This window comes from Allosphingosinicella sp. (genome assembly GCF_036570505.1).
GTDB lineage: Bacteria > Pseudomonadota > Alphaproteobacteria > Sphingomonadales > Sphingomonadaceae > Allosphingosinicella.
The window spans coordinates 54339-101990 of the sequence record NZ_DATCYB010000113.1; the positions used below are offsets into that span (position 1 = coordinate 54339).

Consider the following 47652-nt stretch of genomic DNA (forward strand, 5'->3'; position numbering starts at 1 on the left):
TGCCTTTCGGCCGCCACGGGTCAGCATCGGCCGTAAAAATGTCGAGATCACATCCGTTGGGTACCAAGGCAATTCGCGCATCGGGAACACCACGCTTCCTGATACCGGCGACCATCCCGGGAGATAGTCCCACCAGCCGATCCGCCGATCGATAGCTGCACCACTCGAGCAGGGACAGTGCGCTCAAGACGATTGGGTTCCGAATGACACCCATGGACCTTGGGAGCTCCGGCCAAAGATCGCGAACTTCGAACACGAATGGCTTGCGCAGCAGCCAGCGTGCGGCGATCCCCGGCACTCCCACTGTCAGCGGCGTGGTTGTCGCGAACAGCAGGTCGTATCGTTCGGTGAATATCAGTCGGACGGTACGCAGGACAAATTTGAGAAAGGTAGCCGACCGACGAAAGAAGCCATCTCGGTTCGAATAGGCGAGATCGACTTCTATCAGGTCAATCCCGTCAACGTGTCCCCGCCGCAGCCCGCCGCGAAAAGCGCCCTGAAGGCCCGTCTGACCACGGGTATGGCGACCGCATACCATGGTGACCTCGTGCCCGCGCTCGATCAGCTTGCGAGCCATCTTATAAGATCGGATGCCGCCCGCCCCCTCGGGAGTCGAGAAATGCTGGTGGAAATACAGAACTCTCATTGCGCCCACCGATATTCGCTTTCGAGCGTTCCCGCGCGGGCCACTTCGAGTTCCAGGACTGGAATCTCGCTCAGCTCGAGATAGTGGCGCGATTCAAAACCGGTGACGATCTCCATACGAACGATGGGAACGCTCGAGGAGACGCTGAGACTGTGATTACCGTTGATGACGGTTTCGCCTTCCAGCCGCCACAGCCCAGGTGCCAGCCGCCATCGGAGCACCGCCTTGTGCGCGAAACCCCCGATCTCGTCCATCACATTCAGCCGACCGTCAGTCAGTCGAACGCAGCGCTCGTGTCTGTGGCCGGCGCGGTTTTCGTAGCCGACGGCGAAACGAGTACTGCTGTTGTCCTCCCCTAGCGGCGTCCGGCGCGATGTCGTCAGCCAGTCCCCGAGCAGGAAGCGACCGAGGCGCGGCATCTGATCGGCATCGTCGAACTGCACGCTATTATGGGAAGCGACGCCACCGAAATAGTCGATCCAGTGGGCGCCTCTATTGTAGCTGTAACTGCCTCCGTCGCGCAGCATGTTTTCCCCGTCGATCCACAGATCGAGATGCAGCGCGTCCGCCTGGCTCGGCCGAAAGTGGAAGCGCGGATAGCGCAAGACCGCGGTCGCCGTTCCGCGCTTCAGGACCGCGTAGCCGCCTTGATCGAACAGCCGGCTTCGAGGAGCGGCGGCGGGCCGCGATCCGGGCTTGATGTCCAACCATTCCAGAGTGTCATCATGCGCGCCCGGCCCGTATATCCTCTCATCGCGGAACAGAGAAGCAGCCAACTGCACCGACGGCCTAAAGTCACGGTAGCCGGTAGCGGTCAGCTGGAGTAATCGCGCGCCGTCGTTCGCGCCCAGATTGGGGGCGTCGCCGTTTGCCGGCTCGACCATGGTCATCAGCCAATCGGTCGCGGCGGCCGCCCGCTTTCGCCAAAGTGCGGAGAATGGCGCGAGGTCGAGGTGCCGGCGCCATATTTCCACGATCGACAGCGTGTCCAGCAGCACCCGGTGGTAGTTCAGCGAATATTGGCTAAAGCTGCCATCCTCCTCGACGAGCCGGGCAACCTGCTTTTCAAGGTGCTGGCGGCCGCGCCTGACAAGGGATTCCCCCGCTCGACTGCCGTTCGCGGCCAGCCAGCTGCCACCGATAAACAACGCTGCGGCTTCCGACGTGGCATGATTGTTGGCCTGCGCTACGGCATAGGACATCGTGGCGGCGATCCGGCGCAAATGCGTCAATACAAGCGCCCTTAGTGGCACGCTGGTCTCGCGAACCTGCCCAAGAATCAGGCCGGCCGTAGCCAAGTGAAGGAGCCGGATCGATGCCTCTTGGGCGCACTTCCAGTTCGGCCCGCGATAGGGCGGATTGCGGACGCACCAGTCTTCCAGCCACATGTTAAGGCGGTCGAGGCTTTCGCGATCACTATTGCGGGCGCGCTGGGCCAAGTTGACTACCCAATCGAATCGCGAAAGCTCCCATACGCACTTGATGTCGCCGACGGCGTCCGAGAAATCGGGTATCTCCCACCACTGACGCGTCGCGTCGGGCACTCTCCCCTTCGTTATGGCGTTGCGCAACCAGTCGGGCGGCCGCTGGCCCACCTCGATTTCAAGAAATCCGAACAGCCTGGCCCGCTCCTGCCAATCGGAGGCCATGACTGCGTTTACCGGCGGCGCGCTAGGCGCTGCGAAAAATGGTCCCCGAACCGGCGCTGCCCTAAGACGCTGCGCCGGATGAACACCCAATTTCAAGGCCGCCCGGTAGAGCACTACTCGCGCCACGTTTCCCGGGCCGATCGCCAGGGTGACCCGCAACCTCGATGACGATTTGCTCATTGGGCGCGGAGAATCAGCGCTGCCTCTATCGTCGCTCGAGACACCTCGAAAATCTCCTCCGGTGGGATCGCGGCCGTACCCGATCCTAGGCTGTCAAGAAACGCGGCGGCGCACGCTTGCTGCCCTTTGTCCTGGCGCATGAGATTATACTTCTTGAAGCCCGGCCAGCCGAATCCGGTAAGGCGCCGGAAATTGTCGAGTTGGAGCGTGCGACCAGCAGTAAACACCTCAACCCGTTCCTTCGGAAAAGTCGAAGCGCCGTTCGCAAGATACATGATCGTGCCGAATGAGCCGTCCTCAAAACCGAGCGTGATAGAGGCTTTGTCCTCAGCCATTTCAACGCCCGGCGCGTCGCCCATCCTCCGCGCCTGAATCGAGACTATTGGATTATCCGCAAGGAAGCGCATGAGATCGATCATATGACAGGCCTCGCCGATAATCCGGCCCCCGCCGACATTCCGGTCCTGGGTCCAGTGACCCTTGGGAATCGCCCCGGCATTCATAGTTATGAGAAAAGTCTTCGGTGCCTGCACTCCGCCGAGAAGCTGCTTCACCCTTCGGACTTGGGGCGCGAACCGACGGTTGAAACCCACCATCAACTGCCGCCCTCCGAGCGTTTGGACAGCCTGACGATACGCGCTTTCGACCTGCTCCAACTCATCGAAATTCAGCGCCAGCGGCTTTTCCACAAACACGTGTTTGCCCGCGAAAAGGGCTTCCGAGACAAGCGAAGCGTGGCTGTCGTGCCGTGTGACGATGGCGACGGCGTTGATCTCGGGCGAGGCCAGCACCGCGCTGACATCGCTGCTTGCGGCTAGGAACCCCGATCCCCCGCCAGTGATAGCGCTGCTCAATCCACCCGGCGTCGCGATCGTGTGGAGTTGCGCTCCGGCCTGCTTTAACGCCGGGATGAGCATCCGCGTGGCATAATTGCCCGCGCCGATGACGCCCATCACCGATCTCGTAGTATCCAGAGCGATGTTCGGGAGGAGCATTGTCTTTCTAGTCAGCCGCTCTTCGAGGGGTGACTCATATTTGAGCAGCAGCCCGAGCGCCGACTTATCCTCGGTCAGCGTTCGATAAGCCTGCGCCACTTCCTCGAACGGAAAGCACTTGGAGATCAGAGGAGCCGTGTCGAGCCGCTGCTCCGAGATCATGTCAAGCACCGCCTCGAAATTCCGCCCTTCGGTCCAACGCACGAAGCCGATCGGATAATCCCGCCCCTTGTCCTCATATTCCGGATCATATCGTCCCGGCCCGTAGGAGCAGGATACCTGGAAGCTGAGTTCCTTTTCGTAGAAGTCGGCGCGATTAAGGTTGAGCCCTGTTACCCCTACGAGCACGATCCTCCCGCGCTTGCGGCACATCTGCGCGGCTTGTCTCATGGGATCGCTGGATTGAGTGGATGCGGTGACGATCACACCGTCGACACCGCGTCCGCGGCTAAACGCCATTCCGGCTGCCACCGGATCGATACCTAGCGAGGGGTTGCAGGTTTTGGCGCCGAACGCACGGGCCAACGCCAGCTTCGCCTCGTCGAAATCAATCGCCATCACTCGGCACCCTTGTGCCCGCAGAAGCTGTATCGTGAGCAGCCCGATCAGGCCCGCGCCGGTAACGACGAAGACCTCGCCGAGCGTCGGTCCAGCCAGACGAACACCCTGGAGCCCGATGCTGGCGACGACGGTGAATGCCGCCGCCTCGTCGTCGACACCATCAGGAATCCGCGCGCATAGGTTGTGCGGGACACGAACGATGTCTGCGTGTGGCCCATTCGAGACAACGCGGTCCCCGACCGTGAAACCGTCGATGTCTTCACCCACCGCGATTACCTCGCCGACGTTGCAATAACCGAGGGGAATCGGCTGTCCGAGCTTGGATCGAACCGCGTCCAAAGTCGTCACCAGACCGTCGGTGCGGACTTTCGCGAGCACCTCCTTAACTCGCTCGGGCTGCTGACGGGCCTTGGCAAGCATCGACGATTTTCCGAAGTCCACGAGCATGCGCTCAGTGCCGGCGGAAATTAGCGTGGCGGTCGTGCGGATAAGGAGGTGCCCGGCGGCGTTGGCCGGCGCCGGCGCCTCGATGATCTGCGTCTCCCCGCTATCCAGTCTTTGAACAACTTGCTTCATTTTCCTCCAAGGACGTTCCGTCTCAAGTTTCTTAGGCATAGCGTCGGCTTCGCCGGATGCCGAAGCGGCCCTTCGCCTGCACCTCCGAAACCCAATTTAATCGTGATAAGGACCGCGCCGAAAACTCCGCCTGTGTCTCCTGCCCAGCCAACGCTAACGCTATCGCCGATTACCCCGCGGCGCCACCCCCGTTACCAGGAGGAGCCGACTCGCGCCGGGACTTGCAGCGGCCTGAGGAGTCCGTCAATGGAGTCCGCCATGCAAGCAAACCCTCACGCCGACCCGTTCCTGACGACGCCCATTAATCCACGCAACTATATCCGGGCTTTCCTGGGCATTTGGGCGGTCTACGGCAGCCTGCTCTTCGGCATGCACTACTTCATGCTCGATCTCTATGTGAACGACTTCCTCGAGCGAAACTGGCTTGCCGGAATAGAGAGCCCGCATAAGGGCCCGATTTCAATCGTCTGCGTCCTGGTAATCGCACATCTTTGCGGTACGGGAAGACGCAGGGTTGGCGATGCGATGCTCACCATGTTGGCCGTCTTCCCCATACTCCCGATGATCGCGCTCTACTCGTACCGAGGCTCCGCGCCAGATTATGTGGCGATGATCATGGCCATCTATATTGGTATGTGGATATTCCAGAAACTAAATATCCAAATCCGTACGCCGAAAAAATGGGCCTTCATCCCTTCTAGAAGGTTCATAAATATAAGCATAGGCCTAACTATTTTCTTTATCCTAACCTCTATTTATCAAGGCAATCTATCGGTCCTTAACTTCGACTTTACCGAGGTTTATGAATATCGGCGAGAAGCGACATCCTTGCGTAGCCCGCAACTGGAGCGCCTGATGCTCTATCTCACGGGATTGCTCGTACCCTTCTCTCTAGCTATGTTATTGAAGCATAGAGATTTCACTAGATTCTTTGCTTTGGTTGCCCTTACCCTGCTCCTCTTTGGCCTGTCTTCGCAGAAGAGCTACGCATTTATTCCTGTGTTCGTTTTTCTCTTCTACTACTGTTTGCGCAGTCGCCTTGGGGCGAGTGCTCTTCTCTTAGGGGCAAGTGCCACTATTTTGATATCTGTCTTGATGTACTTGGTAGACGAACAGACAGCCTTCCTTGCAACATTGACGACGCGCCGCATGTTTTTCGTTCCGGCGTACGCCAATTTCCTGTATCATGACTTCTTCTCGGTCAGTTCTCATATGTACTGGGCTGACAGCCGGATATCTCTAGGGCTCGTTCACAATCCTTACGGGATGTCCGTCCCCCAATTGATCATGTACGTCTATTCGGACCTCAATGAAATAATGCGACATGGCGTCGCCACCATGGGGTCGGCTAATGCAAATACCGGCTTCCTCGGCGCTGGATATGCGCACGCGGGTCTCCTCGGCATGGCTATTTATGGCCTGCTCATTTCCGGCTTGCTGAGTTTCGCCAACGTCCTGCAGAAGAAGCTCGGATTCGCGGCTGCGGGCGCCATGACATCGCACTTGTTCATCTCCGTGTTTTTCGCTTCCTCGGACACGCTCACGGCTTTCATGAGCTACGGCGGGGTGATGGTCCCTCTTCTGGCCATTTTTATAAAGGACGAGGAACATGTGCCGGTTCAACAATCCGCCATGCTCCCGCGCTTGGCCGCATAGCCGGCCTGCCGCCTCTTACTCCCTTCATGGCCCTGCCACTCGCGCCGAATAGGATCGGAAAGATAGGGTATTGAGCCGCGACGGGGCACGTGCTTCACGTTGCGCTCATCATAGCATTGTAGAGTCACCGTATGAACGGTCTGCAACTCTCGAGGCGAAAGCTCATCGCCGGAGCGATGGGAAGCCCGCTTCTTCTCGTGCCTTTTGGTTGCACCGGGTCGGCGGCTGGTAGTTCGCGATCGTTCGAAGACTTCATGGCCGCCGGCCATGATCCGAACGATGATTGTTCGCGCGCCTTGGTCGCGGCGGCGAGATGGTCCGCCGAAAATGATGCCGTCGTAACTTTCTCGGGAAGATATCGACTGGTCGATTGCGCCACCATAACGAACCGCGCGAGTTTCCATTTCGACAACGCTATATTCGACGTGTCCGGCAGAGGAGGCATCGGAACCCTGTCTAATGGCGCGCGCGGACGGATCGGCATTCTTTTCCAGCATGCCGACGACCTTCGACTTTCCGGCGCTGTGCATTGCAGGGGTGACGGCATGGCCGGCTCCACACGCCTTGCAGGAATGGTCTTCGACCATTGTAACAGGGCGCGGGTCCAGGCCAGCGTGCGATACGACAACATGGCCGTGGGTTGTTCCGTGATGTGGTGCGACGACGGCATTTTCGGAGATGTGCAGGCTTCCGGAATGAACGGCCGCCAGACCTTCGGCAACGGCACTGCGGGTACCGCCCTGGTTGTGATCGGCAGTCGCCGAACGACCTTCGGCAGGATCGATTCAACTGAAAACTATAAGCCTGTCCTTTATTGCTCGGTGGCGAAGGATGCACAGGGAAGGGCCATCGATAACGAGAATTGCGTCTTTGGGCTGGTAACAGGAACATCCGCTCGGCGATCGCTTGAAAGTTCGTTGATCGCCCTCCGGTCCGGGCGCGGCTGCACCTTTGCGGGAGCCGTCGGCACCGGCTTCGTATGCGGCTATAATATCACGCGTTATAGCAGCGATGCGGGTTTTGCCGTCGATGGGAACCAACTGGGTTCTCTTCGCGGCACCTTTCCTTCTACCGGGGCTTCAGCGGATGCCGCGATCATTCAGCATGCCGAGAGCACAGCAGTCGCGATCGGCTCAAACTCCATGATGGCCGTCGAGGCCCAATGTTCGGGCGAGTTCGGCGTTGCCTTGTTATCTGGAGAATTGTCGTGCGGCAGGATCGAGATCAGCGGCGGTAGGCGACCCGTGGTCGTCAGCGACGCCACCCTGCGCGCGGACCAGATAATGATATCCAATCAGGGCCTCGAGGCGCTGACGGTGGGACAATCCGGCCGCCTTTACGGCACGTCTGTTGATATCCGGACGGGAAGCCTTGGCGGGGCAAGAGCGGGCGTTCGGTACAACCCTGCGTTCGGTTCCAGCGGCCCGATGTTCGTCCAGCTGGACAATGTGCGATACCGGCAGAATGGGACGGGCACGAACTTGACCTATATTCTCTACGATCCGGACAACGGCCCGGCCAATTGGGACGTCGCCAATGTCGATGTGGGCGGCGCCATCGCGGGCGCCCTGCTCGAGGGTCGAGCACTCAACTTCCGAAATGGTCGGGTGCAGACTGTGGCTGGAAAGCCCTGACTAACTATGCCAAACGGCTGGCCTTGCGCGCAAGCGCGACCTGTGAAATGCGTTCGCGCGCCTGGTTGGCCGATTTGGCCCAGGGAGAAAGGAGCCAATGGCGAGTACATCGAAAGTGTCGGAAACGGTTTGCCCGAACTGCAAGACAGACGAGTATGTTTTCTGGGGTGAGGAGCGCGGCTTCTCCACCGTTCGATGCTCGGAATGTCGGCTCCTATACGTCAATCCCCGCCCTAATCCCGAACTCATCCACGAGGCGGTGAAGACCGGCGCACACAGTGCGGAGGCGGACGGTCTGGTCGTCACGGCACGTCATGCTCCGGGCAAAGTGGAATTCTATCGCCGGCATTTGGGCGCAATTTTCCAGGACGTCTGGCGCGCGGGAAAGCCGGTTAGTTGGGTGGACGTGGGGGCCGGCTATGGCGAGGTCATCGAAGCGGTCTCATCGATTGCGCCAGCGGGCAGTTACGTGGAAGGTCTGGAACCTATGCGGCCGAAGGCGAATGCCGCCCGTGCGCGTGGTTTGAACATAGTCGAGGATTATCTCCAACCAAATCACCCGAAAGCCGACATCATATCCGTGGTAAATGTGTTTTCGCACATCCCAGAGTTCGATGAGTTCCTTTCGCTAGTGCGCTCCGTTCTTAAGCCCAACGGCCAACTCTTTATCGAAACGGGTAACTTAGCAGACATGGAACGGAGGAGCGATTTTCCTGGTGAGCTGGGGCTGCCTGATCACCTCGTATTTGCGGGCGAGCCGCAGCTTCGCCAGTTTTTAGATCGCGGCGGCTTTGACGTGGTGAAAATTCGTAAAGTGAAGACAGATGGCTTCATTCCTTTCATCAAAAATGTCGTGAAGCGTTTGATCGGTCGCCCTGTTGTGCTTCGCATGCCTTATACGAGTGCATACAGATCTCTGTTAATTCGGGCTCAGCTTAGACAATAGGCGGCGGCGATCTGACTCAAACTGAAGGCGACGCCAATGAAATATTGTCTCGAGCCAGTCTTAGCGGCGTCCTGCGGCAGTTAGCGGCAAAGAGTGACTGGAGATGACTCTTCGCAATAGCCTGTTGCGGCTTGGCTCCGCGAATGCTGTGATGCTGGTGTCGCAGATCGTAACCATGCTTGCTTTGGGCGTGGTCATGCGCGGTCCGGATCTCGGCCTGTTCCTCCTCTGTCAGTCGATCGCACAAACCTTCTCTGCGGTCGCGACCCTCCGCTTCGACTCGGCCTTGCCGGCTGCCCGGTCCAGGGTTGAGCTTGGCGCTTTGCTGGTGTGTGCTGGCGCCGCCACGCTGATGTCTTCGGCTTTGGTATTCCTGCTGGCCCTGGGAGCTCGCGGCCTCGACTTGTTCGAGCTCGATACCGTCCCGATCGCCGGTATCGTCATGACGGCCCTGCTCACCTTGATCGTCGCTGCTGGTCAAGTAGGTCGCTACTTTCAAATCCGTTTCAAGGCGATCGTCCGCATCGAGCGCGGCACTTATATCCGCGCGGGCTTGGTCGCTATGCTGCGCGGGGTCCTCATTGCGCTTCTTGTTAGCCATGCCAGCGGCTTCGTCTACGCTCACCAGGGAATGCTCCTTTTAACATGCGAGCTCCTGATCGGCGCCGGCTTCGCCCTAAGCGTAGCTCCCCGGATCCCGGGCGGATGGATCGCCCGCCGCCGTCGCTTTCATGCGCTACGATCCGCCGTCAAGCGCAATTGGAAGTTTCCTACACTCGAAGCGCCATCTACGCTGGTGAACAGCATTGCGGTCAATGCGCCGATTTATCTCGTTACCCATTTTTTCGGAATTGCGGCGACCGCCAGTTTCGGCCTCGCGTACCGCGCCATGGCAGTGCCTGTGGGGCAGCTCGCCTTGGCTTTGACCGAAGCCTTGCAGGCGCATTACGCGGAGCTTCTGCGCAATCGTCGCGTCGACGCCTTCGCGCACCTGTTCCGTCGCTCGTCGCTTCTGATCGGCTTATTGGGACTCGTCGGATGCGTGGCGGCCTATTTCCTGATCGAGCCGGCAGTGACGGCCGTGGCCGGCGAGAAGCTGCGCGAGTTCGCGCGGATTTGCGTGGTGATCGCGCCTTGGGTGGCTATGATCGTGCTGATCAACACCAACAGTCGCCTGGTGCCGTTGCTGCACGCGCAGGAGTTGAAGCTGGTCTATGACTTTACGAGCATCAGCGCGATTGCCGTTATTTTCGCTATCCAGACGCACTACCGGCTCGACCTGATCGAATTCGTTCAGATACTGACCGCATCTCAACTCGTCACATATTCGATTTATTGGCTGTTGCTGAATCATGCGGTGAACCGCACGGTGATGCGCCACGCCGGGCGATCGCCGATGACGGTCACTCGCTGAAGGTCAGAGTCCGCTTCACGAGCCGGTTCCAGTCCAGCATCTCCCGAGCAGTCTGCCGCGCACCGGCCGCCATGCGTGCGCGCTTCTCCGGGCGATCGAGCAGGTCGGTCAGGGCCGCACGGAGATTATCCGGCCCGATCTCGTCCTTGGCGAGGATGCGCAGATTGTCATGCAGATTGAGATAGGAGGGGTCCTGCCCGCCGGCATCGCCGACTATGAGCGGGAGACCGGAGCCAATCGACTGCTGCCACATGACCGATTGGCTAGCCGGAAAGACCGCGACATCGGCGACGTGCATGTGCCGGTAAACACCTTCAGGTCGCTGCCATCCCACGAAATGAACTCGACCGCCCGTCTTGTCGGCGGCGGTCCGAAGGAGCGAGGCATATTCGGGCTCGCTGTCCGGCACGCCTCCGGCGATGAGGACGTGCGCGCGGTCAAGCTCGGGCGTATCGATTGCCGCGATAATGTCCTCGGTGCGCTTGCGCGGCGTGATCTTACCGCCGGTGAAGATGACGAAATCCTCGGGTCCGATCCCAAGTTCAGCGCGCAACGCGTCGCGGTCGCACCTGGCCTGAGTTTCTTCGATTAGGTCCATGTCAGCGCCCAACGGCAACAGCTCCATCTCGCTGTCTGGCACGCCGTAAATCTCGCGCATGAACGGGAAGCTGACGGGAACGACCGGATATATCCTGTCGAGGTGAGGCCGTGCCCAATCGAGGAAAAAGCGACGAATCGCCCCGTGCAGGATGCGAAGGGCGACGAAGCTCTTGCCTGAATTGGAATAATCCATGTGGATGTCCATAATCATCCTGCAGGACGGATGACGGCGCTTGTAACGGACCAGTTCCGGAATATTGGGGCTGATGTCGTGAATATAGATCAGATCGGGCGCAAACGCCTCCACCTGCTCCGTCACGCCACGATAGGCGCGCAACCGATTCTTGATGTTCCATTTATACGGAAGGCGCTGGACGGTCGCTCCGTGCACTTCGAAGCGTGAGGCGGGCTTAGCCTTGTCATGGCGGTCGCCATAATAATCGAATACCGATTCGAACGTGGACGTCAGGAGCAGAACCTCGTGACCGGCCTTTCGATAATATTTGACGAGTTGGTTCTCCTGAAACTCCAGGTTAGGGTCGAAGAACTCGCAAATCATCAAAATCTTCACAGCGACGGCGCCTCCAGTGGTTGCTCGGGCGAAGCCTCGACCCGGCGCGAGGATGGGTAAGGGTACGGCGCGGCCGCTGCCAGCGGGAAGACGATAGCTGTGGCGGGGCCGATGATGGGCTGGAGACGAGCCTCAGCGCGGACTGGCATTCGCAGGCCGGGCATAGCTGATGAGGACGGCCTTATAGGGCCCCTTGAACACGAACAGACTTCCCGCCGCCGCCCCGACGACGCCCACCCGATCGATCAGCGCTTCCATATGACCGATGTTGCCGGCACCGCCGAGCACCGTCATGGGAAGCGTCGTCGCCCGCCGAATCTCCCCGGCGAGATCAAGATCATATCCCCCCATCTGGCCATCCCGATCGACCGAATTGACGACAATTTCGCCGGCGCCGTGGCTGTCGGCAATGCGCGTAAACTCGACCGGATCGAGCTTGGTGCGTCGGGTCGCATTATGTGTGACGAGGTGAGTGCCGCCGCGAAGCAACCCGCCCTTTTTGACATCGAGCACCACCGCAGTGCTCTGACTGCCCACGGCCTCGGCGACCTCGCTGATAAGCTCCGGCCTGGCGATAGCTGCCGCGCTGATCGTGATCTTCTCGACACCGAGCGAAATGATCTTCGCGGCCTGCTCCGCGGTAGTGATTCCGCCACCATAGCTGAGCGGCATGCGGCATTCTGCAGCGAGATTGCGGATCACCGAATAGTTCGGCTCGCGCCCTTCGACGGTCGCGTCAATGTCGAACACCGTCAGTTCGTCGACGCGCTTCTCGTTGAATATCCGAACCGCGTTGATCGGATCGCCAACATATTTGCCATCGCCGAACCCGACGGTCTTGACCAACCCATTTCGCCTGATGAGCAGGCAGGGAATGATCCGCGAGCGGAGCATATTCAAAGATCCACGAAATTCCGGACCAGCCGGATGCCGTTGTCGTGGCTCTTTTCGGGGTGGAACTGGACCCCGAAGACGCGATCAGTTCCCACCACCGCGTCGAAATCGCGCCCGTGCCGAGCGGTCGCGATCACGTCGTCAGCGCTGTCGCACTCGTAATGATAGCTGTGGAGGAAATAGAACCCCTGCGCCATATCGATGCCCGCCAGGAGCGGGTGCGGTTTGTGCACCTCAATGGTATTCCAGCCCATGTGCGGCACCTTCGGGCTCTCCGGAATATCTTCCGGGTGAAATCGGCGCACTTGGCCGGGAACGAGGCCCATGCCCTCCAAGCTTCCTTCTTCGCTGGAATTGGCGAGCACGTGCATTCCCACACAGATGCCAAGACAGGCTACGGACCGGTCTTCAAGGCGCATGCGCACAGCGTTGGCCATGCCGGATGCCCGGAAAGTCGACATAGTACGATCGAAAGCGCCGACGCCCGGAAGGAGAATTTTCGTCGCCGATGCGAGCTGCCCAGGATGCGTGACAATCTCATAAGAAATGTTAGACAGCTTCACGAGCGTGGCAATCGCATTGATATTGCCCGAGCCGTAGTCGAGGATGCTGATCATCGCTTGAGCGTCCGCTCTTTACCGATCAGATGGAGGAATTTGCCTCCGATCTCAAACAACTTCTCCTGCGACTTGTAGTCCTGATAGCTTTTGATCGGCATGTCGCGATAAGTGATCAGTTCCTCCGGGGTTATGCCGAGCTTGGTAGCGACAAATTCGATTTCATGCGGAACCTGATCGACCGGAATAGCCGGCTTTTCCAGCTCCTTCAGCGCGTCTTCTCGCGTCATCTGATTAGTGAGTATGAGACTGGAAAACTGAACACGCCTCGTATCGTAGCCGAACCGCGTCGGCAGCCAATATCCTTCATAGAAGCGAGTAAAGCGGGACTCGAAGTGCTTCTGAGGATACGCTTCCCACCCATAGAGGTCCGCCATCACCCGGCGCGCCTCTTCCTTGACATAGGGCACGTAATTAAGCGGGCGCACCATCTCGATCCGCCGAATATATCGCAAATATAGCTTGTGGTACCATATGCTGCTAATCGGATAATTTTTGAGCGATCTAGTACCGAACTTCTTTTGTATGTCCCAGAACTGCCTCATGTCGGATCCGTGATAGATCCATTCAAGTGGATTACGCACACATTCGGTAGAATAGTTGAACCCGTTGAGGATATATTTAATATTGTGCTTGGCCGCGAACCTGTAGAGGGTCGCGATGAACGCATGGTCCTGCGGGATATCAATATGTGAAACACCCGACTTGAAGAAGGCAAGCTGCAGGTCTTTCATCTCCTCCCAGTCGATTACCTCGGTGAACAGGTCCAGCCCAAGCTTCTCCACGACATTTTCGATATTCTGGACGGCGACCCGGGTATTCCAACCTCCGTCGACATGGAAGACAAGCGGCCGCAGCTTCATCTGAGTGACGGCAATATGCAGCATATAGGAGCTATCGAACCCCCCGCTCATCCCGAGAATGCAGTCGAACCCCCGATTTTTGCCATCGGCACGTATCTTGTCCGCGATCCGTATCAGCTCCGCTTCGCCGCGTTCGTCGGGATGCCAGTTGGGGAGAACGTCATCGCGGAACGTGCGGCAATGATCGCAGAGACCATCTACATCGAAGGTGATACGTGAATCGGTCGTATCCATCACACAATTTGAACAAATCCGGTATTCGCGCATGACAGACTGGTGAACCTCTAATCTTTGCCTATCCGACTGTAAAAAATCTGGCCGCTTGACGGAATTTTTCCTAGTCCTAGGTTTAGGACTATCAGAATTGCCCTTCAGTTACTTGGACCGGCCGAGCAGCTTATCTCAGGTCTCGGAACATATGGTCGCTGAGACACCCCTTTAATTATCCTGAAGAGGCTGTAAAGGGACCCCGCGCCGTGCGCCAGAAGAGCGGGGAACAATGCAAAGCGAATCCGGACCTACGACTGCGGGAATCATCGGACTGGGGTATGTCGGAATACCACTGGCGATCAGCATGCACGATGCCGGTCTCAAGGTCATCGGTTTCGACGTGGATCAGGATCGCATCGCCTCGCTCAACCAAGGGAAAAGTCCGCTAACGCATATCGGGGACGCGGCGATCACAGCTCTCGTTGGCGGGGGCTTCGAGGCAACCGACGATTTCTCGCGCGCGGCGGAATGCGACGCGCTGGTCATCTGCGTCCCCACCCCGCTAAGCAAGATGCAGGAGCCGGACCTGCAGTTCGTTACCGCCACCATGGACGCCCTCGCGCCTCATTTGCGGGCGGGTCAGCTTCTCTCGCTCGAGAGCACGACCTGGCCGGGCACGACAGACGAAGTGTTGCTGCCTTACGTGACCCGCGCCGGCCTGGTTCCCGGCAAGGACTTTCACCTCGTATATTCGCCGGAGCGAGAGGATCCGGGCAATCCCGATTTTTCGACGGGCAGCATTCCCAAAATTGTTGGCGGCACGACGCCGGCCTGCCTCAATGCCGGCCTCGCCCTATATGGCCGTTTCATCGACCATGTCGTCCCGGTCAGTTCGACGCGCGCAGCGGAAATGGTCAAGCTGCTCGAAAACATCCACCGCTCCGTCAATATTGGGCTGGTCAACGAGATGAAGATCATCTCGGAGCGGATGGGGCTCGACGTCTTCGAGATCATCGATGCGGCGAAGACGAAGCCGTTCGGCTTCACCGCTTATTATCCGGGTCCGGGCATCGGCGGCCACTGCATTCCTATCGATCCTTTCTATCTGACGTGGAAGGCGCGCGAATTCGGCGTCCACACGCGCTTCATCGAACTTGCCGGCGAGGTGAACGCCGCGATGCCGCAATATGTCGTTGACCGCGTCGTCGCGGCGCTCAATCGACAACGCAAGGCACTTAACGGTAGCCGTGTGCTGGCGTTGGGCATCGCCTATAAGCGCGATGTCGACGACATGCGCGAAAGCCCATCGGTAACAGTGATGGAACGGCTGCGCGACGGCGGCGCCCATGTGGATTATTCCGATCCCTACTGGAAAACCTTCCCCAAAATGCGCCAGCATCGATTCGATCTCGCGTCCGTGGCGGTCACGCCGGACACGCTCGCATCCTATGATGCGGTCGTTTTGCTCACCGACCACAGCGCCTTCGATTATGAGATGATCCAGGAGCATGCGCCGCTGCTGATCGATACCAGAGGCAAGTTCCGTCACGCGGCCCATGTCATCCGAGCGTGATCACATGACTCGTATCGCTCAGGTCGGCTGCGGCCATTGGGGTCGCAATCTCACGCGAAACTTCGCCGAGCTCGGCGTGCTCGCAGCGGTCGTCGATGGACATCCGCCGACGGCCGAGGCGATGGCCGTGCAATATCGCGTCCCCGCCACCACGTTCGATTCCGTGCTTGTTGATGCGTCGATAGACGGAGTATCCTTGGCCACTCCCGCCGAGAGCCATGCGCGGCTCGCCGAACGCGCGATCGCCGCGGGGAAGCATGTTTACGTCGAAAAGCCGCTCGCGCTTGATCCCGAGGATGCGCGGCGGGTGATAGCGGCGGCTGAAAATGCCGGCGTTCGCCTGATGGTGGGCCATCTCCTCCAATATCATCCGGTCTTCAACGAGGCGCGGCGGATCACCGCGGCGGGCGAACTCGGCGCATTGCGCTACGTCTATTCCAATCGGCTGAGCCTCGGAAAATTCCGGGTCGAGGAAAATGTGATGTGGTCGTTCGCGCCTCACGACCTCTCGATGATTCTGGCTCTCGTAGACGAGGCGCCGTCTACCGTTACCGCACAAGGCGCGTCGTACGTCACGCCCGGCATCGCCGACTGGTGCATCTGCCATATGCGTTTTCCTTCCGGCATCGCGGGGCACGTCACCTCGAGCTGGCTGCATCCGTTCAAGGAACAGCGGCTGGTCGTGATCGGCGAACATGGAATGCTCGTCTTCGAGGACAGCATTCCGGACTGGGACAAGAAGCTCGCGTTATACCGCCATCGCATCGATACGTCCGGTCCGGTACCCGTTCCACATGCGAACGCGGCCGAATATCTATCGGTGCCCCGCGGCGAGCCGCTGAGGAACGAATGCCGACATTTCGTCGAAGCGATCGAAACCGGTGGCACGCCTTTAACCGATGGAGACGAGGGATTGCGGGTGCTCGAAGTCCTCAGCAGGGCCGAGGCCGAGCTGGCCGCTTCGATGGGAAAAGATTGACTTATGACCGACCGTCCTCCGCCCTTCATTCATGAAAGCGCCTATGTCGACAGCCCGTCCACGATCGGGGCGGGGACCAAGATCTGGCACTTCACGCACATTCTTCCGAATACCCACATTGGAGAGAATTGCGTGCTCGGCCAAAATGTCATGGCCGGCCCGAATGTGCGGATCGGCGACAACTGCAAGATCCAAAACAATGTGGCGCTCTACAAGGGCGTGGAGCTTGCCGATGGCGTGTTCTGTGGACCTTCCTGCGTCTTCACCAACGTTCTGACGCCACGCGCCGAAGTCGAGCGCAAGGACGAGTTCGCAAGGACGCCGGTCGGCCGTGGTGCGACGATCGGCGCCAATGCCACGATCGTCTGCGGCCATTCGATCGGCGAATATGCGATGGTGGCCGCCGGCGCTGTCGTCACCCATGACGTGCCGGATTATGCCCTAGTCGCCGGCGTTCCCGCCCGCCGCATTGGCTGGGTGTCTCGCGCCGGCGACCGGCTTGGACCGGACCTTAAATGCCCACGTACCGGAGAGCAGTACGAAGAGCTCGACGACCAACTTCAACTCAGGAACACCAAATGACGATCGCATTCATCGACCTGGCCGCGCAGCAGCGCCGTATCCGCGACAAGCTCGACGCGCGCATCGCCGCCGTGCTCGATGCCGGCAACTACATTATGGGGCCCGAAGTTTCCAAGCTTGAGCAGCAGCTCGCCGCCTTCTGCGGCGCCCGTTTCGCGCTGGGTTGCGCCAACGGCACCGACGCGCTGCAACTGGCGCTAATGGCGCTCGCGGCCAAGCCGGGAGATGCCGTATTCTGCCCCAGCTTCACCTTCGCCTCGACAGCGGAAATCGTGCCGATGACCGGCGCCACCCCCGTGTTCGTCGATGTCCTTCCAGACACGTTCAACCTCGACGTCGAAAGCCTGAAGCGAGCTATTGTCCACGCGGGTGAAAGCGGCCTGCGACCGGCGGGCGTGATTCCGGTGGACCTGTTCGGCCTGCCTGCCGACTATGATGCGATCGAGGCGATCGCGCACGAAAACGGCATGTGGATTGTGGCGGACAGCGCTCAAGGCTTCGGCGCCAGCTATAAGGGCCGGATTACCGGATCGATCGGCGATATCGCCACGACCTCGTTCTTCCCGGCCAAGCCGCTCGGCTGCTACGGCGACGGTGGCGCGGTTTTCACCGCCAACGAGGAATTGCGGACCCTCATGGAATCCTATCGGGTCCACGGCAAGGGCAGCCACAAATACGATAATGAACGCATTGGCCTCAATTCGCGTCTCGACACGCTTCAGGCCGCGATCCTGATCGAGAAGCTCGCCATCTATGCCGACGAGCTCGAAACGCGGGAACGGGTGGCCCAGACCTATGCGCGCGAACTCGCTCCCTATCTCGACGTGCCGGCGGTGCCGGAAGGCTGCAATTCGGTCTGGGCTCAGTATACGGTTAAAGCGCGGCCGGGCCAGAGCCGTGATGACATAATGGCGGAACTGAAGAATCAGGGGGTGCCGACCGCCGTCTATTACCCGCGCCCACTGCACCAGCAGACCGCCTACTCGGCTTTCCCGACGGACCCTCGCGGCCTGCCGATCTCGGAAGCGCTTGCCACGTCGGTGTTCAGCCTGCCCATGCACCCGTATGTTGAGGCGGATCAGCCGAAGATTATCGAGGCGGTCGTGAAAGCGGTATTGCGCAGGGCCGCGTGAGCATCTCGAACCTGAGATAGACGGCTGCTCAATCCGCCGCGACGCCTCGTCGAAGGCCTGGCCGATTCAGGCGCCGCGGCAGTATCCGGCGAACCTATCGTAGAAGACCGCACGCGTCATAGACGATCCTTCCGTCGAGCAGTCCTGCGTCGATGGCTCGGAATGGACCGTGGGCGGTCAGAAACAAGACGATGTCCGCCGTGATCGCCTCGTCAAGTTCGACCAGCCGGACGTCCTTAGCCGTCAGGGCGTCCGGAAGGGCGTCGACGAAGGGGTCGCAGGCGACAACCCGGCCCAGCCCTTGCTCCGCCAGCGCAAGACAGATTTCGAGTGACGGGCTCTCGCGCAGGTCGTCCACGTCCGGCTTGTACGCCAGTCCCATGCACGCGATGACCGGCTGCTTCATTCCACGGGCGAGATCGGCGACCTTCTCGATGACCCAATGCGGCTTCAAATCGTTGACCATGCGGGCCGTGTGGATCAGACGCGCCTCCTCCGGCGCGGAGTGGACGATGAACCACGGATCGACGGCGATGCAATGCCCGCCCACACCAGGCCCCGGCTGAAGGATATTGACCCGCGGGTGACGGTTGGCCAGCCGGGTCAGCTCCCAGACATTGATACCGAGCTTTTCGCAGATGACCGACAATTCGTTGGCGAAGGCAATGTTGACGTCGCGGAAGCTGTTTTCGGTGAGCTTGCACATCTCCGCCGTTCGGGCGTCCGTGACAATGCACTCGCCCTTGACGAAGCTGCTGTAGAGGGCGACGGCCGCTTCGGAGCATGCCGGCGTCAGCCCGCCGACCACGCGGTCGTTATGGACTATTTCGTGCAAGATATTGCCCGGCAGAACCCGCTCGGGGCAATGCGCGATAGCAACGTCTGCCTCACCCCACTCCTCGCCGTTCGCAGGGAAGCGAAGGTCGGAGCGCTGTTCGGCGAGCCACCTTGCCATCTGCTCGGTCGCGCCGACGGGCGACGTGGACTCAAGTATGATGACATCCCCGCGCTTCAGCACCGGCGCGATCGAACGGCTGGCGCTCTCGATATAGTGCAGGTCCGGTTCATGGTCCTCTTTGAACGGAGTCGGCACGGCGATCAGGAACGCATCGGCCGGCTCCGGGGTCGACGTCGCCTTCAGGAAACCGTCGGCGACCACGCGACTCACCAGCGCATCGAGAAAGGGCTCCACGATGTGGATTTCGCCGCGGTTGATCGTGGCTACCGTCTTGGCATCGATGTCGACCCCGATCACCTTTCGCCCGCCGGAGGCGAGCACCGCCGCCGTCGGCAGGCCGATATAGCCGAGGCCGATTACTGAAATCGTGTCCAGTTTCATGATTCAAAACATTCCATTACAGGTTTGGAGAGTTCCGGGTGACCCATGCGTCAAGCGCCTCCACGATCCGCGCACAGGCCTTGCCGTCGCCATACGGGTTGTGGGCGAAGCTCATCCGGTCATAGGCTTGATTGTCGGTGAGCAGCAGTGCCGTATCGGCAACGATCGCCTCTAGGTCCGTGCCGACTAGCTTGACGGTGCCCGCGGCGACTGCCTCCGGCCGCTCGGTCGTGTCGCGCATCACCAGCACCGGCTTGCCGAGCGACGGCGCTTCCTCCTGTATGCCGCCGGAATCGGTGAGGATCAGATGGGCCCGATCCATCAGGAAGACGAACGGCAGATAGTCCAGCGGTTCGATTAGATGAATGTTGTCGATCCCGGAGAGCCAGCGCATCACCGGCTCGCGAACGTTGGGGTTGAGGTGGACCGGATAGACGATGTCGACGTCCGGGAAACGTGTCGCGATTTCGCTCAAGGCTTGGCAGATCCGCTCGAAGCCTTCGCCGAAGCTCTCCCGCCGATGACCGGTGACCAGTATCAGGCGCCGCTCGCCGAGATCGAAAGGAAACGAACCTGCGATCTCCGCACGCAGGCCGTCGTCGGCCCTGAGCCGGTTCACTACCTCAAGCAGCGCGTCAATTACCGTGTTTCCGGTGATTACTATTCTGTCGGCGGGGACGCCCTCGAGGTGAAGATTCCGAGCGGCGACGTCGGTGGGCGCGAAATTGAGTTCGGCGAGCGCGCCGGTAAGCTTGCGGTTCGCCTCCTCGGGCCAAGGCGAATAGAGGTTGCCGGTGCGCAGCCCCGCCTCGACGTGGGCGACGGGGATCTGATGATAATAGGCCGCGAGCGTAGCGATGAGCGTGGTCGAGGTATCGCCGTGGACGAGCATCAGGTCCGGCCGGAAAGAGGTGAATACCTCCCGCATGCCGATCAGGATCGAGCAGGCGAGGTCGGTCAGATCCTGGCCGGGCTTCATTACGTTGAGATCGAGATCGGCCCTGATCCGAAACAGGTCCAGCACCTGGTCGAGCATTTCGCGGTGCTGGCCGGTGACGCAAATCCGACTTTCGAAACGAGGATCACGCGCGAGCAGCAGGGCTAGTGGCGCCATCTTGATAGCCTCGGGCCTGGTCCCGAAGACGGTGAGGATTTTGGCTGCCATGAAGAATCCTGAACCTTAAGCTGCGGCCGCGGGAACGGCAGATGCGGCACGGGCATGAAGCGAATCTGCGGCGACGGAGTTTCCATCGGCGGTCCGCAGCCCCTGCCCTGGCCGCCCTGCCATAAACCCCATCACGATGCCAGCCGCTATGCGTGTTCCAGGAAGAGCGCCTCCCTCCACTGGCCTCGCGCCGACACAGGCGATACACAGCGCCTCCGAATCTCTCGGATTATTCATCGAGGAACGAGCGCGATGCTCAACACGTCTTTGTCTCCCTGGCCCGCCTATTCGGAAGAAGAGGCGCAAGCCGCTGCCAGGGTGATCGCATCGGGCCACGTGAATTACTGGACTGGCGAGGAAGGCCGGGCGTTCGAACGTGAGTTCGCGAGCTGGGTGGGGAGCCATCATGCGGTTTCCGTGTCGAATGGGACGCTCGCCCTCGATTTGGCGCTGCGGGGCCTCGGTATCGGACCTGGTGACGAAGTGATCGTCACACCACGCACTTTCATCGCTTCGATTTCCTGCGTCGTCACTGCGGGCGCCACTCCGGTCTTTGCCGATGTCGATCGCGACAGCGGCAACATCTCGCCCGAGACGATCGCCGCCGTCCTCACCGATCGGACGCGCGCCATCATTCCGGTCCACCTTGCCGGCTGGCCTGCAGACATGCTGGGAATTATGGCCTTAGCCGGCCCCCGCAATATCAAAGTCATTGAGGATTGCGCGCAAGCGCATGGCGCCGCGATAGACTCCCGCATGGTCGGCAGCTTCGGCGATGCCGGCGCCTGGTCCTTCTGCCAGGACAAGATCATGACGACAGGCGGGGAGGGAGGGATGGTCACCACCGACGACCCCGAACTCTGGTCGCGCATGTGGTCCTATAAGGATCACGGGAAAAGCTGGGAAGCCGTTTACCGGCGTGAGCATCCGCCCGGTTTTCGCTGGCTGCACGAAAGTTTCGGCACGAACTGGCGCATGCTCGAGGTACAGGCGGCGATCGGCCGAATCCAGCTCGGCAGGATGGCGGCCTGGACGGCTCGCCGGACCGAAATCGCGACGCGCCTCACAGAGATGCTGGAAGCCTTCCCGGGGGCCATTCGGATTCCTCGGCCGGTAGGGATGCAGCACGCTTATTATCGTCTTTACGCCTATGTGTGCCCCGAAGGGCTTAGACCGGATTGGGACAGGGATCGGATCGTCGCAGAAGTCGTGTCGCGCGGCGTGCCGCTGTACCAGGGCAGCTGCTCGGAAGTTTATCTCGAGAAGGCGTTCGACGGGACGCCTTGGCGACCGGCGCAGCGCCTGCCGAACGCGCTGCAGCTCGGCGAGACCAGCCTGATGTTTCTTACCCACCCGACGCTCTGCGACGAAGAGGTCGAACGGGTATGTGAAATCGTCGCGCACGTATTGAAAGACGCCGCCGCCGACTGAGGCCGCGAATTGGGGCGGCCGTATTCGCAGGGTCGTCGACCGGCGTTTCCTTGGATCAGGTCTTTTGCAGAAGGAAGATGCTGGCGGTCCCCATTTTCCTGGGCAAGACCTTATGGAGGACGAGGAAGAGCCGGTAGAGCCATGGCCGCCCGAAAAAATAGGCCGGTTCCCAGCTATCGGTGATAGTCGCGACACGGCAGCGATCGAAATGCCGTTCGATATCGGCGCGCGAATTGAGCCGATATCGGGTGGGAAACGTATCAACAGTCTTTCGATGCGGCTGAACGAAGCCCAGCACGGCGTCATGCCACTTATTGGGAACGAGGGACGCGGCAAGCTTCAAATAGCCGAACCGATTAGGCGTCCTCACCGCAATCCAGCCGCCCGGCCGCAGGACGCGCTGCAGCTCCCTCGCGACGGCGCTGGCATCGTCGACATGTTCGAAAACATAGTCGGAGACGATGAGATCGAAGGCATCCGCCTCAAACGGCAGCTTCCCGGACGCGTCTAGAACATGCTGATGATGGGAAGTCGGGTGGCTTAGTACTTCGGGATCGATGTCGACAGCCGTCACCTCGGCGCTCCCGAAGCGAAGGTCGCGCAGGTCGCGGATGAGGCATGAGTCCACGTCAGGATTGAAATCCTGCTCATACCGGTTGCGGCCGCCCCCATAGTCCAGCACACGCTTGACGGTGTATCTATGATAGAGCGAGCGCACGAAGGAATAGAAGCACAGGTCACAGTCAAGTGCTGTGAAATTATCGGCGCGAACCTCCGGATGAAGGCCTACAACCTTGTCGCGCTGCATGCGTCCAATCAGGGGCACCTGCGTTCCTCCGTTCGCGACATTCTCGCCATACCCCTTATTGTGCTTCAGCCGCGTCGCGCGGCGAGCGGCCGGGCGGGGTTGCCGACGACCGTCGCTCCCGCCGGCACGTCCTTAGTCACAACCGCGCCCATGCCGATGACCGCCCCGGCGCCGATGCGCAGCGGGGCCTCGGGCTTTCCCTGACGGATTAATGCTCCGGCACCGACGTAGACGCCGTCCTCGATGTGAACATTACCGTTGCACCGCACCGCCGGCGCGAAGGTGACGAAATCGCCAATCACACAGTCATGCTCGACATAGGAATAGAGATTGGCATGGAAATGGCGTCCGATCCGGATGTTGCTGGTGAGCGTCACGAACGGCGATATCAATGCGCCCGTCCCGACCTCTACCTCATCCATCCGAACGCAATTGGTGGCGGCCACGCCGAAGAAATCGAGCCCGGCGTCTGCGCACTTCAACACTACAGCAGCCCGCGTCGATGGATTGGCGATGGCGACCGCGACATGGCGCTTATCGGCGGGCTCGCGGCAGAAGGTGTCAAAATCCATTACCTCGTGACCGTTCAGACGCTGGCCGGCAAGCGCATCGTCGATGAAAACCAACCGAGCCGTCGGCGATGCCCCCAAGCTCTCGCGTGCCAGCGGCATGATCCCGCGGCCGCAGCCGCTCGCGCCATACAGGCCGAAGAGACTGCTCATTCGCCGGTCCCGCGGAACCGGGGCATCGTGCTCTCGCCTTCTGCGCTGATGCCGTGGCGCGCGACGACCTTGCGGACCGTCAACGCCAGGATTTTGAGATCGAGGAGGAATGATTGGTGGTCCACGTACCACAGGTCTAACAGGAATTTCTGCTCCCAGCTCAGCGAATTGCGGCCGTTCACCTGGGCCCATCCGGTAATCCCGGGCATGACTGCGTGTCGGCGCATTTGCTCGGGCGTATAGAGCGGCAGATAATCCGCCATGAACGGACGGGGTCCGACGAAGCTCATCTCGCCCTTCGCAACATTCAGCAGGCATGGAAGCTCGTCGAGGCTGGTCGAGCGCAGGAAATGCCCGAACGGCGTGATCCTCTCCGCGTCAGGAAGCAACTCGCCATGGGCATTGCGATCATCGGTCATCGAACGGAACTTCCACAAGGTGAAACGCCGGCCCTTATAGCCACCCCTTTCCTGTGCGAAGAACACACCCGGCCCGAGATTCACGCGCGCCGCAGCATAGATCAGCGCGAACAGCGGCAGCACAAATGGCAGCAGAAGAAGAAGAAAAAGAAGGTCGAACAGGCGTTTCATCTTCAGATAACGCGCAAAAGCTGCTGAAGGTGGCCGATATTCGACGTGGACAGCACCGCCGCCTCGATGGCCGGCTTCGCCAAGGCTGACCGAATGGCCGTGGTCGGCCCGGTGTCCGCGCCTTCAAAAACCTTGCCGGCATTGAAGGGGCGAATGATGATGCAGGGCTTGCCAACCTCGCCTGCGCGGTCGATCGCCCGATCGTAGTCGCTCTCCTGTGCATTGCGATACACCGCCAAGCCATCGATCGCCTGCTCGTCCAGCGCCGCCTCGGCGAACCCAGGAGTGTAAGGAAAGCAGAACAATCGGCCGATCCGCCCGGCTGCCTTGAGCTTGTCGGCCGCTGACCCGATTTGGTCCATGGCTTTGCGAAATCGGTCTATCCGTTCACCATCCGCATCCAAGCCGCCGCGCCACATCCACTGGACATCGTCGACACGCTCTGTGCCCAGCGCGGAACGGTAGCCATCGACGCGGGCAGAAAAGCGCTCAGCGTCAAACGATTCCTCATCGAAATGAGGATCGCCCAGCTTGACCATGTGACGGAATTCCACGTCGCGATGCTCTCGCCTCAATCGGCCCAGAATTTCGCGGAGCAAGGGAAAGCTATCATATTCCAGTGAACTATGAATGGTCCTGACCCCCAGGCGAAAGGCCGTGGCGAAAAAGCCGAGCCACTGATCGACGGTGCGGTCGATCTCGTGCAGGCGCATAGTTCCAAGAATCAGTCTTTTCGCCCGGCTTGGCCGGAACGCTTCAGTCGCCATCGAAATTCCCGACGTCGATTGCGCACTTCCATAGAAAGCGCTCCGACTCGCGGCTGGCCATGAAGCTGTTGCGCCCGTGAAGGACCCGTCGATCCTTCCATGTGACCGCATCCCCCGGCCCCAGCTTCACGGCGTGTGTGCGTTCCTTCACCAGCGGCGACGCCCGCAAATAATTGAAAAACCGATCTGCCAGCGCCCGGCCTTCCGCATCGACGTTCGGATCGACGCAATAGTAATTCCAGCTGACGAGCGTCGAATCGCCCGATCGCTCAATGACCTTTTCCTCGCGTCGATCGCCGGAACGAGCGTGCGGCATCGTCCGCGATTCGAGTTCATCGAGCAGGTCCGGCGCCTCCTGCTCCAGGCAGGCGACCAGATCGTCCGCATCGATAAAGGTCGTTTCGCCTCCTTCGCCGGCATTGGCGACGCAAGCCATCAGGGTCGCGTTGGGAAAGGAGGGAATATAGGAACCATCCGTGTGGAGCGGCTGGGCATTGGCCGAATGCCGATAGGCGTCGGGGTGCTGAGGATCGTACCTCACCTCCATCCAGATTTCGCCTGTCCGCTGCTGATCGCGGCTGCCCAATATCACATCCTCCGCAAGCGCGACCGGACGGCCTATATCGGCGAAATGGCTATCGTAGAAGGCGCGGGGATTGGCCCCGATATCCTGGCCGCGCAACACGAATACCTTCGCCCGATCCTGCTTCCACGCGTCGACGAGTTCCCGGAAGCTCTGCTCGGCATTATTCGAATCTATTGAGGTTTCCCAAATCATTAGGCATTCTCGCTGCTGATCGTTCCTACTACCGACCCGCGGCTCATATCAAAAACTGCCTTGGACGCCACCTGCAATCCCCGAGTTCCATCTTCTCCCCTGGCGCACTCCCGAATTCCACGGCTTGGTACGGTCACCATTCCTCGAGGATGCGATGAAGCCACAGGGAACCGATACGGGGTCATATACTGTCCCCAGGCATTTCCAGACCAAAAATAGTGGGCAGGGGGTCGCGGCCTCGATCTCGCAACACTGCGCAGCGCGCCTCGATGAGGTGAGCTACCTCTCGTTCGCGATAGGCAGGCCTATTTCAACACCATTGATGACACCTTCCACTCCACCTGGGGAAAAAGTTGCTTGAACGTTCAAATGAAGCCACTGGGCCGCGCAGTCCGACAGGGGAACGCTGAATATCTCGCTACTAATTTCCGCATCGCCGCCCGCGCTCTTTCGCATTTGCATTTGTGCGAGTTCCAGCGCCTCGCCGCCGGTGCACTGGACGCTCCAGACCGCCCCGCCTTCACGATGAGACGACAATGTACGGCCCTTACTTACGAGCTGATAGGACCCGGGACCGAGGGCGATGAGCTGGGCGGCGACCAAGCCGCCTTGGCCGGTGTCGGCGTAATAGCGAAGCCCCCCTTTAGTCTTGCCTCTGGGCGAAGCTCCGAGAGTCACTCCGGCGGTATAGGCCCAGTCAAACGGCGCATAGGGCCCATTGATCACGAATGAGGGGTCTCGCACGAGCTCGCTTGCGCGGACCGGCGCGACCGCTTGCATGAACGTCCGGGCGGAGGAGAATTCGCCCGCTGCGACCAAGCCGCGCAACACCATCGATTGCCTGTCTACGGTGCGCGCCGCCGAGTCCGGCGGAAGGGCGATGATGATCCGAGCAAGGTTCGGAAGGGAGGCGCTATTTTGAACGGCATAGAGGAGAAACCCCTGCAGCCATACGGGATCCGCGGCGAATAGCTCCCTAACCGGACCAACGAGGTCATCGGCCGCGATCGCGCTCGCCAATATCGGATAGAGACTTGGCCGGCTGCGTTCGGACACGCGCATCGCACCATCAAGGCGCCCCAAAGCGCCTTCAACATCGCCGTTGAGCAAGCCCTGCTGAAGCAGCCAGACCTGCACGGGAATCTCGCGCCGGCTGAGGCGGCTGCTGTACTCGAAGACAGGCGCGGCCCTGTCCGCCTCGAATTCGGCTGACTGGACTAGCCCAAGTACCTGAAAACCCTCACTGGACAATGCTGTTGCGCGGATGGAACGCCGGGCGAGCCGCATCGCCTCTTCGGGCCGAGCACGGCGAAACTGAACGTCAGCCTTGTTGGCAAGAGCGACCGGGTGATCCGGCGCGAACTTTAGCGCCACGTCGGGAGCATAGTCCGCCGTTATATTGGCTATGCTGTGACCGGCGGCCGTCACCCCCACCGCCAAAGCCGCGATCGTGATGATCAGGCCGCGGATTATGCCCCAACGTTTAACCCGGGTCTTTTGGCGCGCCACCTTCGCTGCTCTCCAGTCGTCTACCCCGCCTTCGACCGGTCGCGCCCGTAGCCATAGCCATAATCATAGCCATACCCGTAACCCGCGCGCTTAGCCTCGAACTTGGTGAGAACAATGCCAAGAACATTAGCATTAGCGGCCGCGAGGCGGCTGAGCGCGGACCGGATCATGCTCGACCGAGCCCCCCCCGACTCGACGGCATAGACCACACCCTCCACTTGGCTCGCGATCAAGGGAGCATCAGCCAGGCCCAAGACCGGCGGCGAATCAATCACGACATGATCGTGGCGTTTCAGGAGCTCATCGATCAGGAGCTTGAGCCTCGATCCCGTCAGCAATTCAGCCGCGTTAGGCGGGTTTGGCCCCGCTGGTACGATCGAAAAGCCCAGTCCCTCCGGCGTTCTGATCAATCTGTCCACATTGTCGTCGCCGGCCAGGAAATTGCTTGTCCCATGATCGTTGGGTATTCCAGCAAACTGAGCCAATGACGGCGACCGCATATCGCCATCCATAAGCACGACCGAACGGCCGGTCCGTGCCAACGACTGAGCGATGGCGTAGCTTGTCGTCGATTTGCCCTCCGAAGCGCGCGTACTCGTCACTGCCAGCGCACGAGGCAGGCCATGGTCCGTGGAGAACTGCAGGCTCGTCTGGAGTGATAGATAAGCCTCGGCGAGATCCGACTTACGATCTCCAAGAAGGTCAAGGGGGTTTTCTTCGGATGCCGGAATCACTCCAAGGACGGGGGCACCCAAGGCATTCGTCACGTCAGCCGGATCTTTCAGTGCTTCATCAATCTGCTCGAGGGCGAACACCGCGACTGCCGCCAACGCACAGCCGGCTAAGAGTGCAAGCAAAAGATTCAACACAAGATTTGGGCTGGATGGCTGCTCCGGTAATATCGCGGCATCCACAACTGAAATATTGTTGGTACCAACACCCCCGGCAATGCCTACTTCTTTGTACCTTTGCAAGAGACCGTTGTACAGTTCGCGGTTCGTGTCAACGTCGCGTTGAAAAATATTATACTCAATATTTCTACGGCGCAGATCGACCATTTGTGACTTGAGATCCTCGACGCGATCCGCCAAAGCAGTCTCCCTCTGAACGGCATCACGATATTGATTCTGAATACTTTGACCTACTCGCGTTTCCTCTCGTATTATACTCCTGTCGAGGGCTGCCAATTGCTCAGCGAGAGCTTTTGCCGGCGGATATTCTGGTTCGAATCGCGCCATCATATTGGAGTATTCAGAGGACACCTCGGCACGCTTCTGCCGCAACGCGCCGATGGCGACATTGTCGAGCGCTCGAGCACTAGCTCCGGGGTCGCCGTTTACGAGGCTTTGGTCGCGAATGCGATCGGCCGTGGCTTCCGCCAATTCGTTGCTCAGGCTCAAAAGTTCTTCGCTGAGAAGCGAGCGCTCTCTAACGATATTTCCTCCAGCACTACGTTCCTCCGAGGCAACATTAACGATACCCTGTTGAGCTGCGTAAGTGACTAGCCTCCGCTCAGAAGCCTCCAACCGCTGCCGAAGCTGTTCCAACCGATCTTCGAGGAACTTGCGCGCATAGGACGTGGCCTCGAAGCGGCGATCCAGATTCGATCCAATGAAATGCTCAGCCCAGCTGTTCACTACTCTCATGGATAAGGTGGGGTCGGGACTGGTGAAGCTTACGTCGACGAGACTCGATCCGCGGATGGGAGAGATGCTTATATTTTCGAGAAGTATGTCGACGGCGATCTTCTGGCGCGCTGCGCGCTGCTCGGAGGTAAGGTCCCTCCCTACCTGTTCCGCGAACAAACCGCGAGCGTTCGGATCTTCCCCAAACATTTCGAAATATTGCTCATTCTCAGCAAGCCGCAACTCGGCGGCGACCCTCTCGGCTAGGGACCGGGCTTCGAGCAAGGAATACTGCGTTTGGTAGAACTCGAGGTCAGCGGCCGCCGGCCTGCTTCCGACGTCAGCACCGTCAATATCGACTATGTTCTCTCCTTGTCGCGCAATCTCCATCGTCGCCGTGGCAGTGTACAGGGGTGTCATCAGCAGCGTTATAATGAGCCCCAACATGAAAGAGGCAGCGATCACCCCGGCGATGACCCACTTTCTGCGTACAGCAATCCGCCAATACTGCCTCAAAAGAGGAATGCCGACGCCCGCGCGGCCGAAGGGCGGCGACACTCCCGCGTCGACGTCGCCCGGGAGGCGCTCACTCACAATCGTGCTACTGAAATTATTCACGAAATTCATCTCGCCTTACCGTGTCAACACATAGACCAATGGAGTCATTACCGCCGGAGCCGCCTGGAGAATATCCTTGAACAAGCGGCGAGTGCCGGATTCACCGACCACAACGACATCGTTCGCATATACTTCAGGGTCGTTGTAGTTGCCACGACGTATCGCACCGAGATTGTAAACAGCCGCCATATCCTGGCCGCTGACAGTCCTAAAGACTACCACATTGTCAGCGTCCGCGAACTCCGTCGAACCCTCGGCCTGCGCGATCGCTCGCATCAGCGTCATCTTGCCCAGCACTGGATAGAGGCCCGGCTTCCTCACCTCTCCCGAGACGGTGACGACCTGACTTACTGTTTCCATCAGATTAACAGAAACTTGGGGATCCTTGACGTAGCCGTCGCGCAACCGCAGCGCAATCTCGTCTGCGAGTTCTCCGGGGGTCTTGCCTGCCGCCTCAATCGTTCCCGCGAGTGGCACGGAAATGCGTCCACTCGCATCGGCCTGGACCTCGCCGCTCAACTCTTCGACACCGAACACGTCGACCCGAAGCTTGTCAAAAGGTCCGATGAGATACGGTCGACTATCTACGGAGAGGTCGGCGCGCGTGGGTGGGGGAAGGCGACCCAGCTCTACAAGCTCGATATCCTCACTCGTGCCGAACGGCCCCGGACTTCCGCATGAGGCCACGCAAACGACCGCGGCAGCTGTCAAAACCTTTAGCTTCATCATAATCCCTTGGCATCTAGTTCAGTCATGGATAGCGCGAGATATGTGTCCCGCCGCATCGTCCCGAACTTCGCGACTAATAGACGGTCGGGCCGCGAATGCCATCCATATCATGGCGATAATGAAGACAGCCGACAATGATGGCACCCGCAGCGGGTAATCGACGATGCTGGCGATCCCCAGTATCAAAATGATGGCCGCGCCTAGGCGCCCCAGAAGGATGGACCGGCCCACCTCCGCCTCCCCACTGCGCAGACGGGTCACGCCAATCACCCACGCGACGATGCCTATCAAAAGCACCACTACCGCCGCCAGTCCGCCTTCCAGTACGAATTCGAGAAGATCGTTATGGGCGTGATTGACGTAAGCCACGGATAAAAGCTCGAAGGGCTCGTGCACCTTGTAGACATCGGGAAAGGTCCCCAAGCCTGCTCCAAAAGGAAAATAGGTTCCGATTATCTCCCAAATCGGTTGCAACAGCTGAAGACGCAGTTCTTCGGTTTCGTCTTTCATCAGCAGTCGATCGATGGCTTCTGCCCGCGACAGGAGAGCAGTCACACCGCCTAGACCGAGGACTGCGGCGCCGCCGATGACGTACTGCAAACGAAATTGGCGCGACGCCCATGCCTTCGGTTGATGCCTGCGGGGGTGACGATAAAGGAGAGCCCCGGCCAACAGCCCGATCACCCCCAGAACCAGCCCAGCCCTCGATCCGGTCACGAGAAGAAGCGGCAGAATAAAAAGGGCGACGCTGGCGCAGAGAGCAAACTTCAGTCGCATGCGCTCCGCCGATGGATGATCGATCGAGGCATAGACAGCTAGCATGGGAAATAGACACGCAAGCAGTGCCGCCTGATGGTTTCGATTGGCGAACAGTCCCACGGCCGATCCGTTGTTCGTGATTTCATAGAGATAGAGCGGACCGTCACGCGGGCCGATCGCCTGCGCGAGTCCTAGAACTCCGCTCATCAATCCGAGACCAATCAGGACGGGCAGAAGCGCTAACCGCTGCTCTCGACCCAATCGAGCTATAAGCAAAATCGTAGTGATGGGGATTAGCCAGGCAAACAAGCTGTTCCAGGTTCGGAATGGCACCAAGCTGATCGGCCGCCACGGTTGCTCGATTCCGGCTAACGGCGCCGCCAAAGCATAGAGTTCTCGCCCCGGCAATTCGGTCCAGATAGCGGGTGGCAGTGGGACCAGTTGCAGGATCATAATCAAGGGCACCATTGCCGCCAACAACAAAGGAGCGCGGACGGCGGCGATCTGCTCCCGCCTAAGCCCCCAAACGGCTATTCCCATGCATATTGCCGCCAATGGCCGCAATATGATGAGCGACTGGATGTCGGCTCGTGCGCCGCCCCCCATCAGGAAGACGGCCATCAAAAAGAAGACAGCTACCCACATGGGGTAGGAGGCCTGGATCGATCTACGCACGATTCTTAAGGACCACTTCGGAAGGATTGAAAATCAAGCTATTCGGCCGCGATATCGACAGACATTGGCTGGTTCTGGTGCACATCCGATGCACGATGAAAATCCGGGATGAGGCGTTGCAATATTGCGATCGCGTCCGCGTCGGCCTGCGCCGCGATGACGGCATCGAGCTCGTCCAGCTCCATTCTTAGGGTGTCCCAAAGCACATAGGCTTCATTCCCCTTCATGATGAGCGGGTGACTTGTCCGGGCAGGATCGCCGCTGATAAGAAGTTCCTCGAACAGCTTCTCGCCGGGGCGAAGGCCAATTTCATGAATTTCGATGTCCCCATCGGGATTCTCGTCGTCCCTGACCGTCAGCCCCGAAAGCTCGATCATGTTTCTGGCGAGGTCCCGAATGCGAATGGGGTCACCCATATCCAGCAGGAAAACCTCGCCCCCTTTCGCCATGGCGCCCGCTTGGACCACAAGCTGTGCGGCCTCCGGAATGAGCATGAAATAGCGAGTCATGTTCCGATGGGTAATAGTGATGGGTCCGCCTTCGGCGATCTGCCTGCGAAAGAGAGGCACCACCGATCCGCTTGATCCCAGCACATTGCCGAACCGGACCATGGAGAAACGGGTTGCGCTTCCCGAGGCTGCAAGCGCCTGGAGCACCATCTCGGCCAGCCGCTTGCTCGCGCCCATGACGTTGGTGGGGCGCACTGCCTTGTCCGTGGATATGAGAACGAAATTCGGGACCGACAGAGCGTCGGCCAGTCGGGCCATCGTAAGGGTGCCGAATACATTGACCCTTATTCCCTCGCCGGGATTATGCTCGACCAGCGGCACATGCTTATAGGCTGCCGCATGCAGAATGATATGCGGCGGACGGGAGCGCAGCAGGCGATCCATTCGGCTGGCATCACATACCGATCCGAGAAATGGCACGATGTCCACGTCGATCTGCGCTGCCTCAGCCAACCGCCGGAGCTCTCCATCAATCTGATAAAGCGCGAATTCGCTATGATCGACGAGCATCAGACATTTGGGCGCGAAGGCCAGCACCTGCCTGCACAACTCGCCGCCGATCGACCCTCCGGCCCCGGTTATGAGAACGACCTTGCCGAGAATATTCTCTTCAAGAAGCGCGCGGTCCGGCTTCACCGCGCCGCGCCCGAGCAGGTCTTCGATATCGAGATCATGCAAATCGCTGACCTGGACTTTGCCATGCGCCAGGTCCATGACGCCCGGTAGCGACTGAACCTTGACGGGAAGGCTCTTCAGACTCTCGATGATCTCGGCCCGACGCCGCCGTCCCACCGAAGGAACCGCAAGCATTATGTGCGTGATCCTGCGGCTGGCGACGACTTCCGCCACCTCGGGCATAGAAAAGACCGGATAGGCGTCGATCGTCCGGCCCGCCAGATCGGGATTGTCGTCGATGTAACCGATCACCGTCATTTCACGGCCCGACCGCGCCGCCGAAGCCAGTTGCCGCCCCGCCATGCCCGCGCCGTAGATCAATACACGCGAAGTCTCCCTGCCAATCCGGCCGTAACCGCGAAAAATCTCGCTTGCGACCAGGCGACCAGCGACAAGCAACAGGAACAGGATGATCGGAAGCAGCAGCCCGATCGTTCGGGGAACGCCTTCAATTCCCCATAGCGTGAAGATCGTCGAATAGGGGATCGCGAAGAAAGCGCTCGCCCGGGCAAGGCGCAGGATGGCGGCCGAGCCGATGTGGCGGAAAACGGCCCTGTAGCTGCCAAGCATCGCAAGAGTCGGGATGCTTATCATCATGGCGACCAGCGTCGCTACGACCAGCGGCGTCGATGCCATGGGAATATACCCAACACGAAGATATATCGCGAGAAGCATCGCCAGAATACAGGCGCCACAATCGAACCCGATTACTATCAGCACCTTCGACGGGCGCCTCAGGCTTCTCAGCCAGTCTATCAGCGATCCTGCTGTGTCTCTAAGCTGCCGGCGTTTCATCGTTGTTGGTCCATGTGCGGCCGCCCGAGCAGCCCCCTTTTTGAGTCCGCCTATTAGCCCTACGCACGGCAGTGTCAAAGCGCCGGATGCGCCTTTTCGGCGCAGCACGGGCGGCATTCCGGTCCAATCGAGTACGTAAGCCGGGGAATATACCGCTTCTTCGGCCGGTCAGGGACCGTCGTCCGGAAACTGCTTGCTTCGAATGTGCCGTCAGCCGATGCTCGCGAAACATCTCACCGATAATGTGAACCCTTCATGATCCCGGAGCCCGAGACGAAACCCCTCACCCATTTGCAGCGGCTTGAGGCGGAGAGCATCCACATCTTCCGTGAGGTCGCCGCCGAGGCGGCCAAGCCTGCAATGCTCTATTCGATCGGCAAGGACAGCGCGGTCATGCTGCACCTCGCCCGCAAGGCCTTCTATCCGGCCCCGCCGCCCTTTCCGCTGCTTCATGTCGATACGATGTGGAAGTTTCGCGCCATGTACGAGATGCGCGACCGTATGGCGGCGGAAGCGGGCATGGAGCTCATCGTCCACCGCAATCCCGACGCCGAAGCCAAGGGCATCAACCCGTTCGACCATGGCCCGCTCCACACCGTCATGTGGAAGACGGAAGGTCTCAAGCAGGCGCTGGATCGCTACGGGTTCGACGCGGCCTTCGGCGGCGCCCGGCGGGACGAGGAGAAGAGCCGGGCCAAGGAGCGGATTTTCTCCTTCCGCTCGGCCAACCACCGCTGGGACCCGAAAAATCAGCGGCCGGAGCTCTGGCGTCTCTACAATGCCCGCAAGTCCAGGGGCGAGAGCATCCGCGTCTTCCCCCTCTCCAACTGGACCGAGCTCGACGTATGGGAATACATCCATCTGGAAGGGATTCCCATCGTGCCGCTCTATTTCACGGCGCCGCGGCCCACGGTGGAGCGCGACGGCCTCATTCTCATGGTCGACGACGAGCGGTTCCCCTTGGGGAAGGGCGAGGAGCCGGTGATCCGCTCGATCCGGTTCCGCACGCTCGGCTGCTATCCCTTGACCGGCGCTATCGAGAGCCGCGCAGCGACCCTTCCCGAGATTATCCAGGAGATGCTGCTTACCACCACCTCGGAGCGTCAGGGCCGCGCCATCGACCAAGACGAGGCCGGCATGGAGAAGAAGAAGCAGGAGGGCTATTTCTGATGACCCTTCAGTTTTTCGGATCAGCCGACCGGATGGACGACAACATCGACGCCTATCTCGAGCAGCATCAGCATAAGAGCCTTCTCCGCTTCATCACCTGCGGCAGCGTCGACGACGGCAAATCGACGCTGATCGGCCGGCTTCTCTACGATTCCAAAATGATCTTCGAGGATCAACTCGCCGCTCTGGAGGCGGACTCGCGGCGGCACGGGACGCAAGGGCAGGAGATCGACTTCGCCCTCCTGGTCGACGGCCTCGCCGCGGAGCGCGAGCAGGGCATCACCATCGACGTCGCTTATCGCTTTTTCGCCACCGACAAGCGCAAGTTCATCGTCGCCGACACGCCCGGCCACGAGCAATATACGCGCAACATGGTGACCGGCGCCTCCACCGCCGACCTTGCCGTCATCCTCGTCGACGCGCGCAAGGGGGTGCTGACTCAGACTCGTCGACACAGCTATCTCGCGAACCTGCTCGGCATCCGCAACATCGCGCTGGCGGTGAACAAGATGGATCTGGTCGGCTATGACCAGGCTCGTTTCGAGGAGATCGTCGCCGACTATCGCGCCTTCGCGGAGCAGATCGGCATCGACCAGTTCGCCGCCTTTCCCGTCTCGGGTCTCAGGGGCGACAATATCACCGCCCTCTCCGACGCCACACCCTGGTATCGCGGCCCGGCCCTCCTCGACCATCTGGAATCGATATCACTCGACCAGGACGCCCTCCGCTCCGCGCCCTTTCGCATGGCCGTGCAATGGGTGAACCGTCCGAACCATGAATTCCGCGGCTTCAGCGGACTGATCGCCAGCGGCAGTATCAGACCGGGTGACGCCGTCCGCCTCCTCCCCTCCGGACGCACATCGACGATCAGCCGCATCGTCACGATGGACGGCGATCTGGACGCTGCCGTCGCAGGCCAGTCGATCACCCTCACCTTGGCGGACGAACTGGATTGCTCGCGTGGCGACCTGATCGCGGCCGCCGACGCGCCGCCCGAGATCGCCGACCAGTTCGAGGCGACGATCGTCTGGATGGGAGAGGAGCCGCTGCTCCCCGGCCGCTCCTACTGGCTGAAGATCGGCGCGACCACGGTGATCGCCTCGGTCAACGAGCTCAAGCACGAAGTGAACGTCAACACGCTGGAGCGGCGCGCGGCGAAGACGCTTTCGCTGAACGGCATCGGCGTCGCCACCCTCTCCACCGACCGCCCCCTGCCCTTCACACCCTATGCAGAGAACCACGATCTCGGCGGTTTCATCCTCATCGATCGCCTGACCAACGCCACGGTGGGCGCCGGCATGATCCATTTCGCGCTGAGGCGCGCGCACAACATCCATTGGCAGCATCTGGAGGTCGATCGGGCGGCGCATGCCCGCCTCAAGAATCAGGGTCCGCGCGTGCTGTGGTTCACCGGCCTCTCCGGCGCTGGCAAATCGACCATAGCCAATTTGGTCGAGAAGAAGCTGCACGGCTTGGGACGGCACACTTTCCTGCTCGACGGCGACAATGTCCGCCACGGACTTAACAAGGATCTCGGCTTCACCGACGTCGATCGCGTCGAGAATATCCGCCGCGTCGGGGAGGTCGCGAAGCTCATGGCCGACGCCGGCCTCATCGTTCTGTGCGCCTTCATCTCGCCCTTCCGGGCGGAACGCCGCATGGTGCGCGAGATGATGAAGGAAGACGAGTTCATGGAGGTATTCGTCGACACGCCGCTAGCCGAGGCCGAGAAACGCGACGAGAAGGGCCTCTACAAGAAGGCCCGGCGCGGCGAGCTCGCCAACTTCACTGGCATCGACAGTCCCTATGAGCCGCCCGAGCGGGCGGAGATACGGATCGACACGACCCGGCTATCGGCCGAGCAGGCCGCGGACCTCATCGTCGACAGGCTCTTGGCATGACCGATGCGGAGCTCGCCGCCGAGCTGGCAGGATCGACCGGCGAAATCCTGCTGGCGATCAGGAAGGCGGGCCTCCTGCACGGGCGCGCGCTCGGTATCGCCGGCGACAAGATAGCCAATCACTATATTCTCGACGCCCTCCGGGCCCAGCGTCCCGACGACGGCATCCTGTCCGAAGAGAGCGTCGACACCACGGAGCGCTTGACCCATGAGCGGGTCTGGATCATCGACCCGCTCGATGGCACGCGCGAATATCGCGAAGGGCGCGCGGACTGGGCGGTTCATATTGCCCTCAGCATCAACGGCGACCCCGCGGTCGGGGCCGTCGCACTGCCCGCCCAAGGGATACTTTTCCGATCGGACGCGCCTCCCGTCGTGCCGAAGGCGCCGTCGGGGCCGCTGCGCCTTCTCGTCAGCCGCACCCGTCCACCGTCGGAGGCCGACCGGGTAGCGGCGGCGCTGGGGGCAGAGCTGGTGCCGATGGGCTCGGCGGGGGCGAAGGCGATGGCAGTCCTGCTCGGGACCGGCGACGTCTATCTTCATGCGGGCGGCCAATATGAGTGGGACAATTGCGCCCCCGCCGCCGTCGCGCTTTCGGCGGGCCTCAATGCTACACGCCTCGACGGAGCGCCGCTGGAATATAACCGGCCGGACCCGCGCTTGCCGGACCTTTTGATCTGTCCGCCGGCGCTGGCGGGCCCGGTGCAGGCGGCGCTGGCATGACCGACAGGCGGAGTGGACCATGCCGAGGCCGCTGATCCAGCCGGTGATCCTGTGCGGCGGCGCCGGGCAGCGTCTATGGCCGCTTTCCCGCCCGGAAAAGCCGAAGCCGCTGCTGCCCTTGGTCGGCGAAAGAACGATGCTTCAGCGCACGGCCGACCGGGTGAACGACCGCACGCGCTACGGCGCGCCGATTATCGTCTGCGGCGCCCCGCATGCGCGGCAGGTCGAGGATCAGCTTGCCGAAGCAGGCTCCGCGCCGGCCATGATGATCGTCGAACCGGTCGGCCGAAATACGGCACCAGCGATCGCGCTGGCCGCCGCCAGCGTCGCGGCCGACACACCGCTGCTGGTGATGCCCAGCGACCATGTGGTGGAAAAAACCGAGCCGTTCCGACGCGCCGTCGATCTCGCCCTTACCGCGGCGCTCGATGGCCGGATCATCACCTTCGGCATCGAGCCGACACGGCCGGAAATCGGCTATGGCTATATTCGCATCGGCGGCAGGCTCTCCGTCGGCGTGCACACGACAGACGGGTTCGTCGAAAAACCGAACCTCATGAAGGCCGAGGCCTTTCTGGCTGAAGGCGGATATCTGTGGAACGCGGGCATTTTCCTGTTCCGCGCCGGCGACTATCTGGCCGCGCTAGCCCGTCATGGCCCTGCGATACTGGAGGCTGCGCAAAGGTCGCTCGAGTTCGCCCGAAGGGACGGCATCCATATCCGCCCCGACCCGGAAGCGTTCGGCGCCGCCCCCTCCCTCTCCATAGACTATGCCGTCATCGAGAAGGCTGATCGTGTGGCGGTCGCGCCGGTCGACATGGGCTGGTCCGATATCGGCAGCTGGGATGCGGTCTACGACTTCAGCGACAAGGATGCGGAGGGAAATGCCCTCTCCGGCAATATCTTGGCGCTCGGCGCGGAAGGCTCGTTGATCCATTCGGACGGACCCACCGTCGCCGCGATAGGCGTCAAGGACCTGCTGATCCTGGTCAGCGGAGAGTCCGTTCTCGTCTTGCCGCGCGGAGAAAGCCAGAAGGTAAAGGAAATAGCCGATCTTGTGGCCAAGCGCCCTCCGGACGCAGGGCCCGGCTCCAGCTAGCCGATCAGGTCCGGAATATAGTCGCTCGCCTCATAGGCGACCAGGATGTCGCCTGCGCCGATCTCCAATCGAGCGGGTCGATCCGCTATCCATACATGCCCCGTCTCGAGCGGCTCGCCGCCGATTTCTCCACCGTCTGCAAGAGGGATGATCCAGATCGGCAGGGTCGCGCTTGCCTTCAGCACACCGCTTATGCCGTGGCTCCAGCGTTCGACGACGAAAGCCCCCCCTTCGGCCAAGACGGCACGGCCGCTACCCAGGTCACGGCTGGCTTCCGACGGTTCGAACGGAACAGGGTCGGCGACCGCTACGGCTTCGTCGAGGTGCAGCTCTCGCTCGCGGCCATAATCGTACAGCCGGTAGGTTGCGTCGACATTTTGCTGCACTTCGACCAGGACGAGGCTGGCTCCCAACGCGTGAATGGTGCCGGCCGGCGAATAATAGAAGTCGCCCGCCGCGGCCGGCCGCCAGTCGACAAGCTCCATGATCGACCCGTCCATCGCTGCCAGGCGCAGCGCGGCCCGCGAGGTGCTTTTCTTGAGGCCGAGCCCGATCATGGCATCCTCATCCGCCTCGGTGATGAACCAGGCCTCGTCCTTGCCGCCGGCATTGCCGGCCGCCTGCCCCGCCTCGTTCCCCGGATGGACCTGGATCGACAGCCGCTCCGAGGTGAAGAGATATTTGACGAGGAGCGGCCGATGGGAGCCAGCGTTGTCCTCGAACCAGATTTCGCCGATCGGGTGCGCGCCGTCGGCCATGGACGCGAAGCAGGGTGGCAGATCGCGCCGGCCCCATGGCTTTTCAATAGCGCGGCGAGTTAAACGCTTGGGGTTCATGCCTCTCTCCCTACGGCCCCATCTTTGTAATCCCACCCGCCTTTCCCTGCGACAATGAGTCGGATATCCCGGGCCGCTATATCCCCAAAGCGCAAATCGGCCGTTAACCCCGGAAATTCGGCGCATCTTTGGACCAGCTGGGTGGATCGCCATGGGCGCGGGGTTCCTGCTTTCGCACTACCCAGGTCGCTAACGAGGTGTTCGAGCAACGCTGACAGAAGGAACCTCAATCTTCTTTGACAGCAGCGAATTCCGGCATGTGAGCGCGAGTCATCTTGCTGCTGCGGTAGACTCGTTCTCGTGCGAACTTGTTATCACATTGCGGTCGTTACGACCTTCTGAAATAGCCACGTCTTGCCTGACGCCGACGCGACATTAATCCGACCTCTGCAGCGCCGCTTCCGATCGCGCCACGCCATGATGACTCTTTGTCGAATGCGCGCGGTATCTTTGTTTGTACTGCTCGCCTTGATTGGTACCGCTCACCGTCCGATAGAGCTAACGATGAGGGACGAGAGCCTATTCCTCTCGGTTTTGTAATGTGATAACCTGTTTGCTTCGGTCAACATTCTGACCGGGGTTCAATTAGTAGCTTAGCGTGAAAGCGCGCCTTGGCGGAATCGCTCGGGTGGGAGGACGTGCTATGGCCAATTCAAGGATTTTCTTTGGAACACGATCGGACAACGGAATCGTAAACGATTGGACGATCGCGTCTCTTCATTTGTCGCCAACGCCGGGGACGGATCAAGATCATGTCCTAGAGGGCATCGCTCCGGAAGACTGGCTCAAATGCTGGAGCACGTTGGACGATCGGGCACGGCTCGTCGTCGACGGAACGCGGACTCTACTCTGCGCCGACAAGCGCGGCAGGTTGGTGCTGAGACCCGGCGGCGGACTGAGACTGCGCGACCGCCGAGTTGAACCCGCCAACGCCGCGGATCTTCCAGCATTTGAGGATTTGATGTTGTCGAAGTCCAGCAGCGAATCATTATGCCTGAACGGAAGCCATGGCTGCGGGCACCTTATCCTTCAGGCCGTGAAAATCTCCGAAAGCAGGGGCAAGAGACTTGTCGGAATCGCGATCCGAAACGTCGTCGGCACCTTCAACCCGCGCTGGACCGATCTCAAGCGCGCTTTTCACCTCACGCAAGCGGAGGACCAGGTGGTGAAGTCCCTGCTCGGCGGATCGAGTGCGGAGCAGATAGCGGAGATGCACGGTTTGTCGCTCGACACGATCAGAACCCATATCCGTCATGCCTATGACAAGCTCCAAGTCTCGTCGCGCGAGCAGATGTGGCACAGGCTGGCTCCTTACCGCCTCAACTGAGCCGTTTCAGAGATTGTCCGCCATACACCTGATTTTACATGGAAAACCGCGACAGGCTGATACATTTCTGCAGCAGCGTCACGGACTTTATTGATATCAATGGGTGTTTGGGCAGCGGCAAGCCATTTCGTCATCAAGATCATCTCACCACAAATTGTGACGCGACTCGGGTAAATCACGGATAAAGTTCCCAATGTAGCGTCAGGACCATTACCCAGTCAGACCGTAATAAATTCGGAGTCCATAGGGACTCCGACGACGGCCTAATGTTGTCCTGCCGCCAGAGAATAGGGAGGACTTCGTGAGGATCAGCCTTCTCCAATCGATTGTGCGCGCCCGACCGGCCATCGGCCGGTCGCTGCTGGTGCTGGGCTCCGTGTTGATCGTGACCGTCGCGCCGCTCGCCATCGCCCCGGCCCATGCGCAGGGCATGAAGGACAACGGACTGTCAGGGCAAACCACCGTGGCGCCACGTGCGTCGATCATCCTTCAGCGCGACGTGCCGACGCGAAACATCGCCAAGGCCTATGAGCCCGGAATCGTGACATTCGCCATGACCGATCCCGGCGTGGAGGCCTTCACCGACGAGATCGACGACCTCATTCCGATAAGCGACGTCAAAAGCGCCACCATGAGCGCCGGCCTGCCCCTCGCCACCGCCCTTCCCTCGGCCGGCAGCACGATCGACGTCGATCTAAATTCGTCATTGTCCGGCGCGCTGGTCAGGGGCGTTCCGGATGCGGTGCAGATGCCGGGCAGCGCGTTCGGCGATGCCATCGGCGGTGCGACGGGAGCGCTGAACAGCGCCGTCGGCGCGGGTATGAATGCGCTTCAGGGCGCGATGGCGCCGCTATCGAATCTTCCGGGCGGAGGCAATTGATGCTCGGCCGCATCGGCCGCGCGGCATCGTTCCGTCGCCTCTTCCTGTCGGCGGCGGCGTTCGCCGCGCTCGCCTTACCCCCCGAGGTGGCGCTCGCCCAACCGGCGGACTCCGCCATCATCGGCGGCCACGACCATCAGGGGTCCGCCGGGAACATCGGAGTTAATGCTGCCGCCGGCAACAACAACCAGCAGGCCAACGCCGCCGCAATCGCACTGGGCGAAACGAGCATCGCGACGGGCATCGTCATCCAGCATCAGGGCGAGACGTCGCGCGGCCGGAATGGCACGGCGACCTCGCTGATCGAAGGTGGCGCCTTCGCCAACAGCAGCGGCCGCATCGCCGTCAACGTCGCCGGCGGCTCTGACAATCAGCAGGCCAATCTGGCGCTTATCGCATTGGGATCAGAGGGGCAGGTCGCGACCGCATCAGCGCTCAGCCAGACCCGCGCCTCGCAACAGCCGATCGGCGAGCTTGCCGAAACCGAGGCCCCCGCGGCCGTGACCGGGATCAGCCCGGGCGCTTTCGAGGGCAGCAGCGGTCTTGTGCAAGTGAACCTAGTCGGGGGCGAAAGGAACACTTCCGCCAATGTTTTCGCGCTGTCCATTCCGGGTGGCGCGAACTGACGGGGCCCGAAGGGCCCGGTTAACAAAAGGAGAACGACAGTGAGAAAGGAACTGCTTTTAACCGGGATCGCCGCGGTCGCCGTGGCGACTGCCTCGGGAACGGCGAACGCTCAGCTGAGCGGCAGCGCCGAAGGCCATATCGCCTACAACAACAACATCGACACGAGCGTGGTGACCGACGTCACCTTCACCAAGAATGTGGCCCTCGCGGGCGAAATCAGGCTCGACGGTGACATCGACGTCAACAGCGCAGCGGTGGCGGTGGTCGACAACAAGCAACTGCTGATCGACAACGCCGTCACGTTCCGCGAGGAAAGCCAGACGGGCGGGCGCACTGAAACGGTTGATGAAAACAACCAAGGCGAATTGAATGACGGCGAGCCGGACACCGAGGGCGGTGTCTCCGGCACCGTCGACGACGACGGCGGTTATTTCGGCGATCTCGACGACGACAATGACGGTCTCGCGGACAATGGCGAAGCCGATGTCGGCCACTTCTCGCCGATCATCAACGTCGTGGGTGACATCGACGTCAGCAACGGCGCCGGCAATGCCGGCATCAACGCCGCCGCCGGTTATTACAACCAGCAGGAGAACGTCGCGGCGATCGCGGCCTCCGAGTTCGACGATTCTGAGGCCGAACCCGATTCCGGTGGCATGGCCGAAGCGTCGATCACGGCCGCCCAAGGCAGCCTCGGCAACTTCTGGGGGCCGTCCGACGACACCAATGAACGGGACGCAGAGGGTAACGAGCTCACCGGCGTGGCGAATGACGTCCGCGACCGCAACATCGCGGGCAATCCGGACGTCACCGGCAACACCGGCAATCTCGGCGTCAACGTCGCGGCCGGCGCGTTCAACCAGCAGAAGAACGCGCTCGCCATCGCTTCGGCGTCGAACGCCTCGATGGCCGAGGCCAGCGCCGCTGTCATTCAGGCGGGCATCGGCAACGAGGTGCTGGCGGTGGACAGCCAGAACCTCACCGGGACGGCGACGATCACCAACAACACCGGCAATCTGGGCGTGAACCTGGCGGCCGGCGTCGGCAACCAGCAAATCAACTCGCTGGCGATCGCCTTCTCGTCGGGCGCCGGGACGGGCACGCCTCCGCCTCCGCCTCCGCCCCCGCCTCCGTCTCCGCCGCCAGTCTAATCGGCGATGGATCGAGGGAAGCCGCTCACCCCCCGCGGCTTCCCTCCTTTTTCGGCGGGAGAGTATTTTGATGCCAACAAACAAAGTTCCTGCTTTCAATCCTATTGCGACTGGCCGCGCGGCCGCTCTTTTGCTTGCGTGCGCCACCTCGGCCTGCATGACGGCGCCGGCGGGCGATGCGCGGATATGGATGGGGCAGGTCGCCGAAGGCCGGCAGACCTTCTCCAAGCCGGTCAAGAGCTGGAAGGAACTCAAATTCACCAATCTCGTCCGGCAGCAGACCGACTTCAGCTGCGGCGCCGCGGCGCTGGCGACGATATTCAACTATGCCTATGGGCGCGAGACGACCGAGCAGCAGGTTCTCGTCAACATGCTCAAGGTCTCGGACCCCGAAATCGTGCGCGACAAGGGCTTCTCGCTGCTCGACATGAAGAATTACACCCAGGCGATCGGCATGGCGAGTGAAGGCTATGAAGTACCCTATGAGGCGCTTCGCCAGCTCAAGGTGCCGGCCATCGTCCTTCTGAACATTAAAGATTACAAGCATTTCGTCGTCGTCCGTAAGGCGGAGGACGATCGCATACACATCGCCGATCCGGCGCTCGGGAATCGGGTGATGGGGCGCGGCGATTTCGAGGAGGCGTGGAACGGCGTCGTCTTCGTCATCGTCGGCGAGGGCTTCAACCCGAACACAGTGCTGATGGACCCGCCGCCGCCCCTGTCGGCGCGACGCTTGTTCGAGATGCGATCGCCCGTCCCCAACGCCGAGGTTTACGATTTCGGCTTCGGACCGGCGTTCAACTTCGTGCTGTGAAAGGATCGGGATCATGATCGGCTGTGGAAGGGGAACGGATCGGTCTCCACCGCCTCGGCCTCGCGCCCCCGCGAAAAAGCTGTGGCTACTGTGCCTGGCGACCAGCTTTCCTGTTCTCGCCGGCTTCGCGCCGCCTTCGACCGGAATCGAGGGGCTGGGGGTGAAGGTCCCCGACGCCGAGCTCGCCGAAATGCGCGGCAAGTTCATCAACTCGAGGGGCGTCTCCTTCTTCGGCCTGCAGCTGCAGACGAGTTGGCAGGGAACCGACGGGGTCACGACCTATGCGACGGTCCTGTTCAGCGTCGATTTCGCCTCACTGGCCGGCCAGGCTCAAGGCGCCGCGCCTCGGCTGCTGGTCGGCTGGAGCCGCGCCTGCGACGGCTGTGGCGATTCCGCGATGGACGTGACGACCTTCGGGCCGGCGGCCGCGGATGATTATGTCGCGATCGACACGTCCGCCGGCGGCCTTCCGGTCGGCGGCCTCAGCACGGTGCAGGGCGCGGTGCAGAGCCAGAATATCAGCGGCTCCGACAACAGAGTCCGCAACGACATGCAGATCGCGGTCGTGCCGGCGAGCGCGTTGCCGACGTTGAAGGCGACCGAGGGACTGACCGAGGTGACCTCCAGCGCATCGGAAACCTTTTCCGATGGCGACGCGGTTCATGTGCTGCTCGGATCCAATTCGCTTATGCTGGCGATGTCCAGCGGCCAGGGACCGGATGCCGTCAGGCAAGGGGTCGACGGCGTCTTCAGCCAGGCGGCCCAGCATGTGCTGCTCGCGAGCGATTTCAACAGCATCCACAACAGCATTGGGATCACGATCGGCCTCAACGAGCTGATGCAGGCGGATGCGCTGCGCGCGCAGGCTGCCCTGTCCGCGATGAAGGGACGCGGGTTCTGACAGGTAATCGCAAGCGGCGGAGGGAAGACATGCCTGATAAGCGAATTGTCCAAGGAGGGGTGACCCTCGCAATTTGTGTGGGATTGCTCGGATGGGCCTCGGCGGCGCGGGCCGGCACGCAGAGCGGCGTCTTCGCGGTCGAGGAGGCCGGGCGCGCGCTCTGCCCCGTCTTCGTGAAGGCGCGGGCCGAGAAATCCGAAGCCTATGCCCGTTACGTCGGCTTCATCGAAGGTTATCTGACGGCGGCGAACCGCTATGAGCCAAACACCTTCGACCTCACGCCCTGGCACAATGCCAATGCCTTCGCGCTCATCCTCTACAAACATTGTCAAAAGGAGGAGAACGCCAAGGACGCGCTCGCGATGGTCGCGCAAAAGCTGGTCCTCGCCATGAAACCGTTCCGACTGGCCGACTTCTCCAAGATGGTGGAAGTTGGCGAGGGAGCCGACAACGCCCTCCTTTATGAGACCGTTCTGAAGCGAGCCCAGACTGAGCTCTCCCGAAAGGGACTATATCGTGGCGAAGTCGACGGCAAGTTCTCGGCCTCAACTAAGGCGGCTTTGACTGAATTTCAGCGTTTGGCAAAGCTGCAGCCCAGTGGTATACCCGATCCGGCGACTTTGTGGGTTCTCTTGAACCCGTAAGGTCAAGTTAAGAAGATGGAAAGCCGAGCGATTAGATAATAAAACAATGATAGTTTGGGGGGTGCGCATGCGTCGGTCATCCAAATTCCTGTTATCAGCCGCCCTGCCCCTCACACTTGCATTGGCCGCGCCCGCCGGAGCGCAAGTCGTTTCAGCCGTCGAGGAGGATCTTCGGCGACAACTAGAAGAGATGCAGGTCCGGAACGCGGATTCGCAGGCCCGGATCGAGGCTCTTGAGGAGCGGCTGGGGGCATTGGAGGCCGCCACCGGGCTGGCGACGCAGGACGCGGACCTCCTTTCCGATGAGGATCAGGCAACCCTTCGCGGGCGCGGCGATCCCCGCTCGCTGCAGCCGCGGCGTTACGGCGACACGGTGGCGCTCCAGACCGAAGGGCCGGCAGGCGCAGCGGACGCAGTCGCGGTCGAGGAGCCGGATCGGAAGACGCCAGCGCCCTCCGAAGCGGTCGAAACCGTCACCGAGGTCGAACAAGGCATTTTCGGCGACCGGCTCAGTTTCGAGGCCGGCGTTACCTACTCGCATTTCGACGACGCTCAGATCAATCTCAGCGGCTTCCTGGCCCTGGACGCCATTTTCCTGGGCCGGATTAGCCTGGACGAGATCACTGCCGACGTGATCACAACGGAATTCGTCACGCGCTATGGCCTGACGGACCGGCTCCAGTTCGATGTCAGCGTTCCTTATCTTTTCCGCCATTCCAACTTCCAATCCGCCGGGGCGGGCGGAAGCGCCTCCGGAACTGCGGAAGTGGACGTCACCGGATCCGGCTTGGGCGATATCAGCGTGGGCGCGAGCTATCGGTTGCTGAGAGAGACGTTCAGGCGCCCGGACGTCGTCCTCAACGCCCGGGTGAAGGCGCCGACGGGCGAGCATCCGTTCGGCGTAGAACTGGTCGAGATTCCGGGAACGGCCGGCAATCTCAAAGTGCCTGAACGCCTTTCCACAGGAAGCGGGGTGTGGGGCGCCTCGGCCGGCATCTCCGTTCTAAAAACCCTCGATCCGATGGTCGTCTTCGGCAGCCTTACCTATTTCTATAACTTCAGCCAACATTTCCGCGACATCGACGAAGCTTTGGGCAACCAACCCGGCAGCACGAAAATCGGCGACGCCATACAATATGGAGCCGGCGTCGCCTTCGCCCTCAACGAGCGATCCAGCCTCAGCCTCTCATTCACCCAGCGCTTCGGTGAGCGAACGACGATCCGCCGCGATGGCGGGAGCAGTCAAGTCATCGTCGGCAGTCAGTCGAATGTCGGCCTATTCAATGTCGGCGCGACATTCTCCCTTTCCGACAAGATCGCCCTGCTAACCAACCTCGGCGTCGGAATGACCAGTGACGCCCCCGACATGGTGCTCAGCGTTCGCGTGCCGTTCCGGTTCTGACAGGCGCCTCGACAATCTCGGCAGCCACAAAGGCGAGGCGGTCCGCAAGGCGATCCGAGCGGTCGGCGCCAGGCTGCTCTCCTCCCGCCCTACAGCCCAGACCTCAATCCGATCGAACAGGTCTTCGCCAAAAGCGGCCGAGCGCTCCGTCGAGGTAACCTGGCGGCGCATCGGAGCACTCCTCGACGCCTTCACCCCCCAGTGAATGCGCAAACTACCTTGCCAATGCAGGCTATGCGTCTACCTAAAAGGCGGAATGCTCTAAGAGCCCGTCTTGAATCTCATGCGTAACGAGCGAGGCGCCTGACGAGGACGATAGCGGCAGCGGCGTAGAGGAACGCGGTAGCCGAGCGGATGGAGTGCTCGAAGTCCTTGGCGAGGCGGCGGTTGCGATTGATCCAGGCG

Annotated in this window: 41 protein-coding genes and 2 pseudogenes (1 of these 43 cut by a window edge); 22 read left to right on the forward strand and 21 right to left on the reverse strand. The window is 60.8% G+C overall.

The window, feature by feature from the left end:
* The 3 genes from VIR62_RS14360 to VIR62_RS14370 all read right to left on the reverse strand — a co-directional run.
* Positions 1-646, reverse strand: the 5' portion of a protein-coding gene (locus tag VIR62_RS14360) for a glycosyltransferase family 4 protein (RefSeq protein ID WP_431872359.1). 593 nt of this gene lie to the left of the window's left edge; only the first 646 of its 1239 coding nucleotides appear in the window; its start codon is at positions 644-646; its stop codon lies beyond the left edge, outside the window.
* Entirely contained in the window at positions 643-2295 is a 1653-nt protein-coding gene (locus VIR62_RS14365) for a heparinase II/III family protein (protein ID WP_431872361.1), read from the reverse strand. Before VIR62_RS14365 ends, VIR62_RS14360 begins: the two co-directional genes overlap by 4 nt.
* Positions 2296-2471: 176 nt before the next feature.
* Positions 2472-4646, reverse strand: coding sequence for a bi-domain-containing oxidoreductase (locus VIR62_RS14370; RefSeq protein ID WP_431872363.1), 2175 nt, complete (start codon positions 4644-4646; stop codon positions 2472-2474).
* A gap of 207 nt (positions 4647-4853) precedes the next feature.
* Between VIR62_RS14370 and VIR62_RS14375 the strand changes: the two genes are divergently transcribed.
* The 4 genes from VIR62_RS14375 (at position 4854) to VIR62_RS14390 (ending at position 10257) form a co-directional block, all read left to right on the forward strand.
* On the forward strand, positions 4854-6263 hold the full coding sequence (locus VIR62_RS14375; RefSeq protein ID WP_431872365.1) for a hypothetical protein: 1410 nt from the start codon (positions 4854-4856) through the stop codon (positions 6261-6263).
* Between the two features lie 131 nt (positions 6264-6394).
* Positions 6395-7897 (forward strand): hypothetical protein, encoded by a 1503-nt coding sequence (locus VIR62_RS14380; RefSeq protein ID WP_431872366.1) that lies wholly within the window; start codon positions 6395-6397, stop codon positions 7895-7897.
* 97 nt (positions 7898-7994) lie between these two features.
* Positions 7995-8843 carry a class I SAM-dependent methyltransferase gene (locus tag VIR62_RS14385; RefSeq protein ID WP_431872368.1) on the forward strand — a complete coding sequence of 283 codons (849 nt, stop codon included), beginning with the start codon at positions 7995-7997 and terminating at the stop codon, positions 8841-8843.
* Positions 8844-8946: 103 nt separating this feature from the next.
* Complete coding sequence (locus VIR62_RS14390; protein WP_431872369.1) at positions 8947-10257, forward strand: hypothetical protein; 1311 nt, start codon at positions 8947-8949, stop codon at positions 10255-10257.
* Here the strand turns inward: VIR62_RS14390 and VIR62_RS14395 are convergent.
* The 4 genes from VIR62_RS14395 to VIR62_RS14410 all read right to left on the reverse strand — a co-directional run bounded on the left by VIR62_RS14395 (position 10247) and on the right by VIR62_RS14410 (position 14069).
* The gene (locus VIR62_RS14395; protein ID WP_431872371.1) at positions 10247-11428 is read right to left on the reverse strand and encodes a glycosyltransferase family 4 protein; all 1182 of its coding nucleotides are present in this window, start codon (positions 11426-11428) and stop codon (positions 10247-10249) included. The genes VIR62_RS14390 and VIR62_RS14395 overlap by 11 nt on opposite strands.
* Positions 11429-11560: 132 nt before the next feature.
* Positions 11561-12322 (reverse strand): AglZ/HisF2 family acetamidino modification protein, encoded by a 762-nt coding sequence (locus VIR62_RS14400; protein ID WP_431872372.1) that lies wholly within the window; start codon positions 12320-12322, stop codon positions 11561-11563.
* A 2-nt stretch (positions 12323-12324) separates the two neighbouring features.
* On the reverse strand, positions 12325-12939 hold the full coding sequence (gene hisH / locus VIR62_RS14405) for an imidazole glycerol phosphate synthase subunit HisH (RefSeq protein WP_431872373.1): 615 nt from the start codon (positions 12937-12939) through the stop codon (positions 12325-12327).
* Positions 12936-14069 (reverse strand): N-acetyl sugar amidotransferase, encoded by a 1134-nt coding sequence (locus tag VIR62_RS14410; RefSeq protein ID WP_431872375.1) that lies wholly within the window; start codon positions 14067-14069, stop codon positions 12936-12938. Before VIR62_RS14410 ends, hisH begins: the two co-directional genes overlap by 4 nt.
* Before the next feature lie 232 nt (positions 14070-14301).
* On the opposite strand from VIR62_RS14410, the gene VIR62_RS14415 reads away from it, so the two are divergent.
* From VIR62_RS14415 to VIR62_RS14430, 4 genes are read left to right on the forward strand one after another with little or no spacing between them, the layout of a single operon-like run.
* Positions 14302-15585: a nucleotide sugar dehydrogenase gene (locus VIR62_RS14415; protein WP_431872377.1), complete on the forward strand. Its 1284-nt coding sequence runs from the start codon at positions 14302-14304 to the stop codon at positions 15583-15585.
* Positions 15586-15589: 4 nt separating this feature from the next.
* A complete protein-coding gene (locus VIR62_RS14420; RefSeq protein WP_431872378.1) occupies positions 15590-16564 on the forward strand; it encodes a Gfo/Idh/MocA family protein in 975 nt (324 codons plus the stop codon).
* 3 nt (positions 16565-16567) lie between these two features.
* Positions 16568-17146 (forward strand): acyltransferase, encoded by a 579-nt coding sequence (locus VIR62_RS14425; RefSeq protein WP_431872380.1) that lies wholly within the window; start codon positions 16568-16570, stop codon positions 17144-17146.
* The gene (locus VIR62_RS14430; protein WP_431872382.1) at positions 17143-18279 is read left to right on the forward strand and encodes a DegT/DnrJ/EryC1/StrS family aminotransferase; all 1137 of its coding nucleotides are present in this window, start codon (positions 17143-17145) and stop codon (positions 18277-18279) included. Before VIR62_RS14425 ends, VIR62_RS14430 begins: the two co-directional genes overlap by 4 nt.
* A gap of 94 nt (positions 18280-18373) precedes the next feature.
* Here the strand turns inward: VIR62_RS14430 and wecC are convergent, their stop codons facing one another.
* Entirely contained in the window at positions 18374-19618 is a 1245-nt protein-coding gene (wecC, locus tag VIR62_RS14435; RefSeq protein ID WP_431872383.1) for a UDP-N-acetyl-D-mannosamine dehydrogenase, read from the reverse strand.
* A gap of 16 nt (positions 19619-19634) precedes the next feature.
* Positions 19635-20783, reverse strand: coding sequence for a non-hydrolyzing UDP-N-acetylglucosamine 2-epimerase (gene wecB / locus VIR62_RS14440; protein ID WP_431872385.1), 1149 nt, complete (start codon positions 20781-20783; stop codon positions 19635-19637).
* A gap of 252 nt (positions 20784-21035) precedes the next feature.
* Here wecB and VIR62_RS14445 point away from each other — a divergent pair, with 252 nt between their 5' ends.
* A complete protein-coding gene (locus tag VIR62_RS14445) occupies positions 21036-22214 on the forward strand; it encodes a DegT/DnrJ/EryC1/StrS family aminotransferase (RefSeq protein WP_431872387.1) in 1179 nt (392 codons plus the stop codon).
* 55 nt (positions 22215-22269) lie between these two features.
* On the opposite strand, the gene VIR62_RS14450 is transcribed toward VIR62_RS14445, so the two are convergent.
* The 10 genes from VIR62_RS14450 to VIR62_RS14495 all read right to left on the reverse strand — a co-directional run bounded on the left by VIR62_RS14450 (position 22270) and on the right by VIR62_RS14495 (position 33890).
* Entirely contained in the window at positions 22270-23040 is a 771-nt protein-coding gene (locus VIR62_RS14450; protein WP_431872388.1) for a class I SAM-dependent methyltransferase, read from the reverse strand.
* Positions 23041-23087: 47 nt separating this feature from the next.
* Positions 23088-23744, reverse strand: a complete 657-nt coding sequence (locus tag VIR62_RS14455) for an acetyltransferase (RefSeq protein ID WP_431872390.1) — start codon at positions 23742-23744, stop codon at positions 23088-23090.
* Complete coding sequence (locus VIR62_RS14460; RefSeq protein ID WP_431872392.1) at positions 23741-24334, reverse strand: sugar transferase; 594 nt, start codon at positions 24332-24334, stop codon at positions 23741-23743. Before VIR62_RS14460 ends, VIR62_RS14455 begins: the two co-directional genes overlap by 4 nt.
* Before the next feature lie 2 nt (positions 24335-24336).
* Positions 24337-25101 (reverse strand): hypothetical protein, encoded by a 765-nt coding sequence (locus tag VIR62_RS14465; RefSeq protein WP_431872393.1) that lies wholly within the window; start codon positions 25099-25101, stop codon positions 24337-24339.
* Complete coding sequence (locus VIR62_RS14470) at positions 25091-25879, reverse strand: TauD/TfdA family dioxygenase (protein WP_431872395.1); 789 nt, start codon at positions 25877-25879, stop codon at positions 25091-25093. Before VIR62_RS14470 ends, VIR62_RS14465 begins: the two co-directional genes overlap by 11 nt.
* A gap of 279 nt (positions 25880-26158) precedes the next feature.
* The gene (locus tag VIR62_RS14475) at positions 26159-27388 is read right to left on the reverse strand and encodes a hypothetical protein (RefSeq protein WP_431872396.1); all 1230 of its coding nucleotides are present in this window, start codon (positions 27386-27388) and stop codon (positions 26159-26161) included.
* Between the two features lie 20 nt (positions 27389-27408).
* On the reverse strand, positions 27409-29640 hold the full coding sequence (locus VIR62_RS14480; RefSeq protein WP_431872397.1) for a GumC family protein: 2232 nt from the start codon (positions 29638-29640) through the stop codon (positions 27409-27411).
* Between the two features lie 6 nt (positions 29641-29646).
* On the reverse strand, positions 29647-30357 hold the full coding sequence (locus VIR62_RS14485) for a polysaccharide biosynthesis/export family protein (RefSeq protein WP_431872398.1): 711 nt from the start codon (positions 30355-30357) through the stop codon (positions 29647-29649).
* Positions 30358-30378: 21 nt separating this feature from the next.
* Positions 30379-31764: an O-antigen ligase family protein gene (locus tag VIR62_RS14490; RefSeq protein ID WP_431872399.1), complete on the reverse strand. Its 1386-nt coding sequence runs from the start codon at positions 31762-31764 to the stop codon at positions 30379-30381.
* Between the two features lie 68 nt (positions 31765-31832).
* Positions 31833-33890, reverse strand: a complete 2058-nt coding sequence (locus tag VIR62_RS14495; protein WP_431872401.1) for a polysaccharide biosynthesis protein — start codon at positions 33888-33890, stop codon at positions 31833-31835.
* Positions 33891-34028: 138 nt separating this feature from the next.
* Here VIR62_RS14495 and cysD point away from each other — a divergent pair, with 138 nt between their 5' ends.
* The 4 genes from cysD to VIR62_RS14515 are packed head-to-tail and all read left to right on the forward strand — an operon-like array spanning position 34029 to position 38665.
* Complete coding sequence (cysD, locus tag VIR62_RS14500; RefSeq protein WP_431872403.1) at positions 34029-34943, forward strand: sulfate adenylyltransferase subunit CysD; 915 nt, start codon at positions 34029-34031, stop codon at positions 34941-34943.
* Positions 34943-36844, forward strand: coding sequence for a sulfate adenylyltransferase subunit CysN (gene cysN, locus VIR62_RS14505; RefSeq protein WP_431872405.1), 1902 nt, complete (start codon positions 34943-34945; stop codon positions 36842-36844). Before cysD ends, cysN begins: the two co-directional genes overlap by 1 nt.
* Positions 36841-37566 (forward strand): 3'(2'),5'-bisphosphate nucleotidase CysQ, encoded by a 726-nt coding sequence (locus tag VIR62_RS14510; RefSeq protein ID WP_431872406.1) that lies wholly within the window; start codon positions 36841-36843, stop codon positions 37564-37566. Before cysN ends, VIR62_RS14510 begins: the two co-directional genes overlap by 4 nt.
* A 19-nt stretch (positions 37567-37585) precedes the next feature.
* A complete protein-coding gene (locus VIR62_RS14515; protein ID WP_431872408.1) occupies positions 37586-38665 on the forward strand; it encodes a mannose-1-phosphate guanylyltransferase/mannose-6-phosphate isomerase in 1080 nt (359 codons plus the stop codon).
* On the opposite strand, the gene VIR62_RS14520 is transcribed toward VIR62_RS14515, so the two are convergent.
* Complete coding sequence (locus tag VIR62_RS14520; protein ID WP_431872410.1) at positions 38662-39501, reverse strand: class I mannose-6-phosphate isomerase; 840 nt, start codon at positions 39499-39501, stop codon at positions 38662-38664. The two genes, VIR62_RS14515 and VIR62_RS14520, sit on opposite strands and share 4 nt — an antisense overlap.
* Positions 39502-40303: 802 nt before the next feature.
* On the opposite strand from VIR62_RS14520, the gene VIR62_RS14525 reads away from it, so the two are divergent.
* The 9 genes and pseudogenes from VIR62_RS14525 to VIR62_RS14565 all read left to right on the forward strand — a co-directional run.
* On the forward strand, positions 40304-40828 hold the full coding sequence (locus tag VIR62_RS14525; protein WP_431872411.1) for a helix-turn-helix transcriptional regulator: 525 nt from the start codon (positions 40304-40306) through the stop codon (positions 40826-40828).
* Between the two features lie 301 nt (positions 40829-41129).
* Positions 41130-41708 (forward strand): hypothetical protein, encoded by a 579-nt coding sequence (locus VIR62_RS14530; RefSeq protein WP_431872413.1) that lies wholly within the window; start codon positions 41130-41132, stop codon positions 41706-41708.
* Entirely contained in the window at positions 41708-42334 is a 627-nt protein-coding gene (locus tag VIR62_RS14535) for a hypothetical protein (protein ID WP_431872415.1), read from the forward strand. The genes VIR62_RS14530 and VIR62_RS14535 overlap by 1 nt, the downstream gene beginning before the upstream one ends.
* A gap of 39 nt (positions 42335-42373) precedes the next feature.
* On the forward strand, positions 42374-43486 hold the full coding sequence (locus VIR62_RS14540; protein WP_431872416.1) for a hypothetical protein: 1113 nt from the start codon (positions 42374-42376) through the stop codon (positions 43484-43486).
* 157 nt (positions 43487-43643) lie between these two features.
* Positions 43644-44300, forward strand: a complete 657-nt coding sequence (locus VIR62_RS14545) for a C39 family peptidase (protein WP_431872418.1) — start codon at positions 43644-43646, stop codon at positions 44298-44300.
* Between the two features lie 160 nt (positions 44301-44460).
* Positions 44461-45201 (forward strand): hypothetical protein, encoded by a 741-nt coding sequence (locus tag VIR62_RS14550; protein WP_431872420.1) that lies wholly within the window; start codon positions 44461-44463, stop codon positions 45199-45201.
* A 59-nt stretch (positions 45202-45260) separates the two neighbouring features.
* Entirely contained in the window at positions 45261-45845 is a 585-nt protein-coding gene (locus VIR62_RS14555; protein ID WP_431872421.1) for a peptidoglycan-binding domain-containing protein, read from the forward strand.
* A gap of 190 nt (positions 45846-46035) precedes the next feature.
* On the forward strand, positions 46036-47247 hold the full coding sequence (locus VIR62_RS14560; RefSeq protein ID WP_431872423.1) for a transporter: 1212 nt from the start codon (positions 46036-46038) through the stop codon (positions 47245-47247).
* Between the two features lie 7 nt (positions 47248-47254).
* Positions 47255-47495 (forward strand): annotated as a pseudogene (locus VIR62_RS14565) (transposase); the annotation flags it as partial.
* 33 nt (positions 47496-47528) lie between these two features.
* Here VIR62_RS14565 and VIR62_RS14570 read toward each other — a convergent pair.
* Positions 47529-47652: pseudogene (locus tag VIR62_RS14570) on the reverse strand (IS5/IS1182 family transposase); the annotation flags it as partial.

Bases quoted from the DNA above. Each gene is read 5' to 3' on its own strand.
- VIR62_RS14365 (WP_431872361.1), bottom strand. From the start codon at position 2,295: ATGGCCTCCGATTGGCAGGAGCGGGCCAGGCTGTTCGGATTTCTTGAA.
- VIR62_RS14370 (WP_431872363.1), bottom strand. From the start codon at position 4,646: ATGCCTAAGAAACTTGAGACGGAACGTCCTTGGAGGAAAATGAAGCAA.
- VIR62_RS14375 (WP_431872365.1), top strand. From the start codon at position 4,854: ATGGAGTCCGCCATGCAAGCAAACCCTCACGCCGACCCGTTCCTGACG.
- VIR62_RS14380 (WP_431872366.1), top strand. From the start codon at position 6,395: ATGAACGGTCTGCAACTCTCGAGGCGAAAGCTCATCGCCGGAGCGATG.
- VIR62_RS14385 (WP_431872368.1), top strand. From the start codon at position 7,995: ATGGCGAGTACATCGAAAGTGTCGGAAACGGTTTGCCCGAACTGCAAG.
- VIR62_RS14390 (WP_431872369.1), top strand. From the start codon at position 8,947: ATGACTCTTCGCAATAGCCTGTTGCGGCTTGGCTCCGCGAATGCTGTG.
- VIR62_RS14400 (WP_431872372.1), bottom strand. From the start codon at position 12,322: ATGCTCCGCTCGCGGATCATTCCCTGCCTGCTCATCAGGCGAAATGGG.
- hisH (WP_431872373.1), bottom strand. From the start codon at position 12,939: ATGATCAGCATCCTCGACTACGGCTCGGGCAATATCAATGCGATTGCC.
- VIR62_RS14410 (WP_431872375.1), bottom strand. From the start codon at position 14,069: ATGCGCGAATACCGGATTTGTTCAAATTGTGTGATGGATACGACCGAT.
- VIR62_RS14415 (WP_431872377.1), top strand. From the start codon at position 14,302: ATGCAAAGCGAATCCGGACCTACGACTGCGGGAATCATCGGACTGGGG.
- VIR62_RS14420 (WP_431872378.1), top strand. From the start codon at position 15,590: ATGACTCGTATCGCTCAGGTCGGCTGCGGCCATTGGGGTCGCAATCTC.
- VIR62_RS14425 (WP_431872380.1), top strand. From the start codon at position 16,568: ATGACCGACCGTCCTCCGCCCTTCATTCATGAAAGCGCCTATGTCGAC.
- VIR62_RS14430 (WP_431872382.1), top strand. From the start codon at position 17,143: ATGACGATCGCATTCATCGACCTGGCCGCGCAGCAGCGCCGTATCCGC.
- wecC (WP_431872383.1), bottom strand. From the start codon at position 19,618: ATGAAACTGGACACGATTTCAGTAATCGGCCTCGGCTATATCGGCCTG.
- wecB (WP_431872385.1), bottom strand. From the start codon at position 20,783: ATGGCAGCCAAAATCCTCACCGTCTTCGGGACCAGGCCCGAGGCTATC.
- VIR62_RS14445 (WP_431872387.1), top strand. From the start codon at position 21,036: ATGCTCAACACGTCTTTGTCTCCCTGGCCCGCCTATTCGGAAGAAGAG.
- VIR62_RS14455 (WP_431872390.1), bottom strand. From the start codon at position 23,744: ATGAGCAGTCTCTTCGGCCTGTATGGCGCGAGCGGCTGCGGCCGCGGG.
- VIR62_RS14460 (WP_431872392.1), bottom strand. From the start codon at position 24,334: ATGAAACGCCTGTTCGACCTTCTTTTTCTTCTTCTTCTGCTGCCATTT.
- VIR62_RS14465 (WP_431872393.1), bottom strand. From the start codon at position 25,101: ATGGCGACTGAAGCGTTCCGGCCAAGCCGGGCGAAAAGACTGATTCTT.
- VIR62_RS14470 (WP_431872395.1), bottom strand. From the start codon at position 25,879: ATGATTTGGGAAACCTCAATAGATTCGAATAATGCCGAGCAGAGCTTC.
- VIR62_RS14480 (WP_431872397.1), bottom strand. From the start codon at position 29,640: ATGAATTTCGTGAATAATTTCAGTAGCACGATTGTGAGTGAGCGCCTC.
- VIR62_RS14485 (WP_431872398.1), bottom strand. From the start codon at position 30,357: ATGAAGCTAAAGGTTTTGACAGCTGCCGCGGTCGTTTGCGTGGCCTCA.
- VIR62_RS14490 (WP_431872399.1), bottom strand. From the start codon at position 31,764: ATGTGGGTAGCTGTCTTCTTTTTGATGGCCGTCTTCCTGATGGGGGGC.
- VIR62_RS14495 (WP_431872401.1), bottom strand. From the start codon at position 33,890: ATGCCGCCCGTGCTGCGCCGAAAAGGCGCATCCGGCGCTTTGACACTG.
- cysD (WP_431872403.1), top strand. From the start codon at position 34,029: ATGATCCCGGAGCCCGAGACGAAACCCCTCACCCATTTGCAGCGGCTT.
- cysN (WP_431872405.1), top strand. From the start codon at position 34,943: ATGACCCTTCAGTTTTTCGGATCAGCCGACCGGATGGACGACAACATC.
- VIR62_RS14510 (WP_431872406.1), top strand. From the start codon at position 36,841: ATGACCGATGCGGAGCTCGCCGCCGAGCTGGCAGGATCGACCGGCGAA.
- VIR62_RS14515 (WP_431872408.1), top strand. From the start codon at position 37,586: ATGCCGAGGCCGCTGATCCAGCCGGTGATCCTGTGCGGCGGCGCCGGG.
- VIR62_RS14520 (WP_431872410.1), bottom strand. From the start codon at position 39,501: ATGAACCCCAAGCGTTTAACTCGCCGCGCTATTGAAAAGCCATGGGGC.
- VIR62_RS14535 (WP_431872415.1), top strand. From the start codon at position 41,708: ATGCTCGGCCGCATCGGCCGCGCGGCATCGTTCCGTCGCCTCTTCCTG.
- VIR62_RS14545 (WP_431872418.1), top strand. From the start codon at position 43,644: ATGACGGCGCCGGCGGGCGATGCGCGGATATGGATGGGGCAGGTCGCC.
- VIR62_RS14560 (WP_431872423.1), top strand. From the start codon at position 46,036: ATGCAGGTCCGGAACGCGGATTCGCAGGCCCGGATCGAGGCTCTTGAG.